This window comes from Mesorhizobium sp. M6A.T.Cr.TU.014.01.1.1 (assembly GCF_004022765.1).
GTDB lineage: Bacteria > Pseudomonadota > Alphaproteobacteria > Rhizobiales > Rhizobiaceae > Mesorhizobium > Mesorhizobium mediterraneum.
Genome location: NZ_RZPG01000017.1, coordinates 111,077 through 158,822, shown reverse-complemented (window position 1 = coordinate 158,822; position 47,746 = coordinate 111,077). Strand labels below are relative to the sequence as shown.

Here is a 47,746-nt window from a genome sequence, read left to right as displayed (position 1 = left end):
GGTTCCCAATCCTGCCTTTGACATGGCCTATAAATGGGCCTCGCAGAACGGCGAAACCTCGCTTGGCAACACTCCGTCGATGCAATCCTTTTTCCTGCAGCACAACACCAGCACCACGACCCCGCCTCCAACCGACACCCCGCCTCCTACCGACAACCCGCCTCCTACCGACACCCCACCTCCTACCGACACCCCACCTCCGACTACCGATAAACTCGACGGCACCAGCGGAGCCGATGTTCTTCGGGCAACCGGTGCCCACACAATGGCCGGCCATGGCGGCAATGATGATTACTATCTCGACAGTGCCGGCGACAAGGTGGTCGAGTCCTCTGGGCAGGGTCAAGACAGGGTGTGGACCGCTGTGGATTATGCGCTCTCAGCCGGTTCGTCGATTGAAGTCCTTGGCACCACTGAGGACGGCGGCACCACGGCGATCAACCTGACCGGCAACGAATTGGCCCAGACCATCCAGGGCAATGCCGGCGCCAACGTCATCAACGGCGGCGGCGGTGTCGATAAGTTGAGCGGCTTTGGCGGCAACGACGATTACTATGCCGACCATGCCGGCGATAGGGTGATCGAGTCCTCTGGCCAGGGTCAAGACAGGGTGTGGACCGCTGTGGACTACGCGCTCTCAGCCGGCTCGTCGATTGAAGTCCTCGGCACCACGAACGACGCCGGTACCACGGCAATCAACCTGACCGGCAACGAGTTGACCCAAACCATCCAGGGCAATGCCGGCGCCAACGTCATCAACGGCGGCGGCGGTGCCGACAAGTTGAGCGGCTTTGGCGGCAACGACATTTTCCTCTTCAATAGCGCCCTTGGTAACGGCAATGTCGACAGGATTACCGACTTCAATTCGTCCCAGAATAAGATCCACCTCGACGACGCGATTTTTGCCGGGCTCAAGTTGGGCACGCTCACATCCGACGCTTTCTTTGCGGGTAAGGCCGCGGATGATAGCTCCGACCATGTTATCTACAACAGTTCAACTGGAGCGCTCTCCTTCGACAGCGACGGCATCGGCGGCGCAGCTCAAACACAGTTCGCCACCCTTTCTCCAGGTCTCTCGGTTACGGCAGGCGCATTCTTTGTGACCTGAAGAGCTGGCGGGAAACGAGATCGCGCGAGGGCCAGCGGTCGCCAACAGAGACAGGTGGACAAACTGCACCTGAAGCCTGTCTCTTTGGCGAGCGTGGATGCTCTGGCGCGGACCGTCCCCAAAACCATTCTAGGCCATTTCGGCATAGTCGATTCCCCTCATGTCTTGCAAAGCAGGCTACCCTCAGCCCGTGGAGCTCCAGGAAACGGCAAGATTAGCTTAAAGTGCCGGTTCCCCTGAACCAGCAGCAGGCCAAAGGAACCGCGCTGGTTTCGTTGCGCAGTGTTTCGGCGAAACGTGTATGGCCTGTCATTCATTCGTAGGATGAGAGTTCATATCTCAATGGCTAGAAATTGAAGATGAGTGGACCTGCCCTTCTCCCGCACAAGGCGATGCGTGTCTGAGCTTGGAGAGAGTCCGGTAGACGTCAGTTCCGCGGGCAAAGCAGCAAGCGGGTTCTTAAAAACTGAGGATGCTAGGCCGCAACGGAGCCGGCAGTGCTATTGGCAATGAGGGGTCATGGGAAAGATCAAGCAATCCTTAGAGGTCTTACGAACCGAGGGACCTGGTCGACTCCTCCAGTTGTCGGCCCTGTCGCTGACCGAGCCGCTTAGATCGCAAGGGCTTCGCCCTCGCGTTGCGTCTGATGCAAGGCAGGCATTGTCCCATCTCAATTTGACAAAGCGAAGTCGCGGATTGTTTATCGATTGCGGCTCAAATATAGGCCAAGGGTTTAGATACTTTTCTGCATACTACACGCCCGATAGATACGATTACATTTTGATCGAACCCAACAAGAATTGCCTTGCTCAGCTTAATGCTTTGCGCGCAGAAAATTTGACTATGGAGATTGTCGCAAAGGCGGCAAGCGTGAAAGATGGCTACGCTGAATTGTTTGGCCCCCCTCCAGAACGGTCGGAGGCCACCCACCAAAGTTGCTCGCTAGTCTTGGACCACAACGGAAGCCTGTATCAATCGCAGCGATTTGCGCCGGACCTCGTCGAAACGTTTTCGCTCTCAGAGATGATCCGGACAAAGCGTAAGCTGTATGATGTGATCGTTCTCAAGCTCGATGTCGAAGGGGCAGAGTACGAAATTCTTGATGATTTGATCAGGGCTGGGACCCATCGTGATCTATATGCCGCCTATGTGGAATTCCACTCTCTTAAACTGAGGAATCCCGCGAGACGGGAGAAGCGCGCCCTGGAAGCTCAAATGGTGCGCGAATTCGATGAAGCCGGCATTCGATTTAGAAGGTGGATATAGCGTCCCGACAGGAACGCCAGCTCCGACACAGCGCTAGATCGAAGAAAAGTGGGCGGGCGTCTATCGCCTCGGCGAGTATACGCTGTCCATCTTTTCGGTGCCTATCGGCAGCGTCATGTCGTCATCCAGCAACCGGGTGATCCGGGCAAAGCCCGCAAAAGCCTTTCTTGCTTCCTCGGCAGACATCTGACCTGCCAGAGCCGCAGCGCAGCAGTTCAGCGCGCATTGATACACCGGCCCGCGCCGTCCTCTCGGCCATTTCCGCAAAAACGCCATCGCTTCATTAACGCCCTCAATGTCCTCCACAGGCTGTCCCTGCCCGTGCGAAATCCGCACAGGCGAAAAGAATTGTAGGCGATCCATTTGTTCCTCCCGGTCGATCGCGATGCGTTCGATCGAACCTAGTTAAATTCACGGCCAGCCAATTGGTTCCCGGCAAAAATGCCCACGGCCTTGATAAATGGCTGCGGACCAGCTGAATGAATCGCCAGTCATCGCCCGACTTCTTGCCGTTGCGGGAACGTTCGGGGGGCTGATGCATTTCGACTTCAGCGATGATCTTTGAGGGAAACGCCAGACTATGAGAATAGCCCATGTGGCGCCGCTCCATGAATCCGTGCCGCCTCGGCTCTATGGAGGTACGGAGCGCATTGTCTCCTATCTGACCGAAGGATTGGTCGAGCTTGGCCATGACGTAACCTTGTTCGCCAGTGGCGATACAAGGACGTCGGCAAAATTGGTACCGTGTCGCGAGCGAGCGCTGCGTCTTGACCCGCGCCCGCTGAAATCCGAGACAGCCGCGCATCTTTCGATGCTTTCCAAGGTGAGGAAACAGGCTCAAGAGTTTGATATCATTCACTTCCACCTCAGCCATTTTCTGCACCTTTCCTTCTTCGAGCACATGCCCGAGCGGACGGTGACGACGCCGCATGGCAGGCTCGACTATGTCGATCTGGCGCCGGCCTATGAACGTTTTCCACGCTTTCCGATGATCTCCGTTTCCCGTAGCCAAAGAACGGGGCTCGCCAACGCGAACTGGTTGGCGACGATCCACCACGGGCTGCCGACCGAGATCTACGAACCGGTTTTCGAGACGAGCCCAGGGAAGCCGTACCTCGCCTTCCTTGGCCGGATGTCGCGCGACAAACGTCCGGATCGTGCCATCGAGATCGCGCTGCGTTCGGGGCTGAAACTGAAGCTTGCGGCAAAGATCGGCGATGACGACCGCGCCTATTTCCGCAAGATGGTCGAGCCGCTGGTCGACGGTGACCGTGTCGACTATGTCGGCGAGATCGAGGAGGACAAGAAGGCGGAGTTCCTGGGCAAGGCAGCAGGCCTCATATTCCCGATCGACTGGCCCGAGCCGTTCGGTCTCGCCGTCATAGAGGCGATGGCCTGCGGCACTCCGGTGATCGCCTGGAACTGCGGCGCCATGCCGGAGATCGTCGATCAAGGAGTGACCGGTTTTATCGTGGATTCCATGGAGGACGCGGTCGCGTCTGTGCCCGGCATGCTACGGCTCGACAGGCGGGCGGTGCGAGCTGTCTTCGAAAGGCGGTTTTCCGCCGAAAGAATGACCCGCGACTATGTTTCCGCCTATGCGCGCCTGATCGGTGCCTCGGCCGAAGCAAGAGCGTCCTAAGCTGCGTTACCTCGGGGGCGCGGAGCGAAACGAGAGAGATGTGTAGCGAATGACCCAACTCGACGAGCGCAAGCTTGATCCCGCGGTGGCACTTGCCTCCTTGGACGCCACCGCACCTCGGGAGCCGCACCGGCTGTTCGCCCTCAAGCAAGGCGATTGTTTTGCCGTGGCCGACGCTTACGGCGATATCCGCGGCGCCGGCGACGGTTTCTTCCGTGACGACACGCGAGTGCTTTCCGAATTCCGGCTGACAGTCGGCGGCCGTCAAACGTCGCTGCTCGGCGCGTCGCTCAGTCAGGACAATGTGCTCTTCACCTCCAACCTGACCAATCTGCCGATGCAGAGCGTCCGCGGCCGAGACATTCCGCAGGGCGCGATCCATATCGAACGTGTCCGCCTGCTTTGGCAGGACCGGCTGTTTGAACGCATCACCCTTTCCAATTACAGCCAGGAACACTCCACCATCCGCGTTTCGCTGCACTTTGCCGCCGATTTCCGCGACATGTTCGAAGTGCGCGGCTCGACAAGGTTGAAGCGCGGCATGGCCCATGCTGCCGAAACGGATGCGACCTCCGTCCTGCTTCGCTACGACGGATTGGACGGGCTGGCGCGGATGTCGGCGATATCGTTCTCGCAGGCGCCGGACCATCTGGCGGCCGACCATGCGGATTTCCTGATTGCCGTGACGAGGCGCAGCAGCAAGGTGCTGTATGTCGAGGTTGGTCCCGAGGTCGCGGAAACGCCGAACCGCGATCGCTACCGCGCCGCCGCGGCCCGGGCTCGCTTCGGCATGCGGGCCAAGCGCCGCCATGGTGCCACGGTGCATAGTTCCGGGCGCGTCTTCAACGATTGGGTCGCGCGCGCCCGCGCGGATGTGGCGCTGCTGACCACCGAGCTTACGACCGGACCCTACCCCTATGCGGGCATTCCTTGGTTTTCGACGGCGTTCGGCCGCGACGGCGTGATCTCCGCGTTGCAGATGCTGTGGCTTAACCCGGGCTTGGCGCGAGGCGTGCTGGCCTTCCTTGCCCAGCACCAGGCGACGGAAACATCGCCGTTCAGCGATTCGCAGCCGGGCAAGATCATGCACGAGACCCGCAAAGGTGAAATGGCGGCACTGAGGGAGCTCCCCTTCGGCCGCTACTATGGCGGTGTCGACACGACGCCGCTCTACATCCATCTCGCCTGCGCCTATGCGGACCGCACCGGAGACATGGCGTTTGTCGACAGCCTGTGGCCGTCGCTCTGCGCGGCGGCTGAATGGACCGAGGACGCAAGCCGGCCGACCGGCTTCGTTACCTATCAGCGTGCCGCCGCGTCCGGCCTCACCAACCAGGGATGGAAGGACAGTATCGATTCCGTCTTCCATGCAGATGGCCGAATACCCAAGGGACCGATCGCCCTGGTGGAGGTGCAAGGCTATGTCTTTGCCGCGTTCCGGGGGCTGGCGGCGCTCGCCCGTCGCCGCGGCGAGGACGACAGGGCCGATCATTGGGACAGCCGCGCCGAGGCGATGCGCACCTCCGTGGAACGCCATTTCTGGCTGGACGATCTCGGCTTCTATGCCTTGGCGATCGACGGCGCCGGCGAGCCCTGCAAGGTGCGGACGTCTAATGTCGGGCATCTTCTCTATGTCGGGCTCCCCGAGCCGATGCGGGCGCAGATGGTCGCCGACCAGCTGCTTTCGGCGTCCTTCCATTCGGGTTGGGGGCTGAGGACGCTCGCCGACGATGCTGTGTTCTTCAACCCGATGTCGTACCACAACGGTTCGATCTGGCCACATGACACCGCCATGTGCGGCGCCGGTCTGGCACGCTTTGGCGAGCGTGAAAGCGTGGTGCGGCTGATGAGCAGCACCTTCGAATCGGCGGTCCATTTCAACATGCGGTTGCCCGAACTGTTCTGCGGTTTTACCCGCGCGCCGGGCGAAGCGCCGATCGCCTATCCCGTCGCCTGCTTGCCGCAGGCGTGGTCGGCCGGGTCTGCCTTCATGCTGATGCAGGCCTGTCTCGGCCTGGAGATCGACGGCTGGAAGGGCGAAATCCACGTCACCCGGCCCAGGCTGCCGATTGGTATCGACATGCTCACGCTGAGGCATCTGGGCGTTGGCGCAAGGGCGGTGGATCTGACATTTCAGCGCGTCGGCGACAGGGTCGTCGCCTATCTCGCCGACCGGCACGAGGGATTGGTGCCGCTCATCGTGCGGACCTAGTTTGGCTTTGCATATCGAATTGCCGCCTCGCTCCAACTACCGGAACCGATGGCCCATCCGTGCGTTGCAAATCATGCCGGCGCACAGCGGCATGTCACCAGTGGCCGGCTTCGAAAAACAAAGAAAAATGGCCACCGACCGGCCAAAGGGAAAACGCTGTTCCAATGTCAGACTATGGCATAGAGGCTCTCTTGCTTCTGATCCTTGCAAGCCTCGGCCTTTCCGCTGTTGCCGTGGTATTCTCGGCATTCCAACGACGCCACAGCCACACGCCAGCTGTCGCATACGCTTCAGGCGAGGACGTGGCTTCGGAAGCGGCTCGCAAAGTGCTGCGAGAATTTGAAAAGAACGGACACGCGGCCGATGCAGCGCTGATCACATGGTCACCCGACACCTTGCGCAAGATTCTGGCCGACGATCTGCCGGAAACGCAGGTGATCGTGGTATCCAACCGCGAGCCCTACATCCACAACATCGGGGATGATGGCGTCGAGCTCTTGGTACCGGCCAGCGGGCTGGTTTCCGCGCTCGAGCCGATCACCCGCGCCTGTGCCGGCACCTGGATCGCCTACGGCGGCGGAACAGCGGACCGTCTCATGGTCGACAAGAACGACCGGGTTGAGGTGCCGCCTGGCAATCCGTCCTACGCGCTGCGCAGGGTCTGGCTGACAGAGGAAGAATACAAGGGCTACTATCTGGGCTTCGCCAATGAAGGTCTGTGGCCGCTTTGCCATATCGCCTTCACCCGCCCGATTTTCCGCGCGTCGGATTGGGAGGCCTATGAGTCCGTCAACCGGAAGTTCGCTGATACGGTGGTTGCCGAAGCGCGCAACGCGCGGCCGATTGTGCTGGTCCAGGACTACCATTTCGCGCTCTTGCCGCGCATGATCCGCGAGCGCCTGCCCGAGGCGATCGTTATCACTTTCTGGCATATCCCGTGGCCCAACCCGGAAGTGTACAGCATCTGCCCTTGGCGTGAACGGGTCCTGGAAGGCCTGCTCGGCAGCTCCATCATCGGCTTTCATACCCAGTTCCATGCCAATAATTTCGCCGAAAGCGTCGATCGCTTCCTGGAAAGCCGTATAGAGCGGGCCGATGCGGCGATCTCCTACGGCGGACAGACGACGCTGGTGCACGCCTATCCCATCTCCATAGAATGGCCGGCCGAACTTTTGGCGAAACTGCCCGAGGTCGAAGAATGCCGCACCCGCCTGCGCGAGAGGTTCGGACTGAAAGCGGATGTCAAACTGTGCGTCGGCGTCGAGCGTCTCGACTACACGAAGGGCATTCTCGACCGTTTCCGGGCGCTGGAAGAATTGTTCACGAGACATCCCGAATGGGTCGGGAAACTGGTTCTGCTTCAGATCGCGGCACCCAGCCGGGGCACGCTCCCGGCTTACAGGCAACTCCATGATGAATGCCGTCGCTATGTCGAAGAGATCAACCAGCGCTACGGCAGCGAGGATTACAGTCCTGTCCTGATGATAGACAAACATCACGCGCAGGAACAGGTCTACGAGATCTATCGCGCCGCCGACATATGCATGGTCACCAGCCTGCATGACGGCATGAACTTGGTGGCCAAGGAATTCGTCGCAGCGCGCGACGACGAACAGGGTGTGTTGTTGCTCAGCACCTTTGCCGGCGCTTCGCGCGAGCTTCTGGAGGCATTGATCGTCAATCCGTACGATACGGCTATGACGAGCGAGGTGCTGCTGCAGGCGCTGACCATGACGCCGGAGGAACAGCGCGAGCGCATGCGACCCATGCGCGAGATGGTCCGCGACAACAATGTCTATCGCTGGGCCGGCAGCATGCTTCTGGATGCGGCCCGCCTTCGCAAGCGCGGCGACCTCGACCGGGTGATGGGTAACGGCGAGCGACCATCGAACAACAACAACGTCATTCCCATATTCGAGCGGGCAAGAAAGGCAGTGTCGTGACGATCCTTCGCTGACGCCGGCGCCGAAGCTGTCGGAAAGATGCCCTCGATCGCATCAACGCCCTGCCCCACGGCCCCGGCAACCGAAGAAGCTGATCAGCCGATCTTCCCGTCCACGATGTGAATGCGGCGATCCATGCGCGCCGCCATGTCGAGATCATGCGTAACCGCCACGACGGTCTTGCCGCGCTCGCGCACCAGATTCTCCAGGATTGCGAAGACCTGCTCGGAGCTCTTGCTGTCGAGGCTCCCTGTCGGCTCATCGGCCAGGATAAGCGGCGGGTCGTTGGCGAGCGAGCGTGCCACCGCGACGCGCTGACGCTGGCCGCCCGAGAGCTGGTCAGGCCGCTTGTCGAGATGCTCGCTGAGCCCGAGGGAGGAAAGCAGCTCCCCTGCCCGTTCGCGCATCTGAGGCCGCGCCAGTCGGCCCAGCTTGCGCATTGGGATTTCGACATTTTCGCGCGCCGTGAACTCCGGCAGCAGAAAATGAAACTGGAACACGAAGCCCAGCATCGAAAGCCTGGTCCGCGCGCGCTCCCTTTCATTCATCGGCTCGGTGTCGCGGCCGCCTATCCTCAACGTCCCAGCGGTCGGCCGGTCGAGCAGCCCGAGCAGATAGAGCAATGAGGATTTGCCGGAGCCGGAGGGACCGGTGACGGCGACGAATTCTCTCTCGTCGATCGCGAGCGTGATGTCCTTGACCAGCGTGACGGGAACCGTCTCAGGCAACACGCGCGTCAGTTTCTCGGCCTCGATGAGTGCGCTCATGACGCGCCTCTGATGATCTCGACGGGGTTCAGGCGCGCCGCACGGCGCGCCGGCAGGTAGCCGGCCACTGCCGCCGAGCCCAGCGCGAAAGCCGACGCGATGACGTAGTGCATCAAGCTCCAGGCGATCGGTAGCCGGGTCATCTCCTGGCCGGTCGCGGCGATCTCGAAGCGCACCAGCGACAGCGCATAGGTCATGGAGAAGCCGAGCAGCGCGCCGAGCACGGAGCCGGCAGCGCCGATCGCCACGCCTTCCAGCAGAAAGAGCCGGCGCATGTCGGACTCCGGGAAGCCAAGCGATTTCATGATGGCGATATCGCGCGCCTTCTCATGCGTGATCGTGGAGATGATGTTGTAGATGCCGAAGCCAGCGACCAGCATGATCGCGCCGACGACGGTGTACATGATGACGTTGCGCACGACGAGCGCTTCGAGGATCGATTCATTCGCCTCCTGCCACGCCACGGCTTTGTAGCCCAGTTCGGCCTCGGCACGGTGCGCCACCGCCGGAGCGCGGTTGGGATCGTCGAGCTTGATGCGGATCTCGTTGATGGCGTTCGGCCGCGCGGAGAGGATCTGCGCGTTCTTCAGCAGCACATAGGCCTCACCTTCGTCGCGCGCGGTGGTGCCGGTGTGGAACAGGCCAGCGATCTTGAAGTTGCGCGTCAGCCCCTCGGAGGAGACCGCCGTTATCGTGTCGCCGAACCCGGCGCCGAGTCGGCTCGCCATCGTGTCGCCGATGAGCACGTTATTGCCGCCCGCGGCAAGTGCCGAAAAGCTGCCTTCGACGAAGTCTCCGACGATCGGCGACACGCCGGACTCGCGCTCCGGTTCGATCCCAATGATCGCCGCGCCCACTTCGCGGCTGGAATAGCGGATCACCCCTTGCGCTTTGAGGCTTGCCGCGAACCGGCCGGGAAGCCAGCTCTCGAGCCAGGAGGTTGCGGCGGTCGGATTGATGATGCCGCGGCGATCGTCGCGCGGCCTGAGCCCGGAGATCGCAACTGTCGCGAAGGCATCCTCGGCTGGCTGTCGGCGAGCGGTGCGCTGCTCGTCGGTGATGTCGACATGCGGCATCGTGTCGACGAGCTGCCTGACGAAATCGTCCTGCCCGCCCTGCATCAGCGCCGCCATGGCGATGGAGAATCCGACACCGACCGCAACGCCGATCACGGCAACCAGCGTCTGGCGACCGCGGCCGGCGATATGCGTGATGGCGATGTCGAAGATGAGCGGCATCGTAGCTTTATCTCTCCTGAGCGGCGGTGATGCTTACGCGCCCTCCATCGGCCAGATCGGCGGGATAGGGCGAGATGACGCGAGCCTTCTCGTCGACACCAACCTTCCCGTCGGCACCCGACAGAACCTCGACGCCATTGGTGCCGCGAATGCCCGTTCGGATTTCACGCCGCGAGGCCTTGTCGCCTTCGACTACGAACACCTTGTTCCCATCCATCGCAGCGGACGGGATCAACAGGGCATTTTTCGCAACGCGGATGACGATGTTCACGTCGGTCGACATGCCTATACGAAGCGGCGTGTCGTCCGGCAGGCGGAAACGGACGCGATAGGTCTTCGTCACCGGATCGCCCTTGGGCGTGATGCTGTCGACCACCGCTTCCAGGTTCTGCCTGAGAAACGCATCGGATTTAAGCAGCGCGCGCTGGCCGACCTCGACCCGGGGTATGTCCTCCTCGTTGACCTCGGCGACCACCAGGAGTGGCTTGGGCTCGCCGACCCAGAACAACACCGTGCCGAGCTCGGCGACTTCACCCACCTCGCCGTCCTGCCTGAGCACGACACCGGCGCTCGGCGCACGTAAGACGTAGGTGTCGAGTCGCGCTTTCTGTCCGGCAACCAGCGCCTCGATCTGGCCGAGCTCGCTCTGCGCACGATCGAGCGCCTGCTGGCTCGCCGCACGCCTTTCAGCAAGCACCGTCAGCCGCCGAAGCTCTTCCTGGGCAAGCGCCTGGCGCGCTTCGAGCTCGCCAAGCACGGCCCGGGCTTCGCTGTCGTCGAGCTTGGCGAGCACGTCGCCTTGTGCAACCCTCGACCCCTCGCAATTACATTGCTCGACGATCCTCTCGCGGACCACGGGAGTGACCTTGGCCCAGGTTTGCGGCTCGACGGAGCCACTCGCGTAAACGATTTCCGCCGCGTCGCCGCGTTGTGGCGTCACGACCGAAACCTTGGCCGGCTGCCACAGATACCAAGCGCCGACAGCGGCAGCCGCCGCGACAAAAACGATGCCAACAGTCCAGCGTAGCCGTCGCAAGAAACTCTCCCTCCATCATCGAATCCGAACGTAGGGCGATAGCAGACATAGCACTAGACCGACCGTCGGTCTATAAAAGTTGCATAAAGATACGGTTCGTGCTCCTCTTGCCCCAACCTGTACTTTGCGAGGTCGATTTTGCCCCGAGTGATAAAGCCGCCGGAGATACGATCCGCCGAACTCCTCGACTGTGCCCAGCGGCTGTTCTTCGAGCAAGGCTACGACAGCACGACGGTGAACGACATCATCCGCGAGGCCGGCCTGTCGAAGGGCGCGTTCTACCACTATTTCGCATCGAAAGAGGCTCTGCTAGAGGCGCTCGCCACACGTCTGGCGCGCGACAGTTTCACCGAGCTGCAACCCGTGCTCAACGATCCCTCACTCGATGGGCTTGGCCGGCTTAATGCGCTCTTTGCCGGTTCGCGGCGGCTGAACGTCGAGCTTGCCCCGCAATTGCGCAAGACATTTTTCGTCCTGTTCCGGCCCGAGAACCTTGCCCTCTTCCATCGGGTCGACCAGGCGGCCAGGGAATTGGCCATGCCGATAATCACCGACCTGCTCGGGAAAGGGAGCGAGGAAGGCATCTTCGACGTGCCCGACCCGGAAGCTTTTGCCGAGATGTTTTTGCAGCTGCGGCTGATCTTTCGGGATGTGATGCACCGCGCCTTGCTGAAGGCCGAGCAGGGCAATATCGACGAAGCGGCGCGGCTGCTCGACGACCGGCTGCGGCTCTATGGCATCGCAATCGACCGGCTTTTGAAGCTACCCGATGGAACGATAGAAGCGGCGCAACCCGGGTTTGCCCGGGCTTTCCTCGAATCAGGTCCGTGATCCGCCGAGCCCGCCAGGCCGCGGAGCAGCAATTCACCGCTTCGGTAGATCGGACCCACCCCGACCCAGCGACTCCTCGTACTGCCGTGGAGAGGGCTTTGCCGATGCTGTTCAAATCACGTCAGTGAAAGACCTACACTCGCATTCTCTTCCGGCGTCGCGTTCCAGTAGCCGTATGCCGCGGCAGTCTTCAGGAAATGCTGGACCGCTTCGGCTGAGGGAGGATCCGAATGCCTGCTTTCCCCGGCGGTCGGCTTTCCGACTTCCCGGAAGAACCGGCCTATCCTTGACGTGCTGACGAGGATCATCACGGCCGCCTCAGTCGACAGGTTTCGAAAGGCGTGCTTCGCCCCGCCCGGCACATGGAAAATGTCGCCCGGCCGGATCGATACCCAGACGAAGCCTTTCGGCGACTGCGAAAGCCCTTCGATCTCGCCGGAAATCTGGATGAAGGTCTCCGGGTCGGCGTGGCTGTGCAGCGGCACGGTAACACCCGGCGGGATGGTGCCGCGCATGACGCAAGGCTCGCCGTCGCGCGGCGCTGTAAGAAACTGGACCACAGGGCCCAGCACGTCGAGCGTCTCGACATTGCGAGGGTCGACGAGATGCGCCGCGCGCTCGCTGATGGCAGTGTCGAGCATCCGATATCTCTCTTTGGTTCGTTATCCCGGCGTATTTGTCCATGCGCCGACAAAGGGCGGCAGCATGATGCACATCTGCTGTTCGACAGCCTCGTTGCGCAGTCGCTCGGCGAGCGTGTCGACCTTCATTTCGGCAGCGGTCGCGGCACCGACGGCCTCGGCCATCGGCAGCAGGCTACGCAAGGTGCCCGCGATATAGTCGTAGATCGGCGAGTCAGGCCCGCTGCCGGCGAGGCCGGCGGAATTCAGCTGCGGCGCAGGCAGCCCTGCGCCGGCGAAAACCATGGGCAGCCTGCCACCCATGTCGACCTCGAAACCCGCCCGCTCGATCGTCTCGATGATCCAGCCGCGGCATTTGCTGAACAGCGGCGCCTCTGGAAAACTGCGGGCGAGCGGCATCGCCATTTCCTGGAAGGCGATGAGGCCACCCGGCCGAAGAAACCCGGCAAGCCTGCGCAGGGTTGCAGCCGGGTCGGGCAGATACATCAGGACCAGCCTGCCGATCACCGCATCGAAGGTCTCGTCGGGCGAGAATTTATCAAGCTCGCCCACAGTGAAGCGTGTCCAGTAACACTGGCCGGATTCGGTGGCGCGCCGCTCGGCAATGTCTACAGCCTCTGCCGAGCGATCGACGCCGAGCACCCTTCCGGTCGGTCCGACCAGCTTCCCGGCCAGCAAGGAGACGTCGCCGACGCCGCAGCCGATGTCGAGCACGCGCATGCCTGGTCCTATCCCCGCGCTGCGCAGGACATGCTCCGTAAGGTCGTGAATGAGCGCTCCCTGCAGCTCCAGGCGCTTGAATTCACCCTCCGTGTAACCCAAGGCATAGGGACGCGGATCCGTGGTGCTCTGATCGCGATCGATCTTCGGCGCGTGTTCGGCAAGCAGATTGTACATCATTTGACTCCATGATCGATTTATCTGGATTTGACTCCCGATTATCTGGCCCTCGGCTGCCATATGGCCGCCTGAGCTGGACCGTCACGATCGGAGATCAGTGCTACAAGGTGATTTCCGGAATCGGGAATTGCGTTACGACTGAAACACGCGGCCGTGTCTGACGTACCGCAGAGGCGGAGAACCCTCCGCCGGGCCTTAGGATGCGCCTATGACTTCGGAGCCTGCGGTACGAACACAATGTGCGGTGTCTTCGGCGGACGATCGGGCGGCACATAGTCTGGAACCGGCGTATCGTCTGCCGGCAGCGAAAGCACATATCGGTGTATGGCGCGCAGGTCGGCCTCGGTCATGGCACGCAGGTTGAACCACGGCATAGGGGGGCGCGTCTCGATTGTACGCGCTAACTGTACCCAGTCGTCCTCGTCCATGGTGCGCAAAAGGTAGCGAAGATTGGTTGGATAAGTCGTGCCCCACGGCCCATTGAAGCCGAGAGAGCCGCCGATCAGCCATCGATCCTCGGGGGCGTTGCCGGCCTTCTCCAAGTACCCTGGCGTGTGGCAGTCGTTACAGCCGCCAATTTTCACCAGGTATCGACCGTGCTCGATCGAGTCGGCCGCTGTCGCCGAACCCAGCCCATTTCGGTCGACCATCGCGACTGTGAGCACTCCGCCCAGCCCAAGGGCGGCAATTCCGATGAGAGCCCGTCGTATCATCAGCTTCTCCGGTTTGCTGCCATTTGACGCCGACGAGACCATGATCTTTTCCGAAAACCGGTTTCCATTTTTCAGGGATCATGGTTTGGGCGCAGGAGAAACATCGAACAGCCCGGCTACGGGTTGATTTCAGCCAGGGGGACTTTTGGTTACGTCTGTAACGAAGAAACCCACCCGACCCTGATCAGCCTGAATGCAGATGGCGGGCGAGGCATTTTGCAATGGCGGCCGGCAGCAGCGGCTTCTTGATGACTTCGCTTATGCCGGCTGCCGTCAGTTGACGCGATCGGAGCGGGCGGCCGTAACCGGTCATCAGGACAATTGGAAGGTCCGACCGGATCTCATGCAACTGGCCGGAGAACTCGATGCCTGTCATGTCAGGCATGACCTCGTCCGTCAGCACCAGGTCGAAGCGCTCCGGATCGGTGCGGAATGCATTGAGAGCCGCAGGGCTTCGGTCGAACCCGACGGGCTCGTAGCCAAGCGCGGCGAGCATCTCCTCGGCAAGTTGCATCAGCGGCGTGTCGTCGTCCACGACCAGGATCGTCTCGCCATTGCCATGCTGGATCGGAACCTCGGCGCCGGCGCCCTCGTCCTCGTCCGCATCGGTCGCAGCGGATTCGATCTGCGGAAAATAGACCTCGAAGATCGTGCCTTCGCCAAGTTGGCTCTTCACGTCCACCGCGCCTCTATGCGCCGCGACGATGCCGTGCACCGTCGACAGGCCGAGCCCGGTGCCTTGCCCCGCCGGCTTGGTCGTGAAGAACGGCTCGAAAATACGCTCGAGCGTCGCCTGATCCATGCCGCTGCCGTTGTCCCTGACGGCGAGGCGGAGATGGCGGCCGGCCGGCAGGTTTCCGTGCGAAAGCATCCGCGCCTCCACGAGTTCCGTCGTGTTGAGAGCGACCTCCAATACGCCGCGGTTGTTCATCGCCTGCGCCGCGTTGGTGCCGAGGTTCATCACCACCTGCTGAAGTTCGGTCGGATCGCCCATCATCGCGGCATCCGCGCCTGCAAGATGCGTCTCCACTGAAAGTGTGGCCGGGAACGAGGCGCGCAGCAGGTCGACCGCCTCCGCAACCACGGGCTGCGCCCGCAGCGCGTGGTGCTGCCGCTCGCGGCGACGGCCGAAGGCAAGGATCTGCTCCGTGACGTCCTGCGCCCGCCGGCCGGCCTTCATGATCTGCTGGACGTAGCGCCGCGCACGAGACTCCTTCAGCAGCACCGCCAGCGCCATCTCGCCATAGCCGAGGACGGCGCCGAGGATGTTGTTGAACTCGTGCGCTATGCCACCGGCGAGTATTCCGATTGCTTCCAGCCGCTGCGACTGGTTGAGCCGCGCCTGCAGCGCCTCGCGTTCACGTTCATTGTGCTCGCGCGCGATGGCATTGGCGAAAATCTCGGCGGCGGTGCGCAGCAGGGCGATGTCGTCGTCGGTCCAACGCTTTTCGTGCGTGACGGTATCGAGAGCCAGAAAACCTAGCCGCTCGCCGGCATGCGACATCGGTATGCACAGCCAGGATTGAAACTGGTGCGCCTGCAGGCATGCCTTCTCCCGCCCTTCAGGAAGGTCGCCGACGCGGGGAACGTCGATGCAGCCTTGCCGCTCGTGGCCCGCCAGCGTCCAGCGTGAAGCGAGCTCGATCATGTCTTTCGACAGGCGGGCCGGCGTGTTCCCGCTCGGACGGCGATAGAAGTAGCCTCCGGAAGATTCCGCATCTTGTGTGCGGCTGACGATAATCTGGGCGCCGTCGAGCCCGGCATGTTCCACCAGGCGCGCGAGGCCCTTGCTGATGCCGGCCCGGATGCGGTCGCGCGGCAGATTGATGAACTGGGTGGAGATCGAGGCGATCAGACCCTCGAATTCCAGCCGCTCGCGCAGGATCCGCGCATTGTGGCGCAGCCGGGCGAACAGATAGACCACATAGCACACGAGAACCAACGCGGCGATGTAGAGCAGCGTCTGAAACCGCGCGGCCCGCGCCGCAGCGCGCCCATGCGCATCGAGATAAAGGTCCTGCAGCGCGCGGGCCAGTTCGCTCGTTGGCGCAGTCTGTAGGCGGGCGACGAGGTCGTCGACCGCCGGAAGCCTGGTGACGATAAGCCGGCCGTGGGAGACGAGCGAGTGGACGTCGCTTGGCTGCACGGCATCGACGGACGGCTTGGCCAGCCGGTCGAGCGCAGCGGTCACTGCCCTTGCCGCCTCCGGTTGGGGATCGCTGATGAACCGCGACATTGTGATCATCAGGGCTCCGATCTCGACCGCTCGAAGGCCGTCACCCTCGCTCGTAAGCCGACCGCTCATGTAGTTGAAATAGTTCAGCGAGTTCTGCAGCAGCGCGTTGTCCGACTTGAACGCCTCGACAAGCGTTTCCTCGTCGCGCACCGCGGCGGCGACATCGGCGATCCCCCGGTCGATCTCCGCCCGAACTCCGCCGCTGGCGATGTCCCGGGCGGCTGGCAGCGTCTGCGTCGCAGCGTTCAGGTTCTCGATCGACCGCACAAGCGGATCGTAGCTGCGCAGCAGTCCCGTGCGTGCCCGCAACACATCGCGCTGGAGGGCGGCGTTATAGAGGATGACGGTCCTGAGAGCATCGAGCGTGCGTTCGTGGCGCGCGGCATCAGGAGCCGCACCCTGCACCAGGAAATAGGTCAGGACGATGAGCAGGCAGGCGACGACCGGCGCCAGGACGCGTAGCGACTTCATTGCTGCAGACGATCGGCTGCGCTGGTCAACGGCTGGCCGCGATACTCGCCCGTCAGCGTCCCGAGGAATTCGACGATAAGATCGGCATCGCGCTGGTCGATCTCCCTGCCGAGCTGGTTCCGCGCCATGATCCTCACTGCCTGTCCAAGCGATGCGGTACGGCCGTCGTGAAAATACGGCGCCGTCACCGCGACGTTGCGCAGGCTGGGAACGCGGAACACATGGCGGTCGCTCTCGGCACCTGTAATGGCGAAACGGCCGAGATCCGCCTGGCTCAAGGTCTTCTGGCCGGCGAAGGGATCCTGGAAGATGCCGAACTTCTGAAACAAATTGCCTCCTACATTGGCGCCTTGATGGCAAGCGATGCAGCCATACGCCTTGAACAGCTGATAGCCATGTTCCTCGTCCGCCGTGATGGCGCCGCGCTCGCCCTTGAGATAGCGGTCGAAACGGGCGTTGGGCGTGATCAGCGAGCGTTGAAAGATGGCTAGGGCGTCGAGCACTTCCGCCTGGCCGGGGGCGGCGCCGTAGACGTCTGCGAATCGCTGCGAATAGTCCGGATCGGAGCGCAATTTCGGCAGCAATTCCTCCCAGCTCGTGTTCATCAGCCTGTCATCGAGCAAGGCTGCCTCGTTCTGCTCCTCGAGAGTGCGGAAATTGCCACGCCAGTTCAGCCGGAAATCGAGCGTTGCGTTGAAGACCGTCGGCGTGTTGAAGTCGAGCGGCTCGCCATCCGCCGCCGTGGAACGAGCCCTGCCGTCGTCGCCGCTGAGATCGAGCCTGTGGCAGCCGCTGCAGGCGATGACATCGTCATGTGACAGCCGGGCATCGTTGAACAGGCTCTCGCCAAGTGCGATCTTCGCCTGGTCGGAAGGACCAATGCCCACTATCGGAGCAATCGGCTCGCCGATCGGAGGGGCCGGCTGATTAACCAAGGCCAACGCAAATGGTGCCGCCGCTGCCAGGCAAAGCGGAACAAAAAGCCCCGCACGAACCTTACCAATCTGCTCATGCGCCATCGAGTGAGCCTGTGGTATCCGATCACGAAGATCATCGGCGCTTACCAACAAATCGCCGAAAATCAACGGTAAGTCTAATAAAGCAACGGCTCGGTCATGGGTTCCATACGTGCGGACGGTCTGAGATGTCAGTCGAACAGAACACTCGCTACAAAGAGCAGTCGAAAGGCAGAATCGAACAGGCAGTGACGCCGAAGCATATTCTTGTCGTCGATGACGACCCCGAAATCCGCGAAATGCTCACCAATTACCTGGAGAGCGAGAACTTCAGGGTCAGCGCTGTCACCGACAGCCGGTCCATGTCGCGTGTCCTCAATGAAAGACCGGTAGACCTGATGATCCTCGACATGCGGCTTGCCGATGAGGACGGGTTTGAAATCATGCGGCAACTCGGCAGTCCGCCGGAAGCTCCCATCATCATTATCACCGGCCACAGGCGCGACGAAGTGGATCGCGTCGTTGGATTGGAACTCGGAGCCGACGACTACATCACCAAGCCCTTCAGCCTCAGGGAACTGCTTGCGCGCGTTCGCGCCGTGCTGCGGCGATCGGGGTCAACGCGCCAGAATTCGCGGGGCAAGAAGCACAAGCGCTACCGCTTTGCCGGCTGGGAGCTCGACATGCGGATGCGGCGCCTGAAATCGCCCGCGGGCGAAACAACGCCGCTGACCGCGGGGGAGTTCAACCTGCTGGCAGCGTTCCTGCAATCGCCGCAGCAGATCCTGAGTCGCGAGCAGCTTCTCGCTGCCAGCAGGATTCACGACGAAGAGATGTTTGACCGCAGTATCGACGTGCAAATACTGCGACTGCGCCGCAAGCTCGAGGTCAACCCGAGCGAGCCGAAGCTCGTTGTCACCGAGCGGGGCGCTGGCTACCTGTTCGCTGCCTCGGTTGAGGTGCTGTGACTTTGCCGTAGGCCACGTTCACGGCGGGGCGCAAATATGAAGGTTCATCGCCTTAGCGCATGCACGCTATCAATATTTTCGCCGCCCATCGGCAGCGCCATGTCGTCGTCGAGCAAGCGCGTGATGCGGGCGAAGCCGGCAAAGGCCTTCCTTGCTTGCTCTGCCGACATCCGGCCCGCCAGAGCCGCGGAGCAGCAATTCACCGCGCATTGGTAGACTGGCCCCCGACGGCCTATTGGCCATTTACGCAAGAACCCCATCGCTTCGGCTACGCTATAAATTTCTTCGACAGGGCTTTCCTGCCCGCGCGAAATCCGCACAGGCGTAAAGAATTGCAGGCGATCCATCGTTTCCTCCCGGTCGATCGCTATGTGCTTGATCGAACCTTTAAACTCACGGCTGGCCATTTGGATTCCGGCAAACAGAGCCCGGTGAAAAAAGAGGTCGGGCTAAAATGAAGTCTCTCACATCGTTCGACCGAAATCGAATCACCAAACATGACAAACATGCGACGAACCGTTGCGCAGCGCCGATAAGCGCGATTCTCATTGAATATCTTTAAGGTCAAAGCCGGCAAATCAATCGGTTGCCGGTTCTCCAGCGTCAGGCTTAACCTGCGTAGTCAACGCGTGGAGGCGCGCGGCAACCAAGGGGAGGACATCGCAATGACCATACAAGGCGCATCACCCGACCTATACAACGAAGATCTCGCTCCGGCGAAGGTTCGAAACTGGGGACCGTTCTCGATCTTCAACGTCTGGACGTCGGACGTCCACAGTCTCTGGGGCTACTATCTGGCGGCAAGCCTGTTCCTGTTCTGCGGTGGCTTCGTCAACTTCATCATCGCCATCGGCATCGGTTCGCTGATCATCTACGTGCTGATGAACATGGTCGGCTATGCCGGCGTGAAGACCGGAGTGCCCTACCCCGTGCTTGCCCGCGCATCCTTCGGCATCTGGGGCGCCAACATACCAGCGCTGGTGCGCGCCATCGTCGCCTGCTTCTGGTACGGCGCGCAGACGGCGGCCGCGTCCGGCGCGATCGTGGCGTTGCTGATCCGATCGCAGTGGTTCGCCGATTTCAACCAGAACACGCATTTCCTCGGGCACACGGGCCTGGAGGTGATCTGCTTCGCGGTGATCTGGGCACTGCAGCTGCTGATCATCCAGAAAGGCATGGAAACGGTGCGCCGCTTCCAGGACTGGGCCGGGCCGGCGGTATGGGTGATGATGCTGATCCTGGCGATCTATCTCTGCGTCAAATCCGGGACTTTTGCCTTCACCAGCGACATCCCGATGGACGTGCTGCTGGACAAGACCAAGGACGCTGGCGTGCCCGGCACGCCGGGCTCATGGACCTCGCTGTTCGCGGTGGCGGCGATCTGGGTGACCTATTTCTCGGCACTCTATCTCAACTTCTGCGATTTCGCCCGCTATGCGCCGGACAAGGCGTCGCTGCGCAAGGGCAATATCTGGGGCCTGCCGGTCAACCTTATCCTGTTCTCGCTGGTAGCCGGCGTCACCACGATTGCTGCCTTCGACGTCTATGGCGAGGTGCTGCTGCATCCAGACCAGATATCGGCCAAGTTCGACAGCTGGTTCCTGGCGGCGCTCGCCGCCTTGACCTTCGCCGTGGCGACGCTCGGCATCAACGTGGTGGCAAACTTCGTGTCGCCGGCATTCGATTTTTCCAACGTCTTTCCGCGGCAGATCGACTTCAAGAAGGGCGGCTATATCGCGGCGTTGATCGCGCTGGTGCTCTATCCCTTCGCGCCATGGGAAGGCAGCGCCGCTTCCTTCGTCAACATCATCGGTGCGACGATGGGGCCGATCTTCGGTGTCATGATGGTCGACTATTACCTGATCCGGAAGGGCGAGGTCGACGTTGAGGCCCTCTACAGGGAAGACGGCGAGTTCCGCTTCCAGGGCGGCTGGCACGTCAACGCCTTCGTCGCCGCCGGTATCGGCGCGATCTTCTCCTCGGTCCTGCCGAACTTCACCAACTGGCTGCCGTCGTGGTGGGGCGTCTATGGCTGGTTCTTCGGCGTGGCCATCGCCGGTGTCATCTATTACGTGCTGCGCACGATGGCACTTGGTGCCCGGGCCAGGACGGCAAAGGCTTGAGCGGTTTCTGCCTTCTCCCCTTGTGGGAGAAGGTGGATCGGCGCGCAGCGCCGAGACGGTTGAGGGGTGTTCCAGCGGAGTGAGACGTTGGCGTTCCCTGGAACACCCCTCATCCGTCGCCTTCGGCGACACCTTCTCCCACAAGGGGAGAAGGGAAAGCGCCTATCCGCCAACCATCTCCGCCAATTTGCGGACTGTGTTCCAGTTGCGCGACGTGCCGACACCGAGACGTTTATGGCTTGTCGCCGCAAGCAATCGCGAACTTGGCGTTTCGCGGGAAAAGACGACCCAGATGTCGCCGCTGACCGCCCGCATCTTTTCATCCTTGCCGACATAGGCGTCCAGCGCCGCGACGGCTTCCGCCGGAACGGACTTGCGCATTACGCGCACCGCCACCTGGTCCGCGGCGGCAGCCGATTCGGCGGGAAACGGATTGCCGGCCGCAAGCATCAACCAGTCATTTGCGCGGCGCACGATGATATCGACATGGCGGCCGAAGGTTGCCTCGAACGCTGCTTCGAGCCGCCCTTCCAGCACTGCAATTTCCGTTTCTTGCGCCTCGAAGACCAGATTGCCGGTCGCCACCAGCGTGCGCGGGTTGCTCAGCCCCAGGCCTTGCGCCATAGCCCTGAGATCGGACATGACGACCCGGCGTCCCTCGCCCAGGACGATGCTGTAAAGCAGAGCGACATAGGTTTGCACGGCAGCCGGGCGGCAGGCCTAGACCAATCGCGACTGTTCCACTGCCGCTTCGATGAAGCTGGCAAACAGTGGATGCGGGTCGAGTGGCCGGCTTTTTAGTTCGGGGTGGTACTGCACGCCGATGAACCAGGGATGGTCTGGATATTCGACCGTCTCCGGCAGGACGCCGTCCGGCGACATGCCGGCAAAGACCAGGCCGCAATCCTCGAGCCGCTCCTTGTAGTCGACATTGACCTCATAGCGGTGGCGGTGACGCTCGGAAATCTGCGTGTCACCATAGATGTCGGCGATTTTCGAGCCCTTGGCGAGGTCCGCCTGATAGGCGCCGAGCCGCATGGTGCCGCCGAGGTCTCCGGTTTCCCTGCGCTTCTCCAGCATGTTGCCTTTCAGCCATTCGGTCATCAGGCCGACGACCGGTTCCTCGGTCGGGCCGAATTCGGTCGACGAGGCATGCTCGACGCCGGCCAGCGAACGCGCTGCCTCGATGCAGGCCATCTGCATGCCGAAGCAGATGCCGAAATACGGCACTTTTCGCTCGCGGGCGAACTTCGCCGCCAAGATCTTGCCTTCCGCGCCGCGCTCGCCAAAGCCGCCGGGGACCAGAATGCCATGGACCTTCTCCAGCCACGGCGCAGGATCTTCCTTCTCGAATATTTCGCTCTCGATCCAGTCGAGCTTGACCTTGACGCGGTTGGCAAGACCGCCATGCGACAGCGCCTCGATCAGCGATTTGTAAGCGTCCTTGAGACCGGTGTATTTGCCGACGACGGCGATGGTCACCTCGCCTTCCGGATTGTGGATGCGCTTCGACACCGCTTGCCAGGGCTCCATACGCGGCTTCGGCGCCGGATCTATGCCGAAAGCGGCCAGCACTTCCGAATCCAACCCTTCATTGTGATAGGCCATCGGCACGTCGTAGATGTGCGGCACGTCGAGTGCCTGGATGACTGCACTTTCGCGCACGTTGCAGAACAGCGACAGTTTACGGCGCTCTTCCCTAGGGATGGGACGGTCGGCGCGGACCAGCAGGATGTCGGGCGCGATGCCGATGCCGCGCAATTCCTTGACCGAATGCTGGGTCGGCTTGGTCTTCAATTCGCCCGCCGTCGGGATGTAGGGCATAAGCGTCAGATGCACATAGACGGCGTTGTTGCGCGGCAGGTCGTTACCGAGCTGGCGGATCGCCTCCAGGAACGGCATCGCCTCGATGTCGCCGACGGTGCCGCCGATCTCGCACAGGACGAAGTCGTAATCGTCATTGCCGTTGAGGACGAAATTCTTGATCTCGTCGGTAACGTGCGGAATGACCTGCACCGTGGCGCCGAGATAGTCGCCGCGCCGCTCCCGCTCGATGATGTTCTTGTAGATGCGGCCGGTGGTGATGTTGTCCTGCTGGTTGGCCGAGCGACCGGTGAAGCGCTCATAATGGCCAAGATCGAGATCGGTCTCGGCGCCGTCATCGGTCACGAAGACCTCGCCATGCTGGTATGGCGACATCGTGCCGGGATCGACGTTGAGATAGGGATCGAGCTTCTTTATGCGCGCGCGATAGCCTCGCGCCTGCAAGAGGGCCCCAAGGGCCGCTGCGGCGATGCCTTTTCCGAGTGAGGAGACCACGCCGCCTGTGATGAATACATATCGCGCCATGGGAGTCATCGCTTAACGCGGCCGAATTGATTCCGCCAGAGAAAAAACCGCCGCGAAGGCTTTTTCCCAAGAAGGCGCTGTGGTGATGGATGAGCAAAACAAAAGGGCCGGCGAGGCCGGCCCTTTCGGCAGTATGGGTTAATACGTCAGATGATGACGACCTTGGTGCCGACTTTCACCCTGCGGTAAAGGTCCATGACGTGCTCGTTGATCATGCGGAAGCAGCCATTGGAGGCGCTCGTTCCGATCGACTGCGGCGCGATGGTGCCGTGAATGCGCAGATGCGTGTCCTTCTTGCCTTCGTAGAGATAGATGGCGCGCGCGCCGAGCGGATTGTCGCCGCCGCCGGGCATGCCGTCCTTGTACCGGCCATAATTCTTCGGTTCGCGCTTCTGCATGTCGAGCGTCGGGATCCAGCGCGGCCATTCCTGCTTATCGCCGACCGCGACCGTGCCCTTGAACTGCAGGCCGTCACGGCCGACGGCGATGGCGTAGCGGCGGGCCGTCGACGAGGACTCGACGAGATAGAGGCGGCGCGCGCTCGTATCGATGACGATGGTGCCGGGATTGTAGCCGGTGAACTCCACGCTCTGCGGCACGAACTCCGGCTTTACCGTGAACTGTTTCTTGGCTTCCTTCCTGGCGAGTACGGCATCAAGAGCGCGCGTCTCGGGGAGCAGCGACATCGAAGAGGACGAGGCGGTGCCGCCGAACAGACCGGCAAAGAGCCCGACGTTCTGCGGCTTCTGTCCGACCGGCTCGCTGCGCAATTCGCCGTTGTTGCGGACCAGCGCGACGTTCATGGCCTCGGCGGAAACTGGTTCGGCCGACTGGATCGGCGCGATGGGTTGAACCGGTTCGATGATCTTGACGGTCTTCTTCCTAGCCGGCTTGGCGTCGGCCAGCTGGGCAGGTTTATCTTTCTTGGCAAGGCCCTTCTTGGCAAGAAATGCCTGCCGTTCCGCGTCGGCCTTGGCTTTGGCCGCCTCCCGCATCGCCAGCTTCCTGGCTTCGACCGCCTTGGCTCGAGCGGCCTCCTTGTCGGCCGCGATCTTGGCTTCGAGCTTGCTGATCTGGGCAAGATCGTCCGAGGTCGGTTTTTTCTTCTTCTTGAGGAGTCTTAGTTGCGCCGAGTCGCTTTTGGCGGCGACGTTGACGACGTCAGTTGTCACTGCGGCTTTAGAGGCCGAATTGCCCGCCGGCATAGCCGCGTAAGCGGGCGCACCAAGGCTGAGCACGGCACAAAGGCCGGCTAAAATGAAGCTGCGAAGCTGCATGGCGAAGATCCGATCGTTCAATGCTTGTTGCCCACGGCGTCGCCCGGCGTCCCCCAAGGACCCCGAAAGTGCCGCGCGCAATCTATAATCGATTAAGCGGAGACGCCTCAAGCGCCCTGTCGTGCCGTGCCCGGTCGAATCGTCGTGATCGTGCGGCATTTGCCGCGACTGTGTTCAAACAACAACAGATCGCGGCGCCGGACGCCTGCCGATTACTGGTTTGGGACCTGCGGCGTTACTGGCAGGGTGACGCCGTTTGTGGCCGGCGGTGTGGTCGAACCCGCTGCAGGCGGCGCGGCGGGAGCCGGAGCTGCGGCATCATTGCCGGAAGGTGGCGTTCGTGCCGTGTTGCCGGAAGGTGCCGTGTTGCCGGAAGGCGGCGTCGGCGCCGTGGTGCCAGGCAACTGGTTGAGCACGCCACCACCCGCGCCGTTCGCCGCCGGCACGCGATCGAGAATATCGATCGGCTTCTCGCCGTAACGGGCGATGATCGACAGCGTCAGCGAGGTGGCGAAGAAAGCCGCGGCCAGGATCGCCGTCGCCCGCGTCAGCGCGTTGGCGGCGCCGCGCGCGGTCATGAAGCCCGATCCGCCGCCGATGCCGAGGCCGCCGCCTTCGGAGCGCTGCAGCAGCACCACACCGACAAGAGCGAGCACGACCATGAGGTGGACGACGATTAGTACGGTTTCCATAGTTTATCCTGGCAAAGCCTTGCGCGGCCGTGGATACGACCGGTGATTTGGAGGCGGCTCAATACAATGCTTTGACGGCATTTCCAAGCCCGTGGCCGGAATATGGGAAGCAATGCGCCCTTTGCAACGATTTCCGCTGCGGCGTGGCCTATCCGAGGTGCCCGACAGGATCTGGCTGCTACGAGATATTTCGATAGGCTTCGGCGATGCCGAGAAAGTCCGCCGCCTTCAGACTGGCGCCGCCGACCAGCGCGCCGTCGACATTTTTCACGCCAAGCAGTTCGACGGCGTTCGACGGCTTGACCGAGCCGCCATAGAGGATACGCATCTTCGCCGCTGCACTGCCAAGCTTTTCCGACAGTTTTTCGCGAATATGCGCATGCGCCTCCGTAACGTCGGCGGCGGTCGGCGTCAGCCCCGTGCCGATCGCCCATACCGGCTCGTAGGCGATGACGGTATTCGACGCCGTGGCGTTGGGCGGCACCGAGCCGGCGATCTGGCGCGACAGCACGTCGAGTGTAGCGCCAGCTTCGCGTTCGGCTCTCGTCTCGCCGATGCAGATGATGGCCACCAGCCCGGCCCGCCACGCAGCGGACGCCTTGGCCTGAACGATCGCGTCGTCCTCGTTGTTATCGGCGCGGCGTTCGGAATGACCGACGATGACGTGGCTGGCGCCCGCATCTTTCAGCATCTCGGCCGAAATGCAGCCGGTATGGGCGCCGCTCTCCTTGGTGTGGCAATCCTCGCCGCCGGCCCGGACCGGCGTGCGCGACAAAATCTCTGCGGCGTGCGCAAGCAGCGTCGCCGGAACGCAGACCAGCGCTTCGGTCTCCGCATCGAGCCCACTCATGAAGCCGTTGCCGATCATCCTGAGTTCATTGAGCGAGGCGCTGGTGCCGTTCATTTTCCAGTTGCCTGCGACCAGCGGGCGGATTCCTGGCGTCATGGGATTTGTTTCTCCGGGCAACATTCGGCTGCGTCCTCACTACCAAACTCAGCCCACAAAGCAATCGACAGTGGGCAGGAAGGACGCTATTGCGCTTGTTTCAGACTCGGCGCATGCGAAAATGCGCAAAAAATCGGAAGTGACATGCTTGGTATCTTGAGAAGCGCGGCGGGGACCTGGGTGGCGAAGGCGCTGCTGATATTGTTGGTGTTGAGCTTCGCCGTCTGGGGCATTTCGGGACAGCTTCTGGGTGGTTTTGCAGGCCACGACGCGGTTATCACGGCCGGAGGCACCAAAGTATCGATCAACGAGTATCGTCTCGCCTATGATCGCCAGATCAGCGTGATGTCGCAGCAATTCGGCCAGCGCATCAGCCGCGAGCAGGCGACGGCGCTCGGCCTGGACAACCAGGTGCTGGCGCAACTCGTGTCGGGTGCAGTGCTCGATGAGCAGGCCCGCAAGCTCGGGCTTGGGCTGTCCAAGGACCGCCTGGCCCAACTCACGCATGAGGACCCGGCCTTCAAGGGCCCCGGCGGCACCTTCGACAGAAGGACTTTCGAATACATACTGCAACAGGTCGGCATGCGGCCTGAAGACTATCTCAGGAATCGCGCCCAGGTGGCTGTGCGCCAGCAGATCGTCGAGGCGGTTTCGGACGGTCTCAAGACCCCGGATACCTTCTTGAAGGCGGTCGCGCTCTATCGTGGCGAAGACCGCACCATCGACTACCTGACTTTACCGAAATCGCTGGTCGAGCCGATTGAAGCGCCGTCCGACAGCGTGCTTTCGACCTATTTCGAGGAAAACAAGAAGACCTATGCGGCGCCTGAATACCGCAAATTCTCCTATGTCAGGCTCGAGCCGCAAGACATTATGGATCTGAGTGCCGTGACCGACCAACAGGTCAACGACGACTACAACAAGAACAAGGGGCGCTACACCACGCCGGAAACGCGCACCATCGAACAGCTCGTGTTCAAGACGCCTGATGCCGCCAAGGCCGCGCTCGATTCACTCAAGACCGGCGCGACCTTCGACAAGATCGTTGCCGCCGAAGGCAAGACGCAAGCCGACACGCTGCTTGGCACGCTGCCCAAGGACAAGATTGCCGACAAGGCGGTGGCCGACGCCGCCTTCGCGCTCAACGCCAACGAGATCAGCCCGGTCGTTCAGGGCGCCTTTGGTGCGGTGCTGCTGCGCGTCACCGACATCAAGCCCGAAGTGGTGAAGCCGCTGGCCGAAGTGTCCGCCGAGATCCGCAAGGATCTGGCGTTGAGCGAGGCAAGCCGCATTCTGCTGGACGTGCATGACAACTACGAAGACATGCGCGCTTCGGGCAGCACGCTTACGCAAGCTGCCGAAAAACTGAAGCTGAAGGTCGTCACTATCGATGCGATCGATCGCACCGGCCAGAGGCCGGACGGCACCATCGTCAACGACCTGCCGGAATCGCCGGATCTCATCAAGGCGGTGTTCGACGCCGAACCCGGCACCGAGAATCCCGACCTCACCACCGCCGGCAACGGCTTCGTGTTCTACGAGGTGGATTCGATCACGCCGGCCCGCGACCGCACGCTGGATGAAGTCCACCAGAAGGTAGTGGCCGACTGGACGGCGGCGGAAACGACCAAGCGGCTCACCGCAAAAGCGGTCGAACTCGAAAAGCGTCTCAAGGCCGGCACCACGCTCGATGTAATCGCAAGCGAGCTCAAGCTCGAGAAGCAGACCAAGCGCGGCGTCAAGCGCGAGGCGGACGACGTCGATTTCGGCAAGGAAGGGGCGGCAGCGATGTTCGGCGAAGGCGAAGGCGGGACCGGGTTGATCCCCTCGCCCACCGGCGACGGACAGATCCTGTTCAAGATTGCCGAAGTCTTCGAGCCTGCCGGAGCCGACGCCAGCTCGGTGCCGGACGACGCGCAGAAATCCTTCACATCCGGCATGTCCCACGACCTGCTCGACCAGTTGGTGGCGCAGTTGCAGACGCAATACGACGTTCGTATCGATCAGACAGCCGTTGCCCAAGCCCTGACCAGATGAGCGCGCTCAAGACCCATATCGCAAAGGTCGCCGCAGGCACCGCCCTTTCCTTCGAGGAGGCGCGCGAGGCCTTCGACATCATCATGTCGGGCGACGCTACGCCCGGCCAGATCGGCGGCTTCCTGATGGCGCTGCGGGTGCGCGGCGAGACGGTGAGCGAGATTTCCGGCGCCGTCGCCACGATGCGCGCCAAGATGCTGCGTGTCGATGCGCCCGCTGACGCCATCGACATCGTCGGCACCGGCGGCGACAATTCGCACAGCGTCAACATCTCGACCGCTTCCGCCTTCGTCGTCGCCGCTTGTGGCGTGCCGGTGGCTAAGCACGGCAATCGCGGACTGTCCTCGCAGACCGGCGCCGCCGACGTGCTGACCGCGCTCGGCGTCAAGATCGATATCTCGCCGGAAACGATCAGCCGCTGCATCCACGATGCAGGCGTCGGCTTCATGTTCGCGCCGGCGCATCATCCGGCGATGAAGCATGTCGGCCCGACCCGCGTCGAGCTCGGCACCCGCACCATCTTCAACCTGCTTGGCCCGCTCTCCAATCCGGCTGGTGTCAGCAGGCAGATGGTGGGCGTCTTCTTGCCGGAATGGATCATGCCGGTGGCCGAGACGCTGAAGGCATTGGGCGCCGAACACGCCTGGGTCGCCCATGGCGACGGCTATGACGAAATCACCACCACTGGCGAAACCCAAGTGGCCGAGCTGGTCGGCGGTGAGATCCGCAGCTTTACGCTGACCCCGGAAGCAGTCGGGCTGAAGCGGCACACCAAGGACGAGTTGCGCGGCGGCGACGCCGCCTATAACGCCCAGGCGCTGCGCGACATGCTGGGCGGCGCCGCCGGCGCCTTTCGTGATACGGTGCTGATGAACGCCGGCGCCGGACTGGTGGTGGCTGGCAAGGCGACGATGCTTGCCGACGGCATGGCGACGGCGGCGCAAGCCATCGACAGCGGCCGGGCGCTGCAAGTGCTCGACCGGCTGGTCGAGATTTCGAACGGATAGAGCCGTGTCTGATATCCTGCGCAAGATCGAAGCCTACAAGCGCGACGAGATCGCGGCGGCGAAGGCGCGCGTGCCGCTTGCCGAGATCAAGGCGCGGGCGAAGGACACCGATGCGCCGCGCGGCTTTCTCTCGGCCCTTGAAGCCAGGCGCAAATCCGGCAGCTTCGCGCTGATCGCCGAGATCAAGAAGGCGAGCCCTTCCAAGGGCCTGATCCGAGCCGATTTCGATCCGCCGGCACTGGCCAGGGCCTATGCGAAAGGTGGCGCCGCCTGCCTCTCGGTGCTGACCGACGCGCCGTCCTTCCAGGGCGCGCCTGAATTCCTCACCGATGCGCGCAGTGCCGTGACATTGCCCGCCTTGCGCAAGGATTTTCTGTTCGAGCCTTATCAGGTGTTCGAAGCCCGTGCGTGGGGCGCTGACGCCATCCTGATCATCATGGCGAGCGTCGATGACGCCGTGGCCAGGGAGCTCGAAATGACGGCTTTCGAGCTCGGCATGGACGCGCTGATCGAGGTGCATGACGAAGCCGAGACGGAACGCGCGCTGAAACTGTCGTCACGGCTGATCGGCATCAACAACCGCAACCTCCGGACGTTCGAAACCAGTCTCGATACTTCGGAGCGGCTCGCGACGATGGTGCCGGCCGACCGCCTGCTGGTCAGCGAGAGCGGTATTTTCTCGCACGAAGATTGCCGCAGGCTGGAAAAAAGCGACATCGGCACCTTCCTCGTCGGCGAGAGCCTGATGCGGCAACAGGACGTGGCCGCCGCAACGCACCTGCTTTTGACGGGCAAGGCGCCGGCTCATGCATCGGCCCGAAAATCGGAATCGATTTTCGGAGAGCACGATGCATAAATCCAAAGTGTTAGAGCGTGCTATGTGCGTCCAAACGGACGCACGTCGTTCTAAGGCCGTCTGACGATGACGGCTGCCCTCACCCATCTTGGCGCGAAAGGCGAAGCCAATATGGTCGATGTCGGCGACAAGGCGGAAACGACCCGCACGGCGATCGCCGAAGGTCTTGTCTCGATGCGGCCAGAAACGCTGAAGATGATCCTCGACGGCGATGCCAAGAAAGGCGACGTGCTGGGCACGGCGCGCATCGCCGGCATCATGGCGGCCAAGAGGACGCATGAGCTGATCCCGCTCTGTCACCCGCTGCTGTTGACCAAGATATCCGTCGACATCGAACCGGACGCGACGCTGCCTGGCCTGAAGGTCACGGCGCTGGCCCGCGTCACCGGCAAGACCGGCGTCGAGATGGAGGCGCTGACCGCCGTCTCGGTCGCTTGCCTGACCATCTACGACATGGCTAAGGCGGTCGACCGCGCCATGGTGATCTCCGGCATCAGGCTGGTGGAAAAGACCGGCGGCAAATCCGGCGTCTACAAAGTAGGCGCCCAAGGGGCAGGCCAATAATGGCGCTGCTTCCGGTTGCCGACGCGCTCGAGCGCCTGCTTGAAGATGCTGCGCCCTTGCAAGCTGAAAGCGTCACCCTGATGGACGCCGCCGACCGGATACTGGCGGACCCGCTCACGGCGCTCCGCACCCAGCCGCCCTTCAACGCGTCCGCCATGGACGGCTATGCAGTGCGGGCCGAGGATGTCGCCTCCGTGCCGGCAACACTTGCGGTGATCGGCATGGCGCCGGCCGGACGCGGCTTTGCCGGAACAGTCGGCCCGGCGCAGGCCGTGCGCATCTTCACCGGCGCGCCGCTTCCCGCAGGCGCTGACACCATCGTCATCCAGGAGAATGTCCGCGACCTCGGCGGCGGCAGCATCGAAGTGACCGCGTCGACGGTTGAAGGCCGCAACATCCGCCGCCTCGGGCTCGATTTCTTGAAGGGCGACGTTCTGCTGGAGAAAGGCCGCCTGCTTGATCCGGCGGCGTTGTCGCTGGCAGCGTCGGCCAACCATCCGCAGGTCAGTGTGGTGAAACGGCCGCTGGTCGCCATCATCGCCACCGGCGACGAATTGCTGCCGCCAGGCAGCGACCTTGGCCCGGACCAGATCATCTCGTCCAACGCCTATGGCGTCGCTGCCGCGGCCCGCTCGGTCGGCGCCAGCGCGCTCGACCTCGGCATCGCCCCCGACCGCAAAGAGGCGATTGCCGCGCTGGTGAAAAAGGCAGTTAACGCAGGGGCTGACGTCATCGTCACGCTGGGCGGCGCCTCGGTCGGCGACCACGACCTCGTCCACGACGTGCTGACCGGCGAAGGCATGACGCTCGATTTCTGGAAGATCGCCATGCGGCCCGGCAAGCCGCTGATGTTCGGCCGGCTGGGCGACATCCGCTGCATCGGCCTGCCCGGCAATCCGGTGGCGAGCCTGGTCTGCACGCAGCTCTTCCTGAAGCCGCTGCTTGCGCGGCTTGGCGGACGCGCCTACCGGCAGGACATGCGTCAGGCGCGGCTCGGTGCCGCCATGGCGGCCAACGATATCAGGCAGGACTATGTACGCGCCGTGGTGAAGGAAGACGCCGGCACGCTCAAGGCGACGCCGTTCGGCATCCAGGATTCCTCGATGCTCAGAATGCTGGCCGACGCCAACGGGCTGATCGTGCGCGAGCCATTCGCTCCCCCCGCAGCGACAGGCACCGCCTGCAGCGTGCTGATGCTACGCTGAACAAAACGTCAACGCATTCATTAAACTTTAAACAGTTGCGGAACACAACTGGAACAGATAGTGTTTGTTCTGGGTTTGTTTTTCTGATTCTGTTGGGGGTCGCGATGCTGACACGCAAACAACATGAGCTGCTGATGTTCATCCACGAGCGGCTGAAGGAAAGCGGCATTCCGCCCTCGTTTGACGAGATGAAGGAAGCGCTCGATCTCGCGTCCAAATCGGGAATCCATCGGCTGATCACGGCGCTGGAGGAGCGCGGCTTCATTCGCCGGCTGCCCAACCGCGCCCGCGCGCTGGAAGTGCTGCGCCTGCCCGATTCGATCGCGCCCGGCCTCAATGCGGCACGCAAATTCTCGCCGAGCGTCATTCAGGGCAGCCTTGGGCAGGGCAGCCTCGGCCGACAGATCAAGCCGGCGCCGTCACGCATGCCTGCGGCCGGCAATGACGACGACGTCGTTGCCACTGTCTCCATCCCGGTGATGGGCCGCATCGCTGCCGGTGTGCCGATCGATGCCATCCAGCACCAGACGCATTCGATCTCGGTGCCACCGGACATGATCACCGGCGGCGCGCACTACGCGCTGGAGGTCAAGGGTGATTCGATGATCGAGGCCGGCATCTTCGACGGCGACACGGTCATCATTCGCAACGCCGACACCGCCCAGCCTGGCGAGATCATTGTCGCCCTGGTCGACGAGGAGGAAGCGACGCTGAAGCGGTTCCGCCGCAAAGGCGCCTCGATCGCCCTGGAAGCCGCCAACCCGGCCTATGAGACGCGCATCTTCGGGCCGGACCGGGTCAAGGTGCAAGGCAAGCTCGTCGGATTGATCCGACGTTACTGAACGGCAGCTTTCTTGGGTTTCTCAGGCTTACGGTATGGCGGCAGGCCCCTCGCCTCGCGCGAAAATCTCCGCTGCTCATGCCAAGGCCTATATGGCTGTTTGACGGCAAAACGGATTTCTGCGCGCGTCGTCGCCGATAGCGGATCGAAAAAGACGGCGGCACTGCCCATGCGAGCGAGCTGCCGTTTGGTCACGACGAGGACCAGCGGGTTGCGGCAGGGATTATAATAGGCCGTGGCATCGTCGATGACGATCAAGTCCGCAAAGGCACAGGCTGGCCGCGCGATTTTGCGGTCGTCGGCGAGCGCGATGATCGCGCCGGACGGATGCCGGGCGAGGCACAGGCCGGCAGTGCAATAGAAAGGCGCTCCCGGCGGCAGGTCGGCCGGGTCGGCGATGTCGAACCGCACGTCTCCTTTTTCGAACGTCTCCGGCTCGACAATGGTCGCTGAAGTCAGCGCATGTTTCCAGTTGTCGGTGGTGAATTCGTTCGAGCGCACCCGGTTGACGGCAAGTTCGCCGCCGCCGATCGGCAGCGCCACCAGATGCGCATCCTCCGAGATCAGCACGTCGGGGGTTCGCGTCTCGGAAATCGTCAGCAGGCCGGCAAGCGCAAAGGGAAGTGCCGCAAGCCGCAACCATGTCGTCGCCATCGTGGCGATGACCAGGGCGACCGTCACCAGCAGAACCGACTGCAACGAAATCAGCCCGACTGCATCGACCGGCGAACGTTCGGAGATCCATCCCGATATTGCAATCATGGCCGTCAGCCCCTTGCCCATCATGTAGAGGAAAGGTCCGTCGAAGCCGAAAGGCATTGCCAAGGCGCTGACGACCGCCAGGAACATGACGACCGTGACGATCGGCATGACGGCCAGATTGGCAAACAGACTGAGCGGCGAGACGCGCTGGAAGTGCCAGATGGCGAAGAGCGCGGTGGCGCTGCCGGCAATGATGGAGGTCATGGCGATGGTGCCGGTTCCAGCGACGAGCTTCCGCGTGACGAAAGCGGCCGGTGACCGTCGTTGTGGCGGCGCCGTGGCCTTGTCGGCACGATAGTCGGACCAGCCGGCATAGGCGCCCACGAGAGCCGCGGTCGCGGCGAAGGACATCTGGAAGCTTGGGCCGACCACCTCGTGCGGCGACACGACGATGACGGCGATGGCTGAAATCGTAAGATTGCGCATGGTGAGCGCAGCCCGGTCGAACAGCACGGCGACAAGCATTACCGCGAGCATGATGAAGCTGCGCTCAGCCGCGACCGCGATGCCGGAAAAAATGAGATAGGCAGCGATGGAAAGGAGTGCGGCTGCAGCCGCATATTTTTTGACCGGCCGGCGCGACGAAAAATCGGGAAACAGCGCAAAGGCGCCGCGCAGCAATCCCATGATGGTGCCGGCGACAAGCGCCATGTGCAGGCCGGAAATGGAGATGATGTGGTAGATGCCGGTGCGCCGCATCGATTCGTTGATCTCTTCGGGGATGCCGGCACGCACGCCGACGATCAGCGCAGCGGCAATCTCCCCCTCGGCGCCACCGATGCTGTCCCTGATATGGTCGGCGATGGTTTCACGCGCCTTTTCGATCGACGAAGAAAGGCGCGCTGCTAACGGTGCATCTTCGGAAGCGACGATCTTCGGATTGCCGAGGAAAAAGCCACTGGCGCCGATACCGGCGAAATAGCTGTCAAAGGAGAAGTCATAGCTGTCGGGCCGAACCGGGCCAGTCGGAGGCAAAAGCCTTGCATAGCCGGTTGCCACCGAGCCTGCGGTCATCTCAGCGGGAATTTTGCGTGCCGAAACCCTGACACGTTCCGGTGCATAACGCAGTGTCGGCCGGGCGGTCGATATCACGTCGAGGGTCAGCCTGATCCGGCCGTTCGCCATCTGGTCGAGCCTGACGACGCGGCCGGTGAGTTGGGTCTGGATTACCGAACCGAGCATCTGCGTTCCCGCGCGCCAGGTTTCAACCTTGGCGGCGAGCACACCGAGCGCGCACAGCAACGCTGCCATGAAACACAAATGTGTTTTGCGCCATGACCGCGTGACCGCTGCGCACAATGCCGTGAGGACCACCACGGCAATGGGCTGCGGAAAGTCCGGTTCCACGGCAAGCGAGAAATAGACGATCACTCCGGATGCCAGGAAAACCGGCACCAGCAGGAAGGCGACGCCGCGGTCGAGCTCCATGCCCGCCGCCGAAACCACGCTGTTGCGGATAGCGGATAGTGAAAGACGGCGGAAATGAACGACAGGCCCGGGTATTGGAGCCGGTATTGGGGCGGAGCGGTCCGGCGAGAGAGGCTGGATGCCGGGTTGCGACGCAGGCAGCGAAACGGGTAGCGGCTCGACGGGAGAAACGTCGGCAAACAGCGATCGTTCGCTGACGCTCGCGATCGCGCCCTCGCTCTCGTCCACGCCGCGGCCTGGTCCAGCCATCGGGTCTGCCCCTTGCGCCCTTGACCTCCTATGCTACATGAACGCGCGACGCGCGAAAGTCCGCGCAACCACATCGGTTTCCTGCGCTTGCCCGAGAGTTCCATGTCCGACAAGGTCGTCACCCGTTTTGCCCCCTCGCCCACCGGCTTCCTGCATATTGGCGGGGCCCGGACGGCGCTGTTCAACTGGCTGTATTCGAAACACACCGGCGGCAAGATGCTGCTGCGCATTGAAGACACCGATCGTGAGCGTTCGACCGATGCGGCAACCGCCGCCATTCTCGACGGGCTCTCCTGGCTCGGCCTCACCTGGGACGGCGAGCCGGTATCGCAGTTCGAGCGCGCGCCGCGCCACCGCGCTGTCGCCGAGGAGCTGGTGCGCCTCGGCAAGGCCTATTACTGCTATGCGACGCCGGCTGAGCTGGAGGCGATGCGTGAGAGCGCGCGGGCCAAGGGGCTGCCTCCCCGCTATGACGGCCGCTGGCGCGATCGCGACCCGTCGGAGGCGCCGGCCGGCGCCAAGGGCGCCATCCGCATCAAGGCGCCGGCCGATGGCGAGACGGTGGTGCATGACCTCGTGCAGGGCGATGTCCGCTTTCCCAACAAGGATCTCGACGATTTCATCATCCTGCGCTCGGACGGCAATCCGACCTATATGCATGCCGTCGTCGTCGACGATCACGATATGGGCATTACCCACATCATCCGCGGCGACGACCATCTGACCAACGCCGCCCGCCAGACGGTGATCTATCGGGCCATGGGCTGGGACGTGCCGTCGATGTCGCATATCCCGCTGATCCATGGCGCCGACGGCGCCAAGCTGTCGAAGCGGCACGGGGCCCTCGGCGTCGAAGCCTATCGTGCCATGGGCTATCTGCCCGAGGCACTGCTCAACTACCTGGCGCGGCTCGGCTGGAGCCACGGCGACGACGAGATCATGTCGATCGCCGACATGATTGCTTGGTTCGACATCGGCGACGTCAACAAGGGAGCCGCCCGCTTCGACTTCGCCAAGCTCGAGGCGCTGAACGGCGTGCACATGCGCCGCATGAACGACGCCGAATTGCTCGATATCTTCATCGCCACCTTGCCCTATCTCGAAGGCGGCCCGGCGATCGCAGCGCGCCTCGATGACACGCGCAAGGCGCAGTTGCTTGCCGCCCTGCCAGGCCTGAAGGAGCGCGCCAAGACGCTGGTCGAGCTGGCCGACGGTGCCGCCTTCCTGTTTGCCGAGCGGCCGCTGCCGATCGACGAGAAGGCGGCTGCATTGCTCGGTGGTGACGCGCGCGAGATCCTGCGGGGCGCGCACGCGGCGCTGAAGACGATTTCAGGCGATTGGACGGCCGAAGCGGCGGAAGCAGCGATCCGCGAATATGCGCTGGCCGGCGGCCATAAGCTCGGCGCCGTGGCCCAACCTTTGCGTGCCGCGCTCACCGGCAAGAGCACCTCGCCCGGCGTGTTCGACGTGCTTGCCGTGCTTGGTCGTGAGGAAAGCCTGGCGCGCGTCGCGGATCAAATCGATTAGCAAAACTGGCCCAAGAAGATTGGCATTGAAAGGTGGGTTTCGCAGTGCAACATTAGGTCTTGGCCCAATTTGGCACGCAAATCCAATTGCGGGCGCAAACGCGCGGACTCCGATCCTTTCGACGTGTTGCGTTGCAGATATTTCGCCTTTGCCGGCATGAGAAAACCAAAAGGAGTTTGCAATGTCCGAAGCTGCGACAAAAATGGAATTTGGCGGCAAAACCCAGGCGTCGACTGCAAAACTTGAGTTCGGCGGCAAAACTCACGAACTCAAGGTGCGAAGCGGCTCGGTCGGACCTGATGTCATCGATATCGGCTCGCTTTACAGCACCACCGGGGCCTTCACCTACGATCCCGGCTTCACGTCGACGGCAAGCTGCGAGTCGGAGATCACTTTCATCGACGGCGATGCCGGCATCCTTTTGCATCGCGGCTATCCCATCGACCAGCTGGCCGAGCATGGCGACTTCCTCGAAGTCTGCTATCTCTTGCTCTACGGCGAATTGCCGACCAAGGCGCAGAAGGACGATTTCGACTACCGGGTGACGCGCCACACCATGGTGCATGAGCAGATGTCGCGCTTCTTCACCGGCTTTCGCCGCGACGCGCACCCGATGGCGGTGATGTGCGGCGTGGTCGGCGCGCTGTCGGCCTTCTATCACGATTCCACCGACATCTCGGACCCGTATCAGCGCATGGTCGCATCGATGCGGCTGATCGCGAAAATGCCGACGATCGCGGCGATGGCCTACAAATATCACATCGGCCAGCCCTTCATTTACCCGAAGAACGAGCTGAATTTCGCGGCCAACTTCCTGCATATGTGCTTTGCCGTGCCGTGCGAGGAATACAAGATCAACCCGGTGCTGGCCCGCGCGATGGAGCGCATCTTTATCCTGCACGCCGATCACGAGCAGAACGCCTCGACATCGACCGTCCGCCTCGCCGGCTCGTCGGGCGCCAATCCGTTTGCCTGCATCGCAGCCGGCATCGCCTGCCTGTGGGGACCGGCCCATGGCGGCGCCAACGAGGCGGCCTTGAACATGCTGGGCGAGATCGGCCATGTCGACCACATCCCGGAATTCATCGCCCGCGCCAAAGACAAGAACGACCCGTTCCGGCTGATGGGTTTTGGCCACCGCGTCTACAAGAACTACGATCCGCGCGCCAAGATCATGCAGAAGACCGCACATGAGGTTCTGGGCGAACTCGGCATCAAGGACGATCCGCTGCTCGACATCGCCATGGAGCTGGAGAAGATCGCGCTGACCGACTCCTATTTCATCGAGAAGAAGCTTTATCCGAACGTCGATTTCTATTCCGGCATCACGCTGAAGGCGCTGGGCTTCCCCACCACCATGTTCACGGTGCTGTTCGCAGTCGCCCGCACCGTCGGCTGGATCGCGCAGTGGAAAGAGATGATCGAGGATCCGCATCAGAAGATCGGCCGCCCACGCCAGCTCTATACAGGTGCGCCGGAACGCGACTACGTGCCGATTGCGAAGCGGTAAAAAGAAAAAGTGAGTAGTGAGTAGTAAATAGGAATTTTCTTCACTACTCACTACTCACCCCTTGATGTACTTCATCACGACCCCCGCTGCGATGTCGCCCGAAGGTCTGTCGACGGCCATGCGTCTGGCCACCTCGGCAAAACCGTCCTTCTGCCATGCGCGATAGGGGGTGTCGGAAAACAGCGCCTCCAACTGCCGCGCCAGATAATGCGGCCGCACATATTCGTTGTAGTTTTCCGGCACGACCGGACGGTCGGCGATGAGATTTGGCAAGGCGGCGCTCCATACGGTGATCAGGCGCTGGGCCATCCGCATGACCGGATCGAGCCGGTAGCAGGAGATCATCGGCACACCCGACAGCGCCAACTCCAGCGACACCGTTCCCGATGCGATCAGCGCCGCATCGGCCTTGCCGAAGGCCTGCCATTTGCGCTCGGTATCAAGGATGATCTCCGGATTCTCGTCCCAGCTTGCGACCGAAGCCCTGACCAGGTCGGCGACATGCGGCACCGTCGGCAACAGCAGGCGCAAGCGGTGTCCGCGCGCGCGCAGGATCGAGATCGTCTTGCCGAATGGGCCGACCAGCCGTCGCACCTCGCCGCGACGCGAGCCGGGCAGCACAAGCAGTGTCTTCACACGATCGTCGGACAGATCGCGCGGCAGGCTTTGCGCCTTGGCAGCGCCGAGCACGCCCGGATCATGTGTGAGGCGATGGCCAACATAGGTGCCGGGCGGACCGCCGAGGCGTGCGAGTTCCTTCACTTCGAAAGGCAGGATGCAGAGGATATGGTCGACATACGGTTTCATCGCCACCGCCCTGCCCGGTCGCCACGCCCAGACGCTCGGGCAGACATAGTGAACGATCGGGATCGTCGGATCGGCGGCGCGAACCTTCTTCGCCACGCGCAGCGAAAAATCCGGGCTGTCGATGGTGATGAGACAGTCGGGCTTTCCACCAGCGACCGCGCTGGCCGTCTGGCTGATCCGCCGCATCAGGCGCGGCAGGTCGCGCAGGATGGCGCTCAAGCCCATCAGCGCGATCTCGCCGCCGTCGAAGAGCGGCGTGAGGCCGAGCGCCTGCAAATGGCGGCCGCCGATGCCGACGAGCCGGACCTCGCGGCCGGTCGCGCGCTTGAGCGCCTCCACGATGTCGGCACCAAGCAGATCGCCGGATTCCTCGCCGGCAACGATGGCGATCTTCAGCGGTTTGTCAGTCGCCATGCGCCGGCTCCGCAGCGGGCAGGCCAATCACGAACAGGCCGAGCGCATTGGCGCGTGCGACGACGGTGGGGCCTTCAAGAACCAGCGAGCGGCCGGCTTCGACGGCAATGCCGGCAAGTCCGGCGGCATGCGCCGCCTCGATCGTCTGTGGGCCGATGGAGGGCAGGTCCGCGCGCAACTCCTGGCCGGGCTTGGCGCATTTGACCAGGACGCCGCGCGTTCTGCCGGCAAGTCTGCCATGGCCGCGCAACTGCCTTGTTCGATCAAGCAATCCATCGGTGCCCTCGACGCCTTCCAGCGCGATGGCGCGGCCGCCGATCGCGACAGCTGCCTGGCCGATATCCAGCGCGCCGATGGCCTTTGCCGCCGCATGCGCCGCTTCGATGTCGCGCCAGTCGGATTTGCGCGGCGCTGCCTTGGTCAACGTCCCTTCGGCCGCGACCAGTTCCGGCACGATCTCATGGGCGCCGACGACCTTGACCCCACGCGCCTCCAGAGCCCGCGTCAAAACCTTCAACAGACCGTCGTCACCACGGGCAAGCGCCATGACCACCGACGGCGCCACAGCCAGCAAGCCGAGGCTCGGGCGCATGTCGATCAGTCTCGGCCGGCGCCTGATCTCGCCGGCAAGGACGAGATGGCTGATCCGTCGACGCCTCAGTAACGAAGCCAGCGAACCGATGTCTTCCAGAGCGAGGCTCTCATGCTCGTAGCCGCTGAGGTCGGACTTGCGGTCGACTTCGCCCTCGATCAGGATAATGACGGGCGGGTAGCCTTGTCCGGCCAGGCTGATCGCAACTTCGACCGGCAAACTGCCGCCGCCGGCGATGATGCCGACCCTGGCATCTGGCGCAAGATCAAGGCCCGTCCGGGTGGCCTCAATCTTCGTCATCTGCATCGTCGCCGTCGCCACCCCTAAGCGACGGGACGGCATAGTGCCGTTTGCCGCGACTGGCGATGAAATCGATGATTTTCATGGCGGTCGGTGACGAGGCGAATTCCGCCTTGGCGAACTCGACGTTTTCGCCGACGGTTCGGGAGCGATCGAAGATCGTCCTGTAGGCCTTTCGCAGCGTATGGATCTCGGAGCGCGGCAGGCCGGCGCGCTTCAGGCCGATGATGTTGAGGCCGCGAAGTTTGGCGCGATTGCCGACGGCGATGGCGTAGGGAATGACATCGCCGACGATTGCCGAGCAACCGCCGAGAAAGGCGTTGTCGCCGACGCGGACAAACTGATGAACGGCGGTGAGGCCACCGATATAGACGTTGTCGCCGATCTCGCAATGGCCGCCCAACGTCGCTCCATTGGCGAAGGTGGCGTTATTGCCGACGATGCAGTCATGGGCGATGTGGGCGTAGGCAAGGAAGTTGCCATTGTCGCCGATCGTCGTCTCGCCGCGGCTGGAATCGGTGCCGAGATGCATGGTCACGCCTTCGCGGATCGTGCAGTTCTCACCGATGACCAGCGTGGTGCGGCCGCCCTTGTGCTTGGTGTTCTGCGGCGGCGCGCCCAGTGTCGCCATCGGATAGACCTTGGTCGACGCCCCGACGGTGGTCGCGCCCATTACCGAGATATGGCTGACCAGTTCGACGCGGTCGCCGATCACTGCGTCGGCGCTGATGTGGCAGAACGGCCCGATGCGGACGCCTTCGCCGATTTTAGCGCCTGCCTCGATGACCGAAGATGGATGGATCACTGTCTGGATTTTCATAAGCATTCGATCGTCAGTCGCTCGTAACCATCATCGCCGAGATCTCGGCTTCCGCGGCCTTGACGCCGTCGACCAGAGCCTCGCAGGCGAATTTGAGAAGGTTGCCGCGTTTCTTGATTTTCTTCACATGGATCTTCAACTGGTCGCCGGGAACGACCGGTTTGCGGAATTTGGCGTTGTCGATGGTCAGGAAATAGACCAGCGACGGTTTTTCGGTGCCAAGGCTGCGGATGCAGATGGCGCCGGCCGTCTGCGCCATCGCCTCGACGATCAGCACGCCGGGCATAACCGGCTGGTCCGGGAAATGACCCTGAAAATGCGGCTCGTTTATGGTCACGTTCTTGATGCCGATAGCGGACTCGTCGCCATCGATGTCGATAATGCGGTCGATCATCAGGAACGGATAGCGATGCGGCAGGAGCTTCATCAGCTCCAATATGTCGACCGCCTCGAGCGTCGTCGCCGCCACCATCTCAGCTATTCCCTCCGTCGCCGGATTTGCGCGCCCTGGCCAGTCTTCGCAGGGCCGCGATCTCCCGCATGGCTTCCGCCATCGGCTGTGCCGGATACCCTCCCCAAATCTCGCCCGCAGGGACGTTGCTCATGAACCCGCTTCTAGCGGCAAGCTTGGCCCCTGTCCCTATGGTCAGGTGATCCGCAAGGCCGACACCGCCACCCATGGTGACGTTGTCGCCCACCGTTACGGAACCGGAAATACCCGAAAGACCGGCGATTATGCAGTTGCGGCCGATGCGAACGTTATGGGCGATCTGCACCAGATTGTCGATCTTGGTGCCCTGGCCGATGATCGTGTCGGACATGGCGCCACGATCGACTGTGGTGTTCGAGCCGATTTCGACATCGTCCTGGATAACGACACGGCCGATTTGCGGGACGCGCTCCGGGCCCTTGGCGCCGGCTACGAAGCCAAAACCGTCCTGACCGATGCGGGCGCCGCCATGGATGATGACGCGGTTGCCGATCAGGGCGTATTGGATGCTGGCGCCCGGACCGACATAGCCATCGCGGCCGAACTGGCAGGAGGGACCGATAACGGCATGAGGAGCAATGACGGATCCGCTGCCGATAGAAGCGCGGGGGCCGATGATCGCGCCGGCCTCGATGATCGCGCCGGCCTCAATGTGCGCCGAAGGATCGATATGGGCATGCGGTGAGATACCGGTTTCTCCGGTCATCGGCGCCGGTGTGGCGGCAGCCGGGAAAAGAAGCCGTCCGACCATCGCGAAAGCCTGTTGCGGGCGCGGATGGACCAGAACCGCGATGCCCGCCGGCGCCTTGCCGGCAAATTCGGCGGGACAGAGGACCGCCGCCGCCCGCAGCGATTGCATCAGCGCGAAGTTGCGTCTGCCGTCGACGAAGACAAGGGCGTGCTCACCGCCTTCGCTCGCCGGCGCCAAGGCTTCGATCGATATGTCGGAAAGGCCGGTATCGACAAGCGCCGAGCCGGTCAGATTCGCGACTTCGCCAGCCGTGTACCGGCGTGAGGGCGCGAAGAACACCGGATCGGTCATTCCAGAAGCTATATCCAGCTAGCGCATGACCCGGAAAATCGGAATCGATTTTCGCTGAGGATCATGCGCAAAATCAAAGTGCTACAGCGTCCTTTGCGCGTCCAAGAGGACGCGCGGCTCTGTAGTGTCGGATCACTCTCTTCCGGACCCCAACAGCCCGGAAGCATCGTTGCCGCCGATCAGAAGCGGGTCGATATGCCGAAGTTGAATTCCTGCACGTCGTCGGTGTCTTCCTTGAGAACCGGGATCGCATAGTCGATGCGGATCGGACCGAACGGCGACGCCCACATCAGACCGACGCCGACAGAGGCGCGCCACTGCATGTCTGTCGATGATTGATCGACCAGTGAAGCATCGACCTTGCTGCCATAGAGCGTCGCCGCATCGGCGAAGACCGCGCCGCGCAGGCCGAAGCTCTCCGGAATGACCGGCATCGGAAACTGGGCTTCCGCCGAGGCGTTGAAATAGGTGGTGCCGCCGAGATGGTCGTCAAAGCCCTGATTGTCGACCGGACCGATGCCGCCATAGGCAAAGCCGCGGATCATGCGGTCGCTGCTCTGGAAATGATCGAAGATGCGCAGGTCGCCGCCGCCGAAGCCTTGGACGTGGCCGGCTCCGCCCGAAATCAAGCCGACCAGATCAAGCTGCTCCGACAATGTCTGGTAGACGCTTCCACGCGCCGTCACCTTGATGAATTTGGCATCGCCGCCGAGGCCGGCCACCTCCGTGGTGACATTGGCGTAGATGCCTTCATGCGGGTTCTTCATGTCGTCGATGGTATTGTAGACCAGGCCGAGACTGACCGACGACTTGAGCCACGGGCTTTCCTCAATACCCTGGAGGATTGCCTGAGAGATGTCGCAGTCGCCGCTGGGGATGCCATCATTGTCCGAGGGCTCGTCGACGCCATCACCGTCGTTATCGCAGTCATCGTCGAGCTTATACTTCTCCTGCGAGATATTATACCCCAGCTGCGTCGAGATGTTGTCGGTGATCGGCAGGCCGAAACGCACCGTCGCGCCTATCGTCTCGCTCTCATAGTCGGAGTATTCCCTAGTCCGGTTAAAGACATCGAAGCCGGCAGCGATACGCCGCCCGAGGAAATAGGGCTCGGTGAAGGAGAAGCTGTAGTCGCGCGAATTCTTGCCGCCGCCCGCCGATAACTTGATGAACTGGCCGCGTCCGAGGAAGTTGCGCTCGGTGATCGAGCCTTCGATGGATGGGCCTGACGTGTCGCCGCCGGTCGAATAGCCGGCGCCAACCGAGAACTCGCCGGTCGATTTCTCGACCACGTCGACCACGAGCACCACCTGGTCTGGCTCAGAGCCGGGCACAGTGGAAACCTCGACTTTTTCAAAATAATCGAGCGCTTCCAGCCTCTTCTTCGCGCGCTGGATGAGAACCTGGTTGAAGGCATCGCCCTCACTGACGTCGAATTCGCGACGAATGACATAGTCGCGTGTCCGGTCGTTGCCGCGAATCTCGATGCGCTCGACATAGGCCTTGGTGCCCTGGTCGATCGTATAGACCACCGAAATGGTGTGGTTCTCGAAATTGCGGTCGCCGCGCGGCGTCACCTGAGCGAAGGCATAGCCGGAACCGGCTACCTTCTCGGTCAGCGCGATGATGGTGTCTTCGACGTCCTTGGCGTTGTAGACATCGCCCTTGTGGGTCTCGACCACCGACTGCAGCGATGCGCCGTCGACCTCGGGAATGGTGCTCTCGACGCTGACATCGCCGAATGTGTAGCGATCGCCCTCCTGCACGGTGATGGTCACCGTGTATTTGTTGGTGGTCTCGTCGAGCTCGCCGACCGCGGAAACGACCTGGAAGTCGGCATAGCCGTGATTGTAATAGAAACGGCGCAGCAGCTCCTGGTCGGCGCGCAGCTTGTCGTCGTCATAGACGTCGTCACGCAGCACGAACGAAAGGAAGGTCGAGCGCTTGGTCGAGATGACGTCGGACAGGCGACGGCTCGAATAGGCGCTGTTACCGACGAAATTGACCGCGGCGATCTGCGTGCGGCCGCCTTCGTTGATGTTGAAGACCACGTTCACGCGGTTGTCGCCGAGATCCATGATCTGGGTGGTCACTGCGGCGTCGTCGCGACCGATACGCCTGTAGGCGGCCTTGACCGCCTCGACGTCGGCATCGAGCGCCTGCTGCGAGAACGTCCCACGCGGCTTCAACTGAACCGCGGCCGCAAGGGCGTTGTCCTTGAGCTTCTTGTTGCCCTGGAACAGCACCTGGTTCACGACCTGATATTCGGAAACCTTGACGACCAGCGACGAACCGACCTGGTTGATCTGGACGTCCGAGAACAGCCCGGTGCCGAACAGCGCTTTGACCGCATCGTCGATATCGGCGCTGGAAAAGGCCTTGCCGGGCTTGATCGTGATGTAATTGCGGATCGTGTCGGCGTCGACACGCTGATTGCCGCTGACTTCAACTCTTGAGACAACAGCGGCCTCGGCCGCCGATGTGGCAACGAATTGCACTGCGAGCGCACCTGGCACGACCAGAGCGGCGGACAGGGCCACCGCGGACGCGGCGCTCAAAAACTTGGATGCTGCCTTCATCGGGCTTTTGTACCTTTTCTCGAAGTCCCCACGGCGAGAAAACCGGACGTGCGGTAATTTCCCCTACCGTATTAACCGGATTTTCCCTACACGCAAGGCTCCTGGTTAATTTGTATTTACTTAACCCTGTTGCGTGGCTTTCGCGTCACGCATATCCCCACGCATGGTAAACGGCGTCTCAACGTTGGCTGTGCCGAAGCCAAATTTCTTCATGATTTCAGCACCCAAACAGATCGTTCCAGAAAACGAACCCCATGAAGCCCAACACGAGCATGAAGCCAGCCCTATAGCCCATCTCCATCATCCGCTCCGACACCGGTCGCCGAATGACGGCCTCCACGCCGTAGAACAAGAGATGGCCGCCGTCGAGGGGGGGAATCGGCAAAAGGTTGAGAATGCCGATGCCGACCGACAGCAGCGCGACAAGTTGCACAAGCCAGTCGAAGCCCAATTTTGCCGCCTGCCCCGACATCTTTGCGATCTTGATTGGGCCGCCCAGTTGGCATTTGTCTTCGCGCCCGACGACGAAACGCTGCAGGAACTGACCGGTGCGCTGAATGATGTATCCCGTCTCCTCGACCGCCGCCCCTACCGCTTCGATCGGGTTGTAAGTGACTAGCCTGGGTTGGCCGAATTCCTGATTGTTGACGACGCCGATCACGGCCACTTTGACCTTGTTGCCCAGCCCATCTTGCTGCTCCATCAGCTCCGGCGTCGCCGTGGCGGTGATCTCCTTGCCGTCGCGCAGCATGACGAAGGTGATGGCATCGCCGCCGCGGCCCGAAACCAGGCGCTGGACGTCGGAGAACGTTTGGACCTTGCTGCCGTTGACGCTGACGAATCGGTCACCAGGCAGGATGCCAGCCCTGGCCGCAGGACTGCCGGCGGTGACTTCAGCCACCATCGGCTCCATCACAGGGCGGCCATAGGCGGAAAACAGCACCGCAAAGACGGCAATCGTCAGCAGGAAGTTGAACAACGGGCCGGCCACCACAGTCGCCGCGCGCTTCCAGACCGGCTGCGTGTGAAAGGCAATCTTGCGTTCGGCATTGGTCAGCGATTCGAGCTCCTCCGAGCTGGGCTGGCTCGATGTGGCATTCATGTCGCCGACGAATTTGACATAGCCGCCAAGCGGAATGGCGCAGAGTTTCCAGCGTGTGCCATGGCTGTCATTGAAGCCGAAGAGTTCCGGGCCGAAGCCAATCGAAAAGGCCTTTACGCCAATGCCGCACCAGCGGCCGACGAGGTAATGGCCCATCTCGTGGACGAACACGACCACGGTCAGCACGAACAGGAAAGGCACCAGCGTGCCGAGGAAAAAGCCCTCCGTGCTGAAAACCGCGTGAAGAATCTCGTTCAACTCATGTCCTCAAAACTCGTCCGCAGCACGATCGTACCGCGACTGTGACATCAATCCAGGCGAATCCATGGCGCATCCTGCGCAAGTCAAGACACAATGCCGATCAAGCTGGAAACAGCCCCTGCGCCGGATGGTCGGCGGTCGCCGAAATCCAGCCGATGACGTACAGGGCGAAGGCCGCCGCGACAAGCCCGTCGACCCGGTCCATGACACCGCCATGGCCAGGTATCAGCGTGCCCGAATCCTTGCGGTCGTGGCGGCGCTTCACCCATGATTCGAAAAGATCACCGGCCTGGGCGACGATCGAAAGCACGAGCGCAACGACGCCGAGCACTGCGAGATTGCCGGCTCCGGCCGCGGCGGCCAAAAGCAGCCCGGCAACCACGCCGCCGACCGCGCCGCCAAGTGCCCCGCTCTGCGTCTTGCCGGGCGAGATCGACGGCGCCAGCTTCGGGCCGCCGACAGCGCGGCCGACGAAATAGGCTGATATGTCGGTCGCCCAAACCACCGCGAACAGGAAAAGAATCGCGACGAGGCCGGGATGATCGCCGTCGCGCAAAAGAGCAAGCGACAGGCCAGAAATGGCGGCATAGGCAAGGCCTGACGGGTCCCACTGTCCCGTTTGGCGCATCGAACCCACGACCACGGTGACAACGACCATCACTGCTGCAAGAAGCAGCAGCCAGGACGCAGGCAGGCCGGCAACCAAGGCGACGACGAAGACCAGAAGCAGCGCATCCGGCAGAAGACCAAGACCCGTCGCGGCGACCGGGCGGCACATTCGCGTCCATTCATAGAAGATCAGGATCGACATGGCGGCGCAAAGCAACCGGAAAGGCAGTCCGCCGAGCCAGGTCAGACCAAGCGTGACGACGGCAAGCACGATGGCGGAAATAATACGAAGCTGGAGGTTGCTCATCCCTTGGCCGTCACAGCGACGTCTTGAGCGCCAAGCCCGCCGAAACGGCGCTCGCGGCCAGCGAAATCGCGCAATGCGTCGGCCAAATGCTCGCGGCTGAAATCGGGCCAGTAGCAAGGCAG

Annotated in this window: 40 protein-coding genes and 1 pseudogene (1 of these 41 only partly in view); 16 read left to right on the top strand and 25 right to left on the bottom strand. The window is 62.4% G+C overall.

Annotation, left to right across the window (positions count from 1 at the left end):
- Both EN885_RS20275 and EN885_RS20270 read left to right on the top strand, forming a co-directional pair.
- On the top strand, window positions 1-1,108 hold a 1,108-nt coding region (locus EN885_RS20275), incomplete at its 5' end, for a calcium-binding protein (RefSeq protein WP_164897885.1).
- 519 nt (window positions 1,109-1,627) lie between these two features.
- Entirely contained in the window at window positions 1,628-2,374 is a 747-nt protein-coding gene (locus EN885_RS20270; protein ID WP_128242590.1) for an FkbM family methyltransferase, read from the top strand.
- A gap of 60 nt (window positions 2,375-2,434) precedes the next feature.
- Here EN885_RS20270 and EN885_RS20265 read toward each other — a convergent pair whose 3' ends face one another.
- Window positions 2,435-2,737 (bottom strand): DUF982 domain-containing protein, encoded by a 303-nt coding sequence (locus EN885_RS20265; protein WP_128242589.1) that lies wholly within the window; start codon window positions 2,735-2,737, stop codon window positions 2,435-2,437.
- Between the two features lie 217 nt (window positions 2,738-2,954).
- On the opposite strand from EN885_RS20265, the gene EN885_RS20260 reads away from it, so the two are divergent.
- From EN885_RS20260 to EN885_RS20250, 3 genes are all read left to right on the top strand, one after another.
- Complete coding sequence (locus tag EN885_RS20260; RefSeq protein WP_128242588.1) at window positions 2,955-4,016, top strand: glycosyltransferase family 4 protein; 1,062 nt, start codon at window positions 2,955-2,957, stop codon at window positions 4,014-4,016.
- Window positions 4,017-4,065: 49 nt separating this feature from the next.
- Window positions 4,066-6,228, top strand: coding sequence for an amylo-alpha-1,6-glucosidase (locus tag EN885_RS20255; RefSeq protein ID WP_095485218.1), 2,163 nt, complete (start codon window positions 4,066-4,068; stop codon window positions 6,226-6,228).
- Window positions 6,229-6,392: 164 nt separating this feature from the next.
- Entirely contained in the window at window positions 6,393-8,171 is a 1,779-nt protein-coding gene (locus EN885_RS20250) for a trehalose-6-phosphate synthase (protein ID WP_128242587.1), read from the top strand.
- 95 nt (window positions 8,172-8,266) lie between these two features.
- Here the strand turns inward: EN885_RS20250 and EN885_RS20245 are convergent, their stop codons facing one another.
- The 3 genes from EN885_RS20245 to EN885_RS20235 are packed head-to-tail and all read right to left on the bottom strand — an operon-like array spanning window position 8,267 to window position 11,185.
- Entirely contained in the window at window positions 8,267-8,938 is a 672-nt protein-coding gene (locus tag EN885_RS20245) for an ABC transporter ATP-binding protein (RefSeq protein WP_126106501.1), read from the bottom strand.
- Entirely contained in the window at window positions 8,935-10,176 is a 1,242-nt protein-coding gene (locus EN885_RS20240; protein WP_095485221.1) for an ABC transporter permease, read from the bottom strand. Before EN885_RS20240 ends, EN885_RS20245 begins: the two co-directional genes overlap by 4 nt.
- A gap of 7 nt (window positions 10,177-10,183) precedes the next feature.
- Entirely contained in the window at window positions 10,184-11,185 is a 1,002-nt protein-coding gene (locus EN885_RS20235) for an efflux RND transporter periplasmic adaptor subunit (protein ID WP_245329867.1), read from the bottom strand.
- Window positions 11,186-11,359: 174 nt separating this feature from the next.
- Here EN885_RS20235 and EN885_RS20230 point away from each other — a divergent pair, with 174 nt between their 5' ends.
- Window positions 11,360-12,043, top strand: coding sequence for a TetR/AcrR family transcriptional regulator (locus EN885_RS20230; protein WP_245461348.1), 684 nt, complete (start codon window positions 11,360-11,362; stop codon window positions 12,041-12,043).
- A 116-nt stretch (window positions 12,044-12,159) separates the two neighbouring features.
- Here the strand turns inward: EN885_RS20230 and EN885_RS20225 are convergent, their stop codons facing one another.
- The 5 genes from EN885_RS20225 to EN885_RS20205 all read right to left on the bottom strand — a co-directional run bounded on the left by EN885_RS20225 (window position 12,160) and on the right by EN885_RS20205 (window position 17,891).
- Entirely contained in the window at window positions 12,160-12,684 is a 525-nt protein-coding gene (locus EN885_RS20225; RefSeq protein WP_128242586.1) for a cupin domain-containing protein, read from the bottom strand.
- 21 nt (window positions 12,685-12,705) lie between these two features.
- A complete protein-coding gene (locus tag EN885_RS20220; RefSeq protein ID WP_206616833.1) occupies window positions 12,706-13,584 on the bottom strand; it encodes a methyltransferase domain-containing protein in 879 nt (292 codons plus the stop codon).
- A 206-nt stretch (window positions 13,585-13,790) separates the two neighbouring features.
- Entirely contained in the window at window positions 13,791-14,339 is a 549-nt protein-coding gene (locus tag EN885_RS20215; protein WP_206616832.1) for a cytochrome c, read from the bottom strand.
- A 142-nt stretch (window positions 14,340-14,481) separates the two neighbouring features.
- Window positions 14,482-17,004, bottom strand: a complete 2,523-nt coding sequence (locus EN885_RS20210; RefSeq protein WP_128242584.1) for a two-component system VirA-like sensor kinase — start codon at window positions 17,002-17,004, stop codon at window positions 14,482-14,484.
- Window positions 17,001-17,891: a cytochrome c peroxidase gene (locus tag EN885_RS20205; protein WP_164897883.1), complete on the bottom strand. Its 891-nt coding sequence runs from the start codon at window positions 17,889-17,891 to the stop codon at window positions 17,001-17,003. The genes EN885_RS20210 and EN885_RS20205 overlap by 4 nt, the downstream gene beginning before the upstream one ends.
- A 59-nt stretch (window positions 17,892-17,950) precedes the next feature.
- Here EN885_RS20205 and EN885_RS20200 point away from each other — a divergent pair, with 59 nt between their 5' ends.
- Window positions 17,951-18,928: a response regulator gene (locus tag EN885_RS20200; RefSeq protein WP_348631648.1), complete on the top strand. Its 978-nt coding sequence runs from the start codon at window positions 17,951-17,953 to the stop codon at window positions 18,926-18,928.
- A gap of 44 nt (window positions 18,929-18,972) precedes the next feature.
- Here EN885_RS20200 and EN885_RS20195 read toward each other — a convergent pair whose 3' ends face one another.
- A complete protein-coding gene (locus tag EN885_RS20195) occupies window positions 18,973-19,275 on the bottom strand; it encodes a DUF982 domain-containing protein (RefSeq protein ID WP_095485556.1) in 303 nt (100 codons plus the stop codon).
- Between the two features lie 318 nt (window positions 19,276-19,593).
- On the opposite strand from EN885_RS20195, the gene EN885_RS20190 reads away from it, so the two are divergent.
- Window positions 19,594-21,051 (top strand): NCS1 family nucleobase:cation symporter-1, encoded by a 1,458-nt coding sequence (locus EN885_RS20190; RefSeq protein ID WP_128242582.1) that lies wholly within the window; start codon window positions 19,594-19,596, stop codon window positions 21,049-21,051.
- Window positions 21,052-21,213: 162 nt separating this feature from the next.
- Here the strand turns inward: EN885_RS20190 and EN885_RS20185 are convergent, their stop codons facing one another.
- From EN885_RS20185 to tpiA, 5 genes are all read right to left on the bottom strand, one after another.
- Window positions 21,214-21,753 (bottom strand): DUF1697 domain-containing protein, encoded by a 540-nt coding sequence (locus tag EN885_RS20185; RefSeq protein ID WP_128242581.1) that lies wholly within the window; start codon window positions 21,751-21,753, stop codon window positions 21,214-21,216.
- 18 nt (window positions 21,754-21,771) lie between these two features.
- Window positions 21,772-23,409, bottom strand: coding sequence for a CTP synthase (locus tag EN885_RS20180; RefSeq protein WP_095485232.1), 1,638 nt, complete (start codon window positions 23,407-23,409; stop codon window positions 21,772-21,774).
- A 137-nt stretch (window positions 23,410-23,546) separates the two neighbouring features.
- On the bottom strand, window positions 23,547-24,677 hold the full coding sequence (locus EN885_RS20175; RefSeq protein ID WP_128242595.1) for a L,D-transpeptidase: 1,131 nt from the start codon (window positions 24,675-24,677) through the stop codon (window positions 23,547-23,549).
- Window positions 24,678-24,889: 212 nt separating this feature from the next.
- Window positions 24,890-25,369: a preprotein translocase subunit SecG gene (secG, locus tag EN885_RS20170; RefSeq protein ID WP_128242580.1), complete on the bottom strand. Its 480-nt coding sequence runs from the start codon at window positions 25,367-25,369 to the stop codon at window positions 24,890-24,892.
- Window positions 25,370-25,547: 178 nt separating this feature from the next.
- Window positions 25,548-26,315 (bottom strand): triose-phosphate isomerase, encoded by a 768-nt coding sequence (gene tpiA / locus EN885_RS20165; RefSeq protein WP_095485234.1) that lies wholly within the window; start codon window positions 26,313-26,315, stop codon window positions 25,548-25,550.
- A gap of 144 nt (window positions 26,316-26,459) precedes the next feature.
- Here tpiA and EN885_RS20160 point away from each other — a divergent pair, with 144 nt between their 5' ends.
- The 6 genes from EN885_RS20160 (at window position 26,460) to lexA (ending at window position 32,826) form a co-directional block, all read left to right on the top strand.
- On the top strand, window positions 26,460-28,352 hold the full coding sequence (locus tag EN885_RS20160) for a SurA N-terminal domain-containing protein (RefSeq protein ID WP_128242579.1): 1,893 nt from the start codon (window positions 26,460-26,462) through the stop codon (window positions 28,350-28,352).
- Window positions 28,349-29,359, top strand: a complete 1,011-nt coding sequence (trpD, locus tag EN885_RS20155; protein ID WP_128242578.1) for an anthranilate phosphoribosyltransferase — start codon at window positions 28,349-28,351, stop codon at window positions 29,357-29,359. Before EN885_RS20160 ends, trpD begins: the two co-directional genes overlap by 4 nt.
- A gap of 4 nt (window positions 29,360-29,363) precedes the next feature.
- On the top strand, window positions 29,364-30,215 hold the full coding sequence (trpC, locus tag EN885_RS20150; RefSeq protein ID WP_128242577.1) for an indole-3-glycerol phosphate synthase TrpC: 852 nt from the start codon (window positions 29,364-29,366) through the stop codon (window positions 30,213-30,215).
- Between the two features lie 66 nt (window positions 30,216-30,281).
- Window positions 30,282-30,779 (top strand): cyclic pyranopterin monophosphate synthase MoaC, encoded by a 498-nt coding sequence (moaC, locus tag EN885_RS20145; RefSeq protein ID WP_127203845.1) that lies wholly within the window; start codon window positions 30,282-30,284, stop codon window positions 30,777-30,779.
- Window positions 30,779-31,984 (top strand): gephyrin-like molybdotransferase Glp, encoded by a 1,206-nt coding sequence (glp, locus tag EN885_RS20140; protein ID WP_128242576.1) that lies wholly within the window; start codon window positions 30,779-30,781, stop codon window positions 31,982-31,984. Before moaC ends, glp begins: the two co-directional genes overlap by 1 nt.
- Before the next feature lie 104 nt (window positions 31,985-32,088).
- Window positions 32,089-32,826 carry a transcriptional repressor LexA gene (gene lexA, locus EN885_RS20135; protein ID WP_126106489.1) on the top strand — a complete coding sequence of 246 codons (738 nt, stop codon included), beginning with the start codon at window positions 32,089-32,091 and terminating at the stop codon, window positions 32,824-32,826.
- Here the strand turns inward: lexA and EN885_RS20130 are convergent.
- Window positions 32,820-35,264 carry a ComEC/Rec2 family competence protein gene (locus tag EN885_RS20130; RefSeq protein WP_128242575.1) on the bottom strand — a complete coding sequence of 815 codons (2,445 nt, stop codon included), beginning with the start codon at window positions 35,262-35,264 and terminating at the stop codon, window positions 32,820-32,822. The genes lexA and EN885_RS20130 overlap by 7 nt on opposite strands.
- Before the next feature lie 102 nt (window positions 35,265-35,366).
- On the opposite strand from EN885_RS20130, the gene gltX reads away from it, so the two are divergent.
- Both gltX and gltA read left to right on the top strand, forming a co-directional pair.
- The gene (gltX, locus tag EN885_RS20125; protein ID WP_128242574.1) at window positions 35,367-36,791 is read left to right on the top strand and encodes a glutamate--tRNA ligase; all 1,425 of its coding nucleotides are present in this window, start codon (window positions 35,367-35,369) and stop codon (window positions 36,789-36,791) included.
- A 181-nt stretch (window positions 36,792-36,972) separates the two neighbouring features.
- The gene (gene gltA, locus EN885_RS20120) at window positions 36,973-38,301 is read left to right on the top strand and encodes a citrate synthase (protein WP_095485242.1); all 1,329 of its coding nucleotides are present in this window, start codon (window positions 36,973-36,975) and stop codon (window positions 38,299-38,301) included.
- Window positions 38,302-38,355: 54 nt separating this feature from the next.
- Here gltA and lpxB read toward each other — a convergent pair whose 3' ends face one another.
- From lpxB to EN885_RS20075, 9 genes and pseudogenes are all read right to left on the bottom strand, one after another.
- Entirely contained in the window at window positions 38,356-39,522 is a 1,167-nt protein-coding gene (gene lpxB, locus EN885_RS20115; protein WP_128242573.1) for a lipid-A-disaccharide synthase, read from the bottom strand.
- Window positions 39,512-40,414 carry a UDP-2,3-diacylglucosamine diphosphatase LpxI gene (lpxI, locus tag EN885_RS20110; RefSeq protein WP_164547198.1) on the bottom strand — a complete coding sequence of 301 codons (903 nt, stop codon included), beginning with the start codon at window positions 40,412-40,414 and terminating at the stop codon, window positions 39,512-39,514. The genes lpxB and lpxI overlap by 11 nt, the downstream gene beginning before the upstream one ends.
- A complete protein-coding gene (gene lpxA / locus EN885_RS20105; protein WP_126107484.1) occupies window positions 40,401-41,234 on the bottom strand; it encodes an acyl-ACP--UDP-N-acetylglucosamine O-acyltransferase in 834 nt (277 codons plus the stop codon). The genes lpxI and lpxA overlap by 14 nt, the downstream gene beginning before the upstream one ends.
- Window positions 41,235-41,247: 13 nt before the next feature.
- Window positions 41,248-41,715: a 3-hydroxyacyl-ACP dehydratase FabZ gene (gene fabZ / locus EN885_RS20100; RefSeq protein ID WP_128242572.1), complete on the bottom strand. Its 468-nt coding sequence runs from the start codon at window positions 41,713-41,715 to the stop codon at window positions 41,248-41,250.
- The gene (gene lpxD / locus EN885_RS20095; RefSeq protein WP_128242571.1) at window positions 41,708-42,766 is read right to left on the bottom strand and encodes a UDP-3-O-(3-hydroxymyristoyl)glucosamine N-acyltransferase; all 1,059 of its coding nucleotides are present in this window, start codon (window positions 42,764-42,766) and stop codon (window positions 41,708-41,710) included. The genes fabZ and lpxD overlap by 8 nt, the downstream gene beginning before the upstream one ends.
- Before the next feature lie 179 nt (window positions 42,767-42,945).
- Window positions 42,946-45,345, bottom strand: a complete 2,400-nt coding sequence (gene bamA, locus EN885_RS20090; protein ID WP_128242570.1) for an outer membrane protein assembly factor BamA — start codon at window positions 45,343-45,345, stop codon at window positions 42,946-42,948.
- A gap of 217 nt (window positions 45,346-45,562) precedes the next feature.
- Window positions 45,563-46,705 carry an RIP metalloprotease RseP gene (rseP, locus tag EN885_RS20085; RefSeq protein ID WP_126106482.1) on the bottom strand — a complete coding sequence of 381 codons (1,143 nt, stop codon included), beginning with the start codon at window positions 46,703-46,705 and terminating at the stop codon, window positions 45,563-45,565.
- Window positions 46,706-46,808: 103 nt separating this feature from the next.
- Complete coding sequence (locus EN885_RS20080; protein ID WP_128242569.1) at window positions 46,809-47,624, bottom strand: phosphatidate cytidylyltransferase; 816 nt, start codon at window positions 47,622-47,624, stop codon at window positions 46,809-46,811.
- A pseudogene (locus tag EN885_RS20075) lies at window positions 47,621-47,746 on the bottom strand (isoprenyl transferase) (its annotated part continues 618 nt past the right edge of the window); the annotation flags it as partial. The gene EN885_RS20080 and the pseudogene EN885_RS20075, both read right to left, overlap by 4 nt.

Coding starts and splice junctions, on each gene's coding strand:
- gltX (WP_128242574.1), top strand. CDS start 35,367: ATGTCCGACAAGGTCGTCACCCGTTTTGCCCCCTCGCCCACCGGCTTC.
- EN885_RS20200 (WP_348631648.1), top strand. CDS start 17,951: ATGGTGCCGCCGCTGCCAGGCAAAGCGGAACAAAAAGCCCCGCACGAA.
- EN885_RS20240 (WP_095485221.1), bottom strand. CDS start 10,176: ATGCCGCTCATCTTCGACATCGCCATCACGCATATCGCCGGCCGCGGT.
- EN885_RS20255 (WP_095485218.1), top strand. CDS start 4,066: ATGACCCAACTCGACGAGCGCAAGCTTGATCCCGCGGTGGCACTTGCC.
- EN885_RS20130 (WP_128242575.1), bottom strand. CDS start 35,264: ATGGCTGGACCAGGCCGCGGCGTGGACGAGAGCGAGGGCGCGATCGCG.
- EN885_RS20270 (WP_128242590.1), top strand. CDS start 1,628: ATGGGAAAGATCAAGCAATCCTTAGAGGTCTTACGAACCGAGGGACCT.
- EN885_RS20260 (WP_128242588.1), top strand. CDS start 2,955: ATGAGAATAGCCCATGTGGCGCCGCTCCATGAATCCGTGCCGCCTCGG.
- bamA (WP_128242570.1), bottom strand. CDS start 45,345: ATGAAGGCAGCATCCAAGTTTTTGAGCGCCGCGTCCGCGGTGGCCCTG.
- EN885_RS20160 (WP_128242579.1), top strand. CDS start 26,460: ATGCTTGGTATCTTGAGAAGCGCGGCGGGGACCTGGGTGGCGAAGGCG.
- lpxA (WP_126107484.1), bottom strand. CDS start 41,234: ATGAAAATCCAGACAGTGATCCATCCATCTTCGGTCATCGAGGCAGGC.
- EN885_RS20190 (WP_128242582.1), top strand. CDS start 19,594: ATGACCATACAAGGCGCATCACCCGACCTATACAACGAAGATCTCGCT.
- secG (WP_128242580.1), bottom strand. CDS start 25,369: ATGGAAACCGTACTAATCGTCGTCCACCTCATGGTCGTGCTCGCTCTT.
- EN885_RS20180 (WP_095485232.1), bottom strand. CDS start 23,409: ATGACTCCCATGGCGCGATATGTATTCATCACAGGCGGCGTGGTCTCC.
- EN885_RS20250 (WP_128242587.1), top strand. CDS start 6,393: ATGTCAGACTATGGCATAGAGGCTCTCTTGCTTCTGATCCTTGCAAGC.
- EN885_RS20210 (WP_128242584.1), bottom strand. CDS start 17,004: ATGAAGTCGCTACGCGTCCTGGCGCCGGTCGTCGCCTGCCTGCTCATC.
- EN885_RS20220 (WP_206616833.1), bottom strand. CDS start 13,584: ATGATGTACAATCTGCTTGCCGAACACGCGCCGAAGATCGATCGCGAT.
- lpxD (WP_128242571.1), bottom strand. CDS start 42,766: ATGACCGATCCGGTGTTCTTCGCGCCCTCACGCCGGTACACGGCTGGC.
- trpD (WP_128242578.1), top strand. CDS start 28,349: ATGAGCGCGCTCAAGACCCATATCGCAAAGGTCGCCGCAGGCACCGCC.
- EN885_RS20215 (WP_206616832.1), bottom strand. CDS start 14,339: ATGGTCTCGTCGGCGTCAAATGGCAGCAAACCGGAGAAGCTGATGATA.
- lpxI (WP_164547198.1), bottom strand. CDS start 40,414: ATGACGAAGATTGAGGCCACCCGGACGGGCCTTGATCTTGCGCCAGAT.
- gltA (WP_095485242.1), top strand. CDS start 36,973: ATGTCCGAAGCTGCGACAAAAATGGAATTTGGCGGCAAAACCCAGGCG.
- moaC (WP_127203845.1), top strand. CDS start 30,282: ATGACGGCTGCCCTCACCCATCTTGGCGCGAAAGGCGAAGCCAATATG.
- EN885_RS20080 (WP_128242569.1), bottom strand. CDS start 47,624: ATGAGCAACCTCCAGCTTCGTATTATTTCCGCCATCGTGCTTGCCGTC.
- glp (WP_128242576.1), top strand. CDS start 30,779: ATGGCGCTGCTTCCGGTTGCCGACGCGCTCGAGCGCCTGCTTGAAGAT.
- tpiA (WP_095485234.1), bottom strand. CDS start 26,315: ATGACGCCAGGAATCCGCCCGCTGGTCGCAGGCAACTGGAAAATGAAC.
- EN885_RS20245 (WP_126106501.1), bottom strand. CDS start 8,938: ATGAGCGCACTCATCGAGGCCGAGAAACTGACGCGCGTGTTGCCTGAG.
- lpxB (WP_128242573.1), bottom strand. CDS start 39,522: ATGGCGACTGACAAACCGCTGAAGATCGCCATCGTTGCCGGCGAGGAA.
- EN885_RS20265 (WP_128242589.1), bottom strand. CDS start 2,737: ATGGATCGCCTACAATTCTTTTCGCCTGTGCGGATTTCGCACGGGCAG.
- EN885_RS20195 (WP_095485556.1), bottom strand. CDS start 19,275: ATGGATCGCCTGCAATTCTTTACGCCTGTGCGGATTTCGCGCGGGCAG.
- EN885_RS20225 (WP_128242586.1), bottom strand. CDS start 12,684: ATGCTCGACACTGCCATCAGCGAGCGCGCGGCGCATCTCGTCGACCCT.
- lexA (WP_126106489.1), top strand. CDS start 32,089: ATGCTGACACGCAAACAACATGAGCTGCTGATGTTCATCCACGAGCGG.
- EN885_RS20175 (WP_128242595.1), bottom strand. CDS start 24,677: ATGCAGCTTCGCAGCTTCATTTTAGCCGGCCTTTGTGCCGTGCTCAGC.